The sequence below is a fragment of the Bradyrhizobium sp. CSA207 genome (genome assembly GCF_029051685.1).
GTDB lineage: Bacteria > Pseudomonadota > Alphaproteobacteria > Rhizobiales > Xanthobacteraceae > Bradyrhizobium.
Window position 1 is genome coordinate 55540 of sequence record NZ_JAACFT010000027.1, and the last position, 56648, is coordinate 112187.

51 protein-coding genes, 1 other RNA gene and 3 pseudogenes (1 of these 55 running past the window's edge) are annotated in these 56648 nt (G+C 64.5%); 13 read left to right on the forward strand and 42 right to left on the reverse strand.

Annotation, left to right across the window (positions count from 1 at the left end; translation table 11 throughout):
• The 12 genes from GWG65_RS27750 to GWG65_RS27805 all read right to left on the reverse strand — a co-directional run.
• Positions 1–602 carry the 5' portion of an NAD-dependent malic enzyme gene (locus GWG65_RS27750; protein WP_275198743.1) on the reverse strand. The gene continues 1051 nt to the left of window position 1, outside the view, so only the first 602 of its 1653 coding nucleotides appear in the window; the start codon lies at positions 600–602; its stop codon lies off the left edge, out of view.
• Positions 603–874: 272 nt separating this feature from the next.
• Positions 875–3208, reverse strand: a complete 2334-nt coding sequence (locus GWG65_RS27755) for a mechanosensitive ion channel domain-containing protein (protein WP_275198744.1) — start codon at positions 3206–3208, stop codon at positions 875–877.
• 562 nt (positions 3209–3770) lie between these two features.
• Positions 3771–4694, reverse strand: a complete 924-nt coding sequence (locus GWG65_RS27760) for a polyphosphate kinase 2 family protein (protein WP_275198745.1) — start codon at positions 4692–4694, stop codon at positions 3771–3773.
• Complete coding sequence (locus tag GWG65_RS27765) at positions 4654–5673, reverse strand: branched-chain amino acid ABC transporter permease (protein WP_275198746.1); 1020 nt, start codon at positions 5671–5673, stop codon at positions 4654–4656. The genes GWG65_RS27760 and GWG65_RS27765 overlap by 41 nt, the downstream gene beginning before the upstream one ends.
• Complete coding sequence (locus tag GWG65_RS27770; protein ID WP_148740643.1) at positions 5670–6551, reverse strand: branched-chain amino acid ABC transporter permease; 882 nt, start codon at positions 6549–6551, stop codon at positions 5670–5672. The genes GWG65_RS27765 and GWG65_RS27770 overlap by 4 nt, the downstream gene beginning before the upstream one ends.
• A 5-nt stretch (positions 6552–6556) precedes the next feature.
• Positions 6557–7261: an ABC transporter ATP-binding protein gene (locus tag GWG65_RS27775; protein WP_275198747.1), complete on the reverse strand. Its 705-nt coding sequence runs from the start codon at positions 7259–7261 to the stop codon at positions 6557–6559.
• A gap of 2 nt (positions 7262–7263) precedes the next feature.
• Positions 7264–8031, reverse strand: coding sequence for an ABC transporter ATP-binding protein (locus GWG65_RS27780; RefSeq protein WP_247385198.1), 768 nt, complete (start codon positions 8029–8031; stop codon positions 7264–7266).
• 15 nt (positions 8032–8046) lie between these two features.
• Entirely contained in the window at positions 8047–9357 is a 1311-nt protein-coding gene (locus GWG65_RS27785) for an ABC transporter substrate-binding protein (protein WP_275198748.1), read from the reverse strand.
• A gap of 94 nt (positions 9358–9451) precedes the next feature.
• The gene (locus GWG65_RS27790) at positions 9452–10156 is read right to left on the reverse strand and encodes an NUDIX hydrolase (protein WP_275198749.1); all 705 of its coding nucleotides are present in this window, start codon (positions 10154–10156) and stop codon (positions 9452–9454) included.
• A gap of 30 nt (positions 10157–10186) precedes the next feature.
• Complete coding sequence (locus tag GWG65_RS27795) at positions 10187–11212, reverse strand: ABC transporter substrate-binding protein (protein WP_275198750.1); 1026 nt, start codon at positions 11210–11212, stop codon at positions 10187–10189.
• Between the two features lie 71 nt (positions 11213–11283).
• On the reverse strand, positions 11284–12072 hold the full coding sequence (locus GWG65_RS27800) for an ABC transporter permease (RefSeq protein WP_275198751.1): 789 nt from the start codon (positions 12070–12072) through the stop codon (positions 11284–11286).
• The gene (locus GWG65_RS27805; protein ID WP_275198752.1) at positions 12072–12890 is read right to left on the reverse strand and encodes an ABC transporter ATP-binding protein; all 819 of its coding nucleotides are present in this window, start codon (positions 12888–12890) and stop codon (positions 12072–12074) included. The genes GWG65_RS27800 and GWG65_RS27805 overlap by 1 nt, the downstream gene beginning before the upstream one ends.
• 143 nt (positions 12891–13033) lie before the next feature.
• Here GWG65_RS27805 and GWG65_RS27810 point away from each other — a divergent pair, with 143 nt between their 5' ends.
• Together GWG65_RS27810 and GWG65_RS27815 are read left to right on the forward strand one after the other, a co-directional pair.
• A complete protein-coding gene (locus GWG65_RS27810; RefSeq protein WP_275198753.1) occupies positions 13034–13816 on the forward strand; it encodes an ABC transporter ATP-binding protein in 783 nt (260 codons plus the stop codon).
• Positions 13813–15372 (forward strand): ABC transporter permease/substrate-binding protein, encoded by a 1560-nt coding sequence (locus GWG65_RS27815; RefSeq protein WP_275198754.1) that lies wholly within the window; start codon positions 13813–13815, stop codon positions 15370–15372. Before GWG65_RS27810 ends, GWG65_RS27815 begins: the two co-directional genes overlap by 4 nt.
• Before the next feature lie 45 nt (positions 15373–15417).
• Here GWG65_RS27815 and GWG65_RS27820 read toward each other — a convergent pair whose 3' ends face one another.
• A complete protein-coding gene (locus tag GWG65_RS27820; RefSeq protein ID WP_275198755.1) occupies positions 15418–17130 on the reverse strand; it encodes a sulfatase-like hydrolase/transferase in 1713 nt (570 codons plus the stop codon).
• A 192-nt stretch (positions 17131–17322) separates the two neighbouring features.
• Positions 17323–17976 carry a TetR/AcrR family transcriptional regulator gene (locus tag GWG65_RS27825; RefSeq protein WP_275198756.1) on the reverse strand — a complete coding sequence of 218 codons (654 nt, stop codon included), beginning with the start codon at positions 17974–17976 and terminating at the stop codon, positions 17323–17325.
• A gap of 82 nt (positions 17977–18058) precedes the next feature.
• Here GWG65_RS27825 and GWG65_RS27830 point away from each other — a divergent pair, with 82 nt between their 5' ends.
• Complete coding sequence (locus GWG65_RS27830; RefSeq protein ID WP_275198757.1) at positions 18059–18679, forward strand: hypothetical protein; 621 nt, start codon at positions 18059–18061, stop codon at positions 18677–18679.
• A 9-nt stretch (positions 18680–18688) separates the two neighbouring features.
• Here the strand turns inward: GWG65_RS27830 and GWG65_RS27835 are convergent, their stop codons facing one another.
• From GWG65_RS27835 to miaA, 9 genes are all read right to left on the reverse strand, one after another.
• Entirely contained in the window at positions 18689–19543 is an 855-nt protein-coding gene (locus tag GWG65_RS27835; RefSeq protein ID WP_275198758.1) for an SDR family oxidoreductase, read from the reverse strand.
• A gap of 536 nt (positions 19544–20079) precedes the next feature.
• On the reverse strand, positions 20080–21099 hold the full coding sequence (ilvC, locus tag GWG65_RS27840; RefSeq protein ID WP_148740630.1) for a ketol-acid reductoisomerase: 1020 nt from the start codon (positions 21097–21099) through the stop codon (positions 20080–20082).
• A gap of 133 nt (positions 21100–21232) precedes the next feature.
• Positions 21233–21835: a LysE family translocator gene (locus GWG65_RS27845; RefSeq protein WP_275198759.1), complete on the reverse strand. Its 603-nt coding sequence runs from the start codon at positions 21833–21835 to the stop codon at positions 21233–21235.
• Between the two features lie 7 nt (positions 21836–21842).
• Entirely contained in the window at positions 21843–22718 is an 876-nt protein-coding gene (locus GWG65_RS27850) for an EamA family transporter (protein ID WP_275198760.1), read from the reverse strand.
• Positions 22719–22767: 49 nt separating this feature from the next.
• Positions 22768–23463: a class I SAM-dependent methyltransferase gene (locus GWG65_RS27855; RefSeq protein WP_275198761.1), complete on the reverse strand. Its 696-nt coding sequence runs from the start codon at positions 23461–23463 to the stop codon at positions 22768–22770.
• A 3-nt stretch (positions 23464–23466) separates the two neighbouring features.
• Positions 23467–24009 carry an acetolactate synthase small subunit gene (ilvN, locus tag GWG65_RS27860; RefSeq protein WP_028156452.1) on the reverse strand — a complete coding sequence of 181 codons (543 nt, stop codon included), beginning with the start codon at positions 24007–24009 and terminating at the stop codon, positions 23467–23469.
• Between the two features lie 151 nt (positions 24010–24160).
• Positions 24161–25141 (reverse strand): threonine dehydratase, encoded by a 981-nt coding sequence (locus tag GWG65_RS27865; RefSeq protein ID WP_275198762.1) that lies wholly within the window; start codon positions 25139–25141, stop codon positions 24161–24163.
• Between the two features lie 154 nt (positions 25142–25295).
• Positions 25296–27071: an acetolactate synthase 3 large subunit gene (locus GWG65_RS27870; protein WP_275198763.1), complete on the reverse strand. Its 1776-nt coding sequence runs from the start codon at positions 27069–27071 to the stop codon at positions 25296–25298.
• A 329-nt stretch (positions 27072–27400) separates the two neighbouring features.
• A complete protein-coding gene (gene miaA, locus GWG65_RS27875) occupies positions 27401–28357 on the reverse strand; it encodes a tRNA (adenosine(37)-N6)-dimethylallyltransferase MiaA (protein WP_275198764.1) in 957 nt (318 codons plus the stop codon).
• Positions 28358–28368: 11 nt separating this feature from the next.
• On the opposite strand from miaA, the gene serB reads away from it, so the two are divergent.
• Complete coding sequence (gene serB, locus GWG65_RS27880) at positions 28369–29274, forward strand: phosphoserine phosphatase SerB (protein ID WP_275198765.1); 906 nt, start codon at positions 28369–28371, stop codon at positions 29272–29274.
• Between the two features lie 117 nt (positions 29275–29391).
• Here serB and GWG65_RS27885 read toward each other — a convergent pair whose 3' ends face one another.
• From GWG65_RS27885 to GWG65_RS27935, 11 genes and pseudogenes are all read right to left on the reverse strand, one after another.
• Positions 29392–30912 (reverse strand): Do family serine endopeptidase, encoded by a 1521-nt coding sequence (locus tag GWG65_RS27885; protein WP_275198766.1) that lies wholly within the window; start codon positions 30910–30912, stop codon positions 29392–29394.
• A 146-nt stretch (positions 30913–31058) separates the two neighbouring features.
• Complete coding sequence (locus GWG65_RS27890; protein ID WP_275198767.1) at positions 31059–31265, reverse strand: DUF2065 domain-containing protein; 207 nt, start codon at positions 31263–31265, stop codon at positions 31059–31061.
• Between the two features lie 71 nt (positions 31266–31336).
• Positions 31337–32233 (reverse strand): protease modulator HflC, encoded by an 897-nt coding sequence (gene hflC, locus GWG65_RS27895; protein WP_275198768.1) that lies wholly within the window; start codon positions 32231–32233, stop codon positions 31337–31339.
• Positions 32230–33366: an FtsH protease activity modulator HflK gene (gene hflK, locus GWG65_RS27900; protein ID WP_275198769.1), complete on the reverse strand. Its 1137-nt coding sequence runs from the start codon at positions 33364–33366 to the stop codon at positions 32230–32232. The genes hflC and hflK overlap by 4 nt, the downstream gene beginning before the upstream one ends.
• Before the next feature lie 159 nt (positions 33367–33525).
• The gene (locus tag GWG65_RS27905; protein WP_275198788.1) at positions 33526–34035 is read right to left on the reverse strand and encodes a dihydrofolate reductase; all 510 of its coding nucleotides are present in this window, start codon (positions 34033–34035) and stop codon (positions 33526–33528) included.
• The gene (locus GWG65_RS27910) at positions 34035–34520 is read right to left on the reverse strand and encodes a GNAT family N-acetyltransferase (protein ID WP_275198770.1); all 486 of its coding nucleotides are present in this window, start codon (positions 34518–34520) and stop codon (positions 34035–34037) included. Before GWG65_RS27910 ends, GWG65_RS27905 begins: the two co-directional genes overlap by 1 nt.
• Before the next feature lie 5 nt (positions 34521–34525).
• Positions 34526–35320: a thymidylate synthase gene (locus GWG65_RS27915; RefSeq protein WP_275198771.1), complete on the reverse strand. Its 795-nt coding sequence runs from the start codon at positions 35318–35320 to the stop codon at positions 34526–34528.
• A 347-nt stretch (positions 35321–35667) separates the two neighbouring features.
• Positions 35668–37182 carry a tripartite tricarboxylate transporter permease gene (locus GWG65_RS27920; RefSeq protein ID WP_275198772.1) on the reverse strand — a complete coding sequence of 505 codons (1515 nt, stop codon included), beginning with the start codon at positions 37180–37182 and terminating at the stop codon, positions 35668–35670.
• A 7-nt stretch (positions 37183–37189) separates the two neighbouring features.
• Positions 37190–37951 carry a tripartite tricarboxylate transporter TctB family protein gene (locus tag GWG65_RS27925; RefSeq protein WP_275198773.1) on the reverse strand — a complete coding sequence of 254 codons (762 nt, stop codon included), beginning with the start codon at positions 37949–37951 and terminating at the stop codon, positions 37190–37192.
• 95 nt (positions 37952–38046) lie between these two features.
• Positions 38047–38238, reverse strand: a pseudogene (locus tag GWG65_RS27930) (chromate transporter); the annotation flags it as partial.
• Positions 38234–38501: pseudogene (locus tag GWG65_RS27935) on the reverse strand (chromate transporter); the annotation flags it as partial. The pseudogenes GWG65_RS27935 and GWG65_RS27930, both read right to left, overlap by 5 nt.
• A gap of 83 nt (positions 38502–38584) precedes the next feature.
• Here GWG65_RS27935 and ssrA point away from each other — a divergent pair.
• The 8 genes from ssrA (at position 38585) to GWG65_RS27975 (ending at position 44894) form a co-directional block, all read left to right on the forward strand.
• Positions 38585–38961, forward strand: a transfer-messenger RNA (tmRNA) gene (ssrA, locus tag GWG65_RS27940).
• A 115-nt stretch (positions 38962–39076) separates the two neighbouring features.
• Positions 39077–39595 carry a ClpXP protease specificity-enhancing factor SspB gene (locus tag GWG65_RS27945; protein ID WP_275198774.1) on the forward strand — a complete coding sequence of 173 codons (519 nt, stop codon included), beginning with the start codon at positions 39077–39079 and terminating at the stop codon, positions 39593–39595.
• A gap of 90 nt (positions 39596–39685) precedes the next feature.
• Positions 39686–41128: a class II fumarate hydratase gene (fumC, locus tag GWG65_RS27950; protein WP_275198775.1), complete on the forward strand. Its 1443-nt coding sequence runs from the start codon at positions 39686–39688 to the stop codon at positions 41126–41128.
• Positions 41129–41404: 276 nt separating this feature from the next.
• Positions 41405–41593, forward strand: coding sequence for a DUF4169 family protein (locus tag GWG65_RS27955; RefSeq protein WP_275198776.1), 189 nt, complete (start codon positions 41405–41407; stop codon positions 41591–41593).
• Positions 41590–41841: a ribbon-helix-helix domain-containing protein gene (locus tag GWG65_RS27960; protein WP_148740610.1), complete on the forward strand. Its 252-nt coding sequence runs from the start codon at positions 41590–41592 to the stop codon at positions 41839–41841. The genes GWG65_RS27955 and GWG65_RS27960 overlap by 4 nt, the downstream gene beginning before the upstream one ends.
• Before the next feature lie 115 nt (positions 41842–41956).
• Complete coding sequence (locus tag GWG65_RS27965; protein WP_275198777.1) at positions 41957–42232, forward strand: FeoA family protein; 276 nt, start codon at positions 41957–41959, stop codon at positions 42230–42232.
• A gap of 23 nt (positions 42233–42255) precedes the next feature.
• Positions 42256–44127 (forward strand): ferrous iron transporter B, encoded by a 1872-nt coding sequence (locus GWG65_RS27970; RefSeq protein ID WP_275198778.1) that lies wholly within the window; start codon positions 42256–42258, stop codon positions 44125–44127.
• Positions 44128–44396: 269 nt separating this feature from the next.
• Entirely contained in the window at positions 44397–44894 is a 498-nt protein-coding gene (locus GWG65_RS27975) for a GNAT family N-acetyltransferase (RefSeq protein ID WP_275198779.1), read from the forward strand.
• Between the two features lie 140 nt (positions 44895–45034).
• On the opposite strand, the gene GWG65_RS27980 is transcribed toward GWG65_RS27975, so the two are convergent.
• The 4 genes and pseudogenes from GWG65_RS27980 to GWG65_RS27995 all read right to left on the reverse strand — a co-directional run bounded on the left by GWG65_RS27980 (position 45035) and on the right by GWG65_RS27995 (position 47384).
• The gene (locus tag GWG65_RS27980; RefSeq protein WP_275198780.1) at positions 45035–45355 is read right to left on the reverse strand and encodes a hypothetical protein; all 321 of its coding nucleotides are present in this window, start codon (positions 45353–45355) and stop codon (positions 45035–45037) included.
• A gap of 25 nt (positions 45356–45380) precedes the next feature.
• A complete protein-coding gene (locus GWG65_RS27985; RefSeq protein ID WP_275198781.1) occupies positions 45381–46460 on the reverse strand; it encodes a DUF1236 domain-containing protein in 1080 nt (359 codons plus the stop codon).
• 318 nt (positions 46461–46778) lie between these two features.
• A pseudogene (locus tag GWG65_RS27990) lies at positions 46779–47009 on the reverse strand (glycosyltransferase); the annotation flags it as partial.
• A gap of 165 nt (positions 47010–47174) precedes the next feature.
• Complete coding sequence (locus tag GWG65_RS27995) at positions 47175–47384, reverse strand: hypothetical protein (RefSeq protein WP_275198782.1); 210 nt, start codon at positions 47382–47384, stop codon at positions 47175–47177.
• A 260-nt stretch (positions 47385–47644) separates the two neighbouring features.
• On the opposite strand from GWG65_RS27995, the gene GWG65_RS28000 reads away from it, so the two are divergent.
• Positions 47645–48376 carry a DUF3750 domain-containing protein gene (locus tag GWG65_RS28000; RefSeq protein ID WP_275198789.1) on the forward strand — a complete coding sequence of 244 codons (732 nt, stop codon included), beginning with the start codon at positions 47645–47647 and terminating at the stop codon, positions 48374–48376.
• A gap of 33 nt (positions 48377–48409) precedes the next feature.
• Here GWG65_RS28000 and GWG65_RS28005 read toward each other — a convergent pair whose 3' ends face one another.
• From GWG65_RS28005 to GWG65_RS28020, 4 genes are all read right to left on the reverse strand, one after another.
• On the reverse strand, positions 48410–48673 hold the full coding sequence (locus GWG65_RS28005) for a hypothetical protein (protein WP_275198783.1): 264 nt from the start codon (positions 48671–48673) through the stop codon (positions 48410–48412).
• Positions 48674–48759: 86 nt separating this feature from the next.
• Entirely contained in the window at positions 48760–49884 is a 1125-nt protein-coding gene (locus tag GWG65_RS28010; protein ID WP_275198784.1) for a DUF2336 domain-containing protein, read from the reverse strand.
• Between the two features lie 357 nt (positions 49885–50241).
• Entirely contained in the window at positions 50242–53880 is a 3639-nt protein-coding gene (locus GWG65_RS28015; protein WP_275198785.1) for an AsmA-like C-terminal region-containing protein, read from the reverse strand.
• Positions 53881–54134: 254 nt separating this feature from the next.
• A complete protein-coding gene (locus GWG65_RS28020; RefSeq protein WP_275198786.1) occupies positions 54135–56636 on the reverse strand; it encodes an EAL domain-containing protein in 2502 nt (833 codons plus the stop codon).
• Positions 56637–56648: the final 12 nt, after the last annotated feature.

Sequence of the window (56648 nt, forward strand, 5' to 3'; positions counted from 1 at the left end):
TTGGTGCCGACATCGAGCACGATCGGCAGGCACAGCTCGGGATGCACGCCGGCACAGGCCGAATAGAGCGAGAGCTTTCCGACCGGAATGCCCATGCCGTTGGCGCCGAGATCGCCGAGGCCAAGGATGCGCTCCCCGTCGGTCACGACGATGAGCTTTGCAGGATAAGGCCAGTTCTTCAAAATCTCCGCGATCTGGCCGCGATCGCGCGAGGAGATGAACATGCCCCGCGGCCGCTGGAAGATCAGCCCGTATTTCTGGCAGGCGAGTCCGACAGTCGGCGTGTAGATGATCGGCTGGATCTCGTCGATATTGTCGACAACGACGCGAAAGAACAGCGCCTCGTTGCGATCATGCAGCGCATTCAGCGCGACATATTTTTCGAGGTCCGTCGGCAGCATCCGCAGATTGGTGAGCACGCGCTCGACCTGCGTCTCCATCGTGAGCAGGCAAGGCGGCAACAGGCCGCGCAAGCCGAGCGTGTCACGCTCCGCTTCCGTGAAGGCAGTACCCTTGTTGAGCAAGGGATCGCGCAGCAGCGTCATGCCGTGAGCGGGATTGGACGATGTCGGCTGAGCGACGACCCGGGCAGGTCTATTCACGAATTCCCCCAAGGAGTTTCTTATTGAACGGCGGCCATTGTCGGCCGGCGCTCCCCTGAGATCAAGGACGTTGGGACTCATGCGTCGATTGTGATCTCGCACCGCAGCGAGATTTTCCCGACATCGGCAGTTGCGCGAGAAAGGTTAACGCTGCAAGGCTTACTCGGGCTTGATGTCGGCAGCCTTCACGATCGGCCACCATTTCTCGGTCTCGGCCTTCTGGAACGTCGCGAACGCTGCCGGATGGGCGGAGGCCGGAAGTATGCGAGCGGCTATCCGGCCACCCGCCGTGGCGCCGGATTGGCGGCGCCATCAGCCGGCGGCGCGATCTGCATCAAGATGGTCTGAACGGGAGAGGCGACCTCGATCCCGCTCTGCTGGAAGCGCAGCTTCATGCGCCGGTTGAATTCGCGCTGCACCGGCCAGCGACCTGCCTCGGTACAGCGGATCTGGCCGACAATCGACACCATGGCGCCGTCGACCTTGTCGATACCCCAGAGATCGAGGTCGCCCCGGATCACGCCACGGAATTCGGGCTCGCGGCGCATCTCCTCGACGATGTCCTTGAGGATCTGACCGGCGCGGTCGGTATCTTCCTTGTAGGCGACGTTGACGCTGACGGAGGCGTTGCCGGCGCCGCGGCTGGCATTGGTGATGGTCGTCACCGCGCTGAACGGCACGATGTGCACCGCGCCGTCGCCGGCGCGCAGGCGGATGGTGCGGATCGAGACATTCTCCACGACCCCGGACAGTCCCGAGACGCTGACGTTGTCGCCGACCTGTACCGTGTTCTCCAAAAGCAGAAACAGGCCGGTGATGAGATCCTGCACCAGCTTCTGCGAGCCGAAGCCGATGGCGATGCCGACGATGCCTGCGCCCGCCAGCAGCGGCGCGACATTGACGCCGATCTCGCTCAGCGCCGTGAGGCCGACGATGGTGGCGATCAGGCACAGCAGCGCTGTCCGCAGCATCGGCTGGAAGGTGCGCAGCCGCGCGGCACGAGCATAGTGTCCGTCCCGCGACAGTGTATTGATCTGGCGATCCAGCAGCGCGTTGCTGGCTTCCCAGATCGCGGCCGCGATGCCTGCGGCGAGCGCGATCGTCACCACGGCCGAAAGCAGGCGGCTGCCGATCTGGCCGCCATAGAACCAGACGATGGCATCGACACCCCAGACTTCGAGCACGGCCACGAAGCCGACAAAGGCAATGACGCCCGAGACGATTTTGCGCAGCAGCGGCAGATAGCGGTTGGCGCGGATTTCCAGGCCCGGAAAACGCTGCAGGATCTCCGGCTTGATCCGGAAGCCGCGGTCGATCAGGCTCAGCGTCACCATGATGGCGACGCGCGTAATCAGCACCACCACGATGGTGCCGACGAAATATTGCAGCAGCAGCGAATAGCCGTTGCGGATGTTCAGCGCCCAGACCGCCCACAGCGCGACGACGAGGGCGATTGCAAGATAGTGCCAGCCGCCCGCGATGCGGTTGCGCAGGCGCGCCGCAATCCCCTGCTGGCCAGCGGACGCGCGAATGGCCTCGGCGACCTGGCGGCGGCATTGCAGGATGATGACCGCGATGAAGAGGTGCACCACCAACATTACCATGCGCAGCAGCGCCGCATACCCGGCGCGATGCAGGCCGAGCAGCAGCGCCACATTGGCGAAGGCGATGCCTGTTACGCCGACGCCGACGATGCGGCGCGCCCAGATCTCGATATAGGCCGCTGTCTCGGCGCGTACCGGAATCAGGCCGAACGGCCCCGCCAGCGCGCGGACGACGCAGATCAGCCCGCGCGAGAACACATAGGCGTTGACGACGGCGAGGATCACGAGGCGGACGGTGGCGGGATCGCCGATCTCCGTCCCAAGCAGCGCCGTCGCCGCGCCGACGAAGGCGAACACGGGCAAGAGTTCCAGCACGAGACGACCGAGCACGAAGGGCAGCCGCAGCAACACCTGCCAAGCCCGCGCCAGGCTCTTGCGCCGTTTGTGCAATTCCGGCTCGGGGGTGACATCGGCCACGGATGACGGCGGATCGGCAACGGGGAGCGCCTGTGCCGGCAGGCCCGCAGTCTGCGGCACGCGCGCTTCAAGGAACACGACCGGACGCCGGATCAGCCGGAAGATCACCCACTCCGCGGCGAGAGCGCAGCCGAACACCAGCGCCAGCTTCCAGGCAATCTCGATCAGGAGATTGTAGGCCGCGGGATCATTGGCGGTCCGCACGAACCAGTAATAGAAGGCCGGAAAGTGCGTGAGCGTCCGCGCCATGCCCGCGATCTCGCGCGAGATCTCGCCGATCTCCTCGGACACGGTAAGCAGGAGCTGCGCACCAAGCCCGTCGGCGGAGAGCGGGATCGGCGATTTCTGCTCTGGCGGCGGCGCAGGCTGCTGACCAGACGCATTTGCGATCGCGCGCAAGGTGTCGATCATCTGCGCGCGCTTCTGATCGTCCTGGAGGGTTTCGAGCGCGCGCCTTGCCTCGTCCGGGGACAGCGCGGCAGCATGATTGGTGGCCGGCGCAGGCGGCTCGGCACGGGCGCCGGAGAGAGATGAGATTGCGAGGAAGATGGCAGCGAGAAGCGCCGGGGCAAGCTTATGCGACACGAGGATTCCTTGAAAACAATAGATGCGCCCCGGCGGAGTCGGAATCGTCACCGCCGAAACGCATGCGTCATGTCGATGGTGCTATTCGCGCCGACCCTGTGTCGGAAGTTTGCCGACGAGACGTCTATCTCTTGGCATTTATCGCTATGCTGGATCGGGAACCGCGCTCTCGCGAACACGAGTGCCTGCTGGAATACGGTGCGCGCAATCGCCTTCATCCGGGATCCAGCCCGGGTGGCCTCTTCTGGGTCCAGCACGATTGGTATGCTACAAAACGCACAGCGCCGGGCAGGTAGGGGCTTTGCCTAACTGATGCAGCCCTCTAAACCTTGGCCCGGCGTGCCGTTCGCGGTTTTTGCCGCTATGCGATAGTCCGAACGAGCTCCATCGCACTTAACGCGGCTGGATTTGCGGAGGTGGCGTCATAGACCTCCCCTTGCTCATGAAGTGGACGTTGCTTGTCGCATATTTGCGACCCCCTGGATGGTCCTCCCGTGACACAAAACTGTCAAGCGGGATCAATGGCGTTGAAATCACATTTGAACGTTCCGATCCCGCCGCGTCACCGCTTGCCGCTCGCCTTCCCTTCCTGCTCCAGCGCCTTGCGCACTTCCTTGAATTCCCCCAGCGAGGCCTTATCAGCACGAGGGAAGCGCAGATCGAGCCGCTCGAGCGCCGCGACGATCACCGAGCCGATCACCACGCGCGCGAACCATTTGTGATCGGCGGGCACGACGTACCATGGTGCATGGGGCGTGGCTGTGTGGCGCACGATGTCCTGGTACACCGCCTGATAGCGCGGCCACAGCGCACGCTCCTTGATGTCGTCCAGGGAAAACTTCCACTGCTTGGACGGATCTTCCAGCCGGCCGAGAAAACGGGCGCGCTGCTCCTCTTTGGAGAGGTTGAGGAAGAACTTCAGCACCACGGTGCCGTTGCGCGCGAGGTAGCGCTCGAAGGCGGAGATATCCTCGAACCGCTCTTTCCAGATGTTCTTTGTCACGAGCTTTTCCGGCAGCTTCTCCTTGGAGAGGATCTCCGGGTGCACGCGCGTCACCAGGCATTCCTCGTAATGGGAGCGGTTGAAGATGCCGATATGGCCGCGCTCGGGCAGTGCGAGCACATGGCGCCAGAGGAAATCGTGATCGAGCTCCTTGCTGCTCGGCTGCTTGAATGCGTGGACCTCGCATCCCTGCGGGTTGATGCCCTCGAAGATCGCCTTGATCGCGGAGTCCTTGCCGCCCGCATCCATGCCCTGGAGCACGATCAGCAGCGACCAGCGATCCTGGGCGTACAGCTTCTCCTGAAACTCCGCGAGGCGCTTCTTGTTGGCCTCGAGAATCTCCTCCGCCTCTTCCTTGTCGAGATCGCCCTTCGCGTCGGTCTTGTGCGCCTTGAGATGAAACTTGCCGGATCCATCGTAGCGGAATGGCGTGATGTAACGGTCAAGCTCCTGGGCGAGCGATTTGGACGGCTTCTTGCTCATGAGCGCGGGGCACCTTGCGTTGCGGCTTCAATCGGTCGAGCACGCTACCAAGGATACCCTTGGGAAGGAATATGATGAAAAGGACGAGCAACACGCCATAGACGAGGTTGTCCCAGCCGACCGCCCTGGTGCCGAAGCCGATCCGCAAGGTCTCAGCCAGCAAAATGGTGATGACCGCCCCAACAGTCGGCCCCAGCGAAACGAACAGGCCGCCGACAATGGCGGCGAACACCATCTGGAGCGACACGGCGATGCCGCTGACGGTGTCCGGCGTGATGAACATCTGGTACTGGCAGTAGATCGCGCCCGCCAGCGCCGTCATCAGCGCGCTGATCAGCGTGATCTTCAGCTTCTCCGCGGTGACGTTGACGCCGGCGGCCGCCGCAGCGTCCTCATCCTCCGAGATCGCTTCCAGCGCGTAACGGCTCATGCTGCGGTCGATCAAGTGCCAGACAATGATGCCCACGAGCCATACACCAAGCGCGATCAGGTACCAGGTCGTCTTGTCGTCGAATTGCAGCGCCAGCAGCTTGTTGCCCGACGTTCGGCTTGGCGTGTAGCCGAGCGAGCCACCGGTATAGTCGCGCGTCGCCGTGATAACCTGGAGCACGATGCCTGAGAGCGCCAGCGTCACCAGCACGAAATAATGCCCGGTGATGCGGAAGCGGAAACAGGGATAGCCAACGATCAGCGCCAGCACGCCGGCGGCAACCATGCTGATCGGGATGCCGATCCAGGGCGACAAGCCCATGTGGTTCCACAGCAGCGCGGTGACATAGGCACCGATCCCCATGAAGCCGCCATGGCCGAGCGAGACAAGGCCGAACCGTCCCATCATCGACCACGATGTATAGGCGAACGACCAGATCAGGATCAGCACCAGGATGTGCAGGTGATAGGGATCGCGATAAACGAAAGGCAGCGCGACGAGCGCCGCCAATCCCACCGTCCACGCCACAAGCCGGCCCTGCACCATCATCGGCGCCTCGCAAACAGGCCCGCGGGCCGGATGAACATCATGACGATGAAGAAGGCGAAGGCGAGCACGTAGCCCCATTCGAGGTCGGAGAACAGGCCGCCGAGGGAGATGATCTCGGCAAAGACGAACGCGGCGATGAAGCCGCCGATGAAATTGCCGAGTCCGCCGAGCACGCAGATCAGGAAGGTGATCGGGCCGAATGAGAGACCGACGAAGGGATGCACGTCATATTGCAGCACCAGCAGACAGGCCGCGAGCCCCGCCAGCGCGCCGCCCAGCGCGGACGTGACGAGATAGATGCGCCTGGTGTCGACGCCCATCAGCGCCATGATCTGCCGGTCCTGAGAAATGGCGCGGATCGCGGTGCCGGTGAAGGTGCGGGTCATGAACAGATAGACCGCGATCATGCCGACCAGCGCGGCGAGAAAGGACAGCAGCCGCGCGTAGCTGAAATTCATCTCGCCGAAGGCCAGCACCGGCAAGCGGATGCCGAGATTGCGGAAGTCGATGCCGAAGGCAACGGTGGCAAAGCTCTGCAGCACGAACAGCACCCCACCCGTCGCGAGCAGCTGATTGATCGGGGGCGCGGTCAGCAATGGTGCGATCACGAGGTAGTGCAGCGCGGCGCCGAGGATCGCGACGAGCATGATGGTGAACGGCGCGGCAATGAAATAGCTGAGGCCGTAGTACTGCACCATGAAATACATGGCGTACATGCCGATCATGACGAGCTCGGCATAGCAGATCCAGGTCACGTCGATGACGCCGAAGATCAGATTGAGCCCGAGCGCGAGCAGCGCCAGCACGCCGCCGAGCAGGATGCCGTTGATCACGGCCTCCAGCAGGTAGACGTCGAAAATGTCCAGGAATGCCTGCATGGCCCTCACACCCCGAGATAAGCTTCCTTGACCGTGTCGCTCGCCAGCATCTCGGCCGAGGTGCCGGACGCCCTGATCGTGCCGGCCTCGATCAGATAGGCGCGATCGACGACGCGCAGCACCTGCTGCACGTTCTGCTCGACGATCAGCACCGTCAGCCCGCGCGCGCGGATCCGCTTGACGAGTTCGAACACCTGCTGCACCACGACCGGAGCCAGCCCTGCGGATGGCTCGTCGAGCAGCAAGAGCTTTGGATTCGACATCAGGGCACGGCCGATCGCGCACATCTGCTGCTCGCCCCCGGACATGGTGCCGGCCATCTGCTGGCGGCGTTCCTTCAGGCGCGGGAACAGGTCGAACACGACCTCCAGCCGCTCGGCGTAGTGGTCGCGCGCCTCCTTCATGAAGGCGCCCATCTTCAGATTGTCGTCGACGGAGAGCTGCGGAAACAACCGGCGGTTCTCCGGCACATGCGCGATGCCGAGGCTGACGATCTTGTGCGGCGGTGTTGCGACGACGTCGGCGCCTTCCATGGTGATCGACCCGCGCGAAGGGCGTATCAGGCCGGAAATGACGCGCATCAGGGTTGTCTTGCCGGCGCCGTTCGGACCGATGACGCCAACGGCCTCGCCGGCCTTCACGTCGAGATCGACGTTGAACAGCGCCTGGAATGTTCCGTAACCGGCGTTGATGGACCGAAGCTCCAGCATCGCTAGCCTCCGGCGCGGCGGCGCGCTTCGGCGGCCGCGGCTTGCGTCGTCTCGGCATCGGTGCCGAGATAGACCTCGATGACGCGCGGATCACCGGCGACCGCGCTCGGCAGCCCCTCGGAGATCTTCTCGCCGTGATCGAGCACCATGACGCGATCGACAACGCGCATCAGGACGCCCATGATGTGCTCGACCCAGATGATGGTGATGCCGAGCTCGTCGCGGATGTTGCGCAGCATGTCGGCCGCCTGGTCCATCTCGGCGTCGTCGAGTCCGCCGAGGCTCTCGTCGGCGAGCAATAGTTTCGGCGCGGTCGCAAGCGCTTTTGCCAGTTCGAGCTTCTTCAGGCCGGCCGCGCCCAGGCCATCGACGCTGGCATGGCGATCCGCCGGCAAGCCCACCATCGCCAGCGACCGCTCGGCGGCCTCCTCGGCTTTGGCGCGGCTGTGGCGCCCCTGACCGTAGAAGCCGGCGAGCGCGACGTTCTCGAAGATGGTCAGGCGGCGGAACGGCCGCGGAATCTGGAAGGTGCGGCCGATGCCGCGGTTGATGATCCGGTGCGGCGCGAGACCCGCGATCTCGTGGCCGGCGAACAGGATCGATCCGGAAGTCGGCGCCAGCGTGCCGGAAAGCATGTTGAAGATCGTGCTCTTGCCCGAGCCATTCGGGCCGATCAGGCCGAGGATCTCGCCCTGATCGACCCTGAACGACACATTGTTGACGGCGGTGAAGCCGCCGAACCGCTTCACCAACCCGCTGACCTCCAACACCAAAGCTCTCCGCCGCTACTGGTTGCTGTAGGTGGTGCCCTTCGGTAGCGGCAGCACGGCCTCGCGCTGCGCCTGGCTCTTGGGCCACACCACATGGGACTTGTCATCGAGATACTGGATCACCACCGGGAACGAGCGCTCGTTCTGGCCCGCCATCGGCGTGCCCTCGCCGTAGAACTTGACGCCGAAGCCGAGCATGGTGCCGCCCTCGGGAATGTCGGTATCGAGCGCGGCCTTGCGCAGCGCGTCGGGATCGACCCCGCCATATTTCTTGATCGCGCGCGGCAGCACATCGGCCATGAAGACGTAGGTGTTGGACGCGCCGATGCCGACATGGGCCGAGCGGATGGCGACACCCGGCCTGATCTTGTCGAACTCCTCGCCAACCATCTTGATCACGGCCGGGAGCTTCGGATCCATGGTCTTCTGGTTGGCGAGCCAGATCGAGATCGGGTCGGCGTTAAAGATGTAGGTAGCGTCCGCGCCCATGCCCTCCTTCAGCTTCTCGTAGACACCGTAACCCGCGCCATGCCCCATCAGTGCGCCGAACTTCAGTCCCTGCTCGCGGGCCTGGCGCAACAATAGCGTGATGTCGGGATTGTAACCGGTGTGGAAGATCACGTCGGGCTTGGCGCGCTTCAGCTTGGTGACCAGCGCCGATAGATCCGGCGCGGTGGCCGAATAGCCTTCCTTCATCACCACGCTGAAGCCCGCCTTCCTGGCACCGGCCTCATTGCCCTTGGAGACGTCGACACCATAGGCGCCGTCCTCGTGGATGATGGCGACGCGCAGGTCCTTGGGCTCCTTGTCGAACTTCGCCTTGGCGTTCTGCGCGATGAAATCCATCGTCATCATGCCGAACTGGTCGCCGCTCGCCTGCGGGCGAAACACGTATTTGTAGCCCTTCTCGTTGAACACGGCCGACGAGATGCAGGTCGTCATCCACATGAACTTCTCGAGCTGCTCGACGCGGGCCGCGACCGGCACGCATTGCGCCGAGGAGAAGAAGCCGAGCACCATGTCGACCTTCTCCTGTTCGAGCAGGCGGACGGATTCGTTGATGGCGATGTCGGGCTTGCTCTGCGCATCGGCGTAGACCGCCTCGATCTTGTAGCCCTCGACGCCGGTCTTGGCGAAATGGTCGAGGATGATCTTTGCACCGACATAGTTGAGCTCGGACCCGCCGCCTGCGAGCGGTCCGGTCAGGTCGAACACCACGCCAATCTTGATCTTCTTCTCCTGAGCCTGTGCCGAAGCCATCAAGCCCATCGCGGCGGTCGCGATCAACAGCCCACGTACCGAGCGGGCAGCCATGCGCAGGCGCATCAAAACCTCCCTGGACGATTGTGCATTGCGTCCGTCTTGCTGTTGGTTTTTGCCCATCACATTGGCTGAGCGAAGCGATGTCAAGCCTCGCGCGTCAGCGCGAGGCGAACTGCTGCACGACGAAGGCCGTGACAAATCGCGGCATGGACGGCGTCAGATCACTCGTCTCGCGCACGAGATGAATGGCCGACAGTTCCGGCTCGGCCTCGCGCGCGAGACTGGCTTCGATCCGGGCCCGAGCGGCCTCGCCCGGCACATCCAGGTTGAGAACCTGGATCATTGCAATCGTGGGGCCGGTAACCACGCAGTGCCAGTCCGGCTGAGCCCGGTAGTCGCCGGCGGTCAGGCCGGTCTCCTCCGCGATCTCGCGGACGACGCTGCCGGGAATGTCGAGCGCGTCGTCCTTGACGTCATCGAGATCCGGCGTGCCAGAGGGGAAATAGATCCGGCCCGCATTGGCGGTGTGCTGCCCCATCTCGCCCATCACGAAGGCGCCATCCGAGGTGCGCAACGCGCCCATGCCGAAGCCGTTGAACACGGTGGGATCGGGGAAGCCCCAGTCGCGCCAGGCGAGGAAGCTGGCAAAATCCGTCTCGAAATAGGTCGCAGCGAAATGACCGTCGGCGAATACGGGATCGCGTCCCAACAGGACGCGGCCGTTCCAGAGTTTCGGCCGCTCGCGCTGCTTCTCGGCAAAGTGCGCCGCGATCTCGGCGCGCCGTTCCTCGGCGAACGGCCAGATGATCGGCCGTACGGCGAGGCCAAGTGTCGTGACGCGATGAATGACCGGGGATGTCATGACGGGTCGGTTACCACGCCTTCGCGTCAGTTATTTGGCGCTCCCCGTGGTCTTCTTGGCCTGCTCGACGTACTTGTTGGTAAAAGTTTTGCTGACGTCAATCTTGGCGTTGGCCACGTCAGGCGAGCCGACGCTGAATACCGCGAGCACGGCGTCCGCACCCTTTGGGTCCATCTTACCGGTCTCAGAGAACATCGGGATCGTGTTCTTCAGCGCGGCAAGATAGAGATCCTTGTTCTTGCCGACCGTCTCCTCCGGCATCTTCGCCATGATCTCCTCGGGCGAGTGCGAGTGGATCCAGGCGAGCGTGCCCAGGATCGCATTGGTGAGCGCCTGCACCTCCTTCTCGTGACCGTTGACCCAGGCCGCGGTCGAGTACAGGGCACCGCCCGGATATTCGCCGCCGAACGTCTCGAGCGTGTCCTTCTGCGTGCGGGTGTCGCTGAGGATGCGCAGGTCCTTGTGGCTGCCCTGGAGCACGGTGACGGAGGGATCAAGCATCACCGCTGCGTCGATCTGCCCCTGCTCCATCGCGGCGACCGCGGTGGCGCCGAGGCCGACGCCGATCACCGCAGTGCCTGCGGGATCAAGGCCGTTCTTCTTGAGCATGTATTTGAGGAAGAAGTCGGTGGAGGAGCCGGGCGCGCTGACACCGACCTTCTTGCCGGCAAGGTCCTTGACCGACTTGATTTCGTTGGTGTGCGCGGGCGAGACCACCAACACGAGGCCGGGATAGCGGTCATAGACCACGAAGGCCTGGAGCTCCTGCTTCTTGGCGGCCAGATTGACGCAATGATCGAAATAGCCGGAGACGACGTCGGCACTGCCGCCGAGCACGGCCTTCAGCGCATCCGAGCCGCCCTTGAGGTCGATCAATTCGACACTGAGACCGGCCTTGTCGTACTCGCCGAGCTGCTTGGCCAGCACCGTCGGCAGATAGCACAGGCAGGAGCCGCCGCCGACTGCGATAGTGACTTTGCTTTGCGCCGCGGCAAGGCCGGCGGTGAGCGTCAGCGCGAGCAGCGCACCGGCGAGCCTGGCAATCGTGTTCTTCATTGGTTTCCTCCGTTCGGCTGGCGGCACCATAGAGCAGCGGATCGAGGTTGAGAAGCCGACTTACGCGTACGCTAGCCCCGTCCATCCGACGCGGTCGGCCGCCACACCAGCAAACGCCGCTCCACCAGCGTCACCCCGAAATCGATCAGGATGACGAAGGCCGACAGCACGAACATGCCGGCGAACACGCCGGCGACGTCGAACACGCCTTCGGCCTGCTGGATCAGGTAGCCGAGACCTGCGGCCGATCCCAGATATTCGCCGACGACCGCGCCGACCACGGCAAACCCAACTGAAGTGTGCAGCGAGGAGAACATCCACGACAGTGCCGAGGGCCAATAGACGTGCTGCATCAGCTGCCGCTCGCTCATGCCGAGCATGCGGCCATTATCCAGGATGGTGCGGCTGACCTCCTTCACACCCTGGTAGACGTTGAAGAACACGATGAAGAAGACCAGCGTCACGCCGAGCGCGACCTTGGACCAGATGCCGAGGCCCAGCCACAGCGCGAAGATCGGCGCCAGCACGACCCGCGGCAGCGCGTTGACCATTTTTACGTAGGGATCGAACACCGCAGCAACCAGCGGCTGGCGTGCGAACCAGAAGCCGATCAGCACGCCACCGAGCGATCCGATCACGAAGGCCAGGATGGATTCCACCAAGGTGATCCAAAGGTGCTTCCAGATCACGCCGGAAGAAAACCATTTGACGATCTGGCTGAATACGTCGACCGGGTTGGAGAAGAAGAAGGGCGGTAGCAAGACCTTGCCGAATACGGGAACAGTCGACAGCAATTGCCACAGCACGAGACAGACGACCGCGACCAGAGCCTGCAGCGAGAGCAGCGTCACGCGCGTCATCAGACCGCCTCCGCCGCGTGCGTGGATTGCGCGTAGCCCTTCATCACTTCATCCTTGAGCACGCTCCAGATCTCGCGATGGAGCGCATGGAATTCCTTGTCGAGCCGCACCTCGAAGATGTCGCGCGGGCGCGGCAGCGTCACGGACCAGTCGCCGATGATGCGCGAGGAGGGTCCCGCCGACATGATCACGACGCGGTCGGCGAGCGCGATTGCCTCTTCCAGATCATGGGTCACGAACAGCACGGCCTTGCGGTCGGCGTTCCAGAGGTCGAGCAGCAGATTGCCCATCACCTGCCGCGTCTGCGCATCAAGCGGCCCGAACGGCTCGTCCATCAAGAGGATCTTTGGATCGCGGATCAGCACCTGCGCCAGTGCCACGCGCTTGCGCTGGCCGCCCGAGAGCATGTGCGGATAGCGACTGGCAAACGCCCCTAGACCCACCGAAGTCAGCCATTTCTGCGCGCGCGGAAGCGCCTCGGCGCGCGGGGTGCCCCTGACTTCCAGCCCGATCGCGACGTTGTCGAGCGCAGTTTTCCAGGGGAACAGCGCATCCGCCTGGAATAGATAGCCGGCATCGCGGTTCAGCTCCGCGAGCGGCCGATCGAACACCTTGACGCTGCCGGCGGCTGGCCTCAAGAGGCCCGCCGCAACGTTGAGCAGCGTCGATTTTCCGCAGCCGGTCGGCCCGACGATGGCGACGAACTCGCCCTGCGCCACCGTGAGATGGGCCTTCTCCACCGCGGTGTAGACCCGCCCGTCCCCCAGCCGGAACGCGACTTTGGCATCCTCAAGGGCCACTGCCGTGGGCATTGTCATGTGTTTCCTCCGAACCCGGACGATGCCTTAGCCTCTGGCGCGGGCAAGTTCAATCAACCGGCCAACCGTGCTATGCATGGGGTCTTGCCGTGCTCTTACCCTCCCCTGGAGGGGGAGGGTAAGAGGAGAGTGAGCCCCGCCCGATGCATTCCAGGCCGATGATTGCCTATGCGCGTGTCAGCAAGAGCTTCGGCCCCACCAAGGCTGTGGACGACGTGTCGCTGGACATCGCCGAGGGCGAGTTTGTGGCCGTCGTCGGCAGCTCGGGCTCGGGCAAGACGACGCTGCTGCGGCTCGCCAATCGGCTGATCGAGGTCGATGGGGGCACGATCACGGTCGAGGGCGAGGACGTGCACAACATCGATCCCGTCGCGCTGCGGCGGCGGATCGGTTACGTCTTCCAGAGCGGCGGACTATTCCCGCATCTGAGCGTCGCCGACAATATCGGGATCACGCCAAAGCTGCTCGGCGCGCCCCTGGCCGACATCGCCGCGCGCGTCGACGAGTTGCTCGAGCTCGTGCAGCTCGACCGGGCTGCGCATCGCGACCGTCTGCCCGAGACGCTCTCCGGCGGCCAGCGCCAGCGCGTCGGCGTGGCGCGGGCGCTTGCGGCACGCCCCCGCATCGTGCTGATGGACGAGCCATTCGGCGCGCTGGATCCCCTCACCCGCGACGCGCTTGGCGAAGATTTTCGCGAACTGCATCGCAAGCTCGGTCTGACCACCGTGATGATCACCCATGACATGACGGAAGCCATTTTGCTTGCCGACCGAATCGCCGTGATGCGCAGCGGGATACTGCTTGCGCAGGGCACGCCGGCGGCACTCTCGGAGAGCGGGGACGATTATGTGCTGGAGCTGTTACGGACGCCGCGGCGCCAGGTCGAGCGATTGAATGCGCTGTTGCCACGGAGCGGTGCGGCATGAGCTTCATCGACGATCCGCGTTGGGGCGAGGCGCTGTCGCATCTGCCCGACTATCTCGGTAACCACGTGCGCGTGAGTCTCGCCGCGCTCGCGCTCGGCCTGATCGTCAGCCTGCCGCTGGCAATCCTGACGCGCAACCGCCCCGCGCCGCGCGGCATCCTGCTCGCACTCGCCAGCATCGTGCAGACCGTGCCGGGACTGGCGCTGCTCGCGCTGTTCTACCCGCTGCTGCTGGCGACGGCGTCCCTGACGCTCGCCTTGTTCGGCGCCTCCTTCTCGGCGTTCGGCTTCCTGCCCGCGATGCTGGCGCTCGCGCTCTATTCGATGCTGCCGGTGCTGCGCAACGGCATCACCGGCTTGAACGGCATCGACCTCGCGCTGATCGAAGCCGCCAAAGGCGTCGGCATGACCGCACGGCAATCTCTGGTCATGGTCGAGCTGCCGCTGGCGCTGCCGGTGATGATGGCCGGCATCCGCACCGCCGCGGTCTGGGTGATCGGCACCGCGACACTGTCGACACCGATCGGGCAGACCAGCCTCGGCAACTACATCTTCGCCGGGCTCCAGACCCAGAACTGGGTGTTCGTGCTGTTCGGCTGCTTCGCCTCGGCGCTGCTGGCGCTCGCCGTCGATCAACTGCTTGGCCTGATCGAGAATGGACTGCGCCTGCGCAGCCGCCTGCGCTCCGGGCTCGGTGCCGCGGGCATCCTGGCGCTGGTAGCGGCAACGCTGGTACCGTGGATCGCGCGTTCATCGCCGGGGTACGTGGTCGGCGCCAAGACCTTTGCCGAACAACATGTGCTCTCGGCCCTGCTTAGGGAGCGCCTGCAGGCGTCCAGTCTCCCCGCCACTGCGCGCTCCGGCCTCGGTTCGAGCGTCATCTTCCAGGCGCTGAAGGCCGGCGACATCGATCTTTACGTCGATTATTCCGGCACGCTCTGGGCCAACCAGCTGCACCGCACGGATATCAAGCCACGCGCGGAGCTGCTCGCGGAGCTGAAGGCCTCACTCGCCAAGGAAAACGTCACCTTGCTCGGTGAGCTGGGCTTCGAGAATGCCTATTCGCTGGTGATGCCGAAGCAGCGCGCCGAGGCACTCGGCATCCATAGCATTGCCGATCTCGTCGGGCATGCATCGACGATGTCGATCGCCGGCGATTACGAGTTCTTCTCACGACCGGAATGGGCGGCGCTGCAGAAGGCTTATGGCCTTCAGTTCCGCACCCAGCGCCAGATGCAGCCGGACTTCATGTATGCGGCGGTCGCCAGCGGCGAGGTCGACGTGATCGCCGGCTACACCAGCGACGGGCTGATTGCGAAATACGATCTCGTGGTGCTCGACGATCCCAGGCACGCCATTCCGCCTTATGACGCAATCCTGCTGCTCGCGCCGAAACGCATCGGGGACGAGCAATTGCAAGCGGCGCTCAAGCCCCTGCTCGGCAAGATCGACATCGCCACGATGCGCGAGGCGAATCTGCGCGCCGCCGGCAATGACGCGACTTCATCGCCGGATGTGGTGGCGAAGTGGCTGTGGGAGAAAATCGGCAAGCGGTAGGACGTGCCGTCATTCAGTGTTGTCTTGGCGAAGCGCGTCAGAGCGCTAAAGCCCCCTGATCATCCCCGCATTGATCAGCAGCCGGTTGAGCCGCTTCGCCTCGGCGCCGTCCTTGCAGCCGTAGAAAATGCCCTTACAGCGAAGCATGATCTCCTTCTGCTCGGCGAAGGACGGGTCGAGCGGGATGCCGGCGGCTTCCTGGATCACCAGCGGCAGATAGGGACCGTCGACCGTGTCCATCACCGCATCGCTCTTCACCGGATCGAAATTGACGGCATCGATCGCGTAATAAGTCCCATAGAGACGCGGATCGTAACCATCGAGCTTCTTACCGAGGCCGCCTTCGTCGAGCCCGGGCTCGAGGATCTGCGGCGCGAACTCCGGCTGATGGTCGCCGTAGCGCACGATCAGGAAGGGCTCCCCTGGAAAGGTCTTTTTCAGGCCGGCGATGAAGCTCCTGTACTGCTCCGCGCTGATGGCTTGCCGGCGTAGATATTCGTCGATGGAGGGCGTATTGCCCGGCGCGCGCCAGTTCGGCATCAGATCGGGGCGGAAGCGCGTTTCCCAGGGGAAATGATTAGCGCCGAGATAGACGAAGGTGAACAGTGGCTTGTTCGGCGACCGCGTTCCCATCAACTGCAGCGCCTTGTCGTAGAAGAAGCCGTCCGGCTCGACATCCTTTGCGCCGAGATCCTTCGCGTCATAGAAGCGCTCGATGCCGGTGGTGAGCTGAAAGCTGCGTGCGCTCATGAAGGCGCCATAGGCGGGATAGAGCGACATGGTGTCGTAGCCGCAGCGGCGCAGCGCCAGCGGCAGGCCACGCTCGACGCGACCTGTCGCGATGCGCGTCACGAAATAGGCGAAGCGGCCGAACGAGCGCGACGAGAGGCCGGCGAGCACGTTGTACTCGGTGAACCAGCTCGGCCCGCCATTGCTCTCGGCCAGAAACGTGCGCTGCTTGCCGTCATAGGATTTGAAATGGCTGCCGTAGTCCGGCGCCACCTTGATGCCTTGAGCAGCGCGGATGTCGAAACTCGACTCATCATGGATCATGATGATGTTCGGCCGGCGGCCCGCGGGATGGCAGGCATCGACCAGCGGCATGTTGAGCCGCTCGTTGGTCGACGCCGCCGACTCCATGAAGCCGTATTGCGCGAAGTCGGAGACCGCGCTGACACCGGAGCGGAAGAACTTCGAGAGATAGCCGTCGTCGTAATAGCCGCGCCAGGCCTCGTCCGGATGGTAGAGCGAATAGCCAACCAGTGCAGCGACGCAGGCGAGCATGGAGGCGAGCGCCGGCAGACGGCGGATACGGAAAGGATCGAGCCACCACAACGCATACATCAGCGGCAGCGTGACGAGGCCGGTCAGGATCACCGACCAGCGCAGGTTCGGGAAAATCGTGAACAGGAACGCGACGGTGTCGCGGTCGATCATCATCAGGTCGATGAAGTTCACCGTCATCTGCACGACGTCGTGTTTGAGCCGTGACAAGAGCACGAGCACGACGACCATGGTCAGCGACAGCGCGCCCGATAGTGCGGGCCGGCGTAGCAGCGTGATCCAGAAGAAGTTGAGGATGCCCCAGGCCAGTACGAAAGACAGCCGCGCGCCGAAATCGGTCTCGGTCTCGTACATCAGGGCCAGGGCTGCGAGATGCGGCGCGGCAACCGCAAGCAGGCGCCAGATGCCGAGCGCGGCAACGCTCGCCAGCACGGCGGTGGCGGCAGAGGGACCTGGATTGGGCGCGGACGCCATCGACGACACGCAACAGCTGGTCCGGCGCGGTAATGCCGAGCCTGTCGGACCGGCCTTCGGCGTTCGGCGCAGCCGGAAGCCTGCACCGTGTCATAAAACTGTAATTGAACGGTCACGGACTAGCAACGCGTGTCACGGTCCGACCTTCGCTTAATGTTAGTGACGAGCGAATGGGCCGCACAGGCCAGGGCTCTAGCGCCTGATGATCCCCGCAATGAACAGGTCGATCACCCCTTCGGCCATCCGCTCGATCTCGCCCTCCTCCACGCCCCAGCGCTGAAAGTGGCCATCGAGCTTCATCCTGGCGAAACCGTACACCAGGGCACGGCCGGCAATTTGGATGCGCTTGAGGTCGTCCGACCGCAGCAGGCCCTGCTCCGCCGCATCGGCCAGCATTCGCTCCGTCAGCGCGATCAGTTCGGAATTGTCGCGCGTCAGCTCGGCTGAACTGCCATGAGCGAAGTAGCTCCCCGTCGAGATGATCTCAAAATGTGCGGGATTACGCATCGCCCAGCGCAGGTAAGCGAGGCCGAAGGCGCGGAAGCGAGCCAGCGGGTCTGCCGGAGACGCCTGGCCCAGCGTCGCCTCAATCTCGATGCGGAAGCGCCGCTGCGCTTCCTCGGCTGCCGCCGCCATCAGCGCATCGCGGTTGGGGAAGTGCCGGAACGGCGCCCCAGGCGACACCGCAGCGCGGCGTGCCGCCTCGCGGACCGAGATCTTGGCGCCCTCGGCCGCAAGTTGCAGCGCAGCGTCGATCAGGACGCGGCGGAGGTCTCCGTGGTGGTAGGGCCGGGCCTCGGCCGCGCTGCGGCCGCGGCGAAGCTTGGGTGTGGGGCCGGTGGGCATGAAGCTTTCTAGCATCACCCGAACGTGAATGTAATCAGCGATTACACCATTGACCACCACGCGACCCCGGGGAGACATCACCATGCCGCAACGTCAAAGCTGGTTCGAGGGCTGGCGGCTGCTTGCCGCCCTCGCCTTGAGCCTCATCGCCTTGAGCCTGTGGATTGCATCGATGCGGCAGTTCGAGATCGACGGCGTGCGCATGGTGATCCGGTTTACGGCACGAAGCTCGCTCATTCTGTTCTGCCTCGCCTTCGGCGCCGCTTCGCTGGCGCGGCTTTGGCCCAATGGCTGGACACGCTGGCAGTGCCGCAACCGCCGCTATCTGGGCCTGAGCTTCGCGGCCTCCCACGCCATCCACGCGGTTGCGATCGTCGCATTCGCCAAAATGGATCCTGCCGGCTTCGCGGAGGCCACCTCGGCCGCTTCCTACATCTTCGGCGGCATCGGCTATGCCTTCATCATCGCCATGAGCACGACCTCATTCGACCGCACGGCCGCACTGATCGGGCCACGCGCCTGGCGCGCGCTGCATCTCGCAGGCGGCTACTATCTCTGGTTCCAGTTCATGGTGTCGTTCGGCAAGCGCGTCCCGGCGATGCCGCTCTATGCCGCGTTCCTCATTCCGCTGCTCGCAGTGATGGCCCTGCGGATGATCGCGATGGCCGCCCATCCGCGCGGACGGACGGCCGAGGCAAGCTGAGCGGCAGGCTCAGCCCTGCGGCGGCAGCAGCCCGAGCCGTTTGGCGATGATGCGGTCCAGCGTCCGTTTCGGCAACACGGCCCCGATCAGATAGCGCAGCCGGTCCGGCGTGATCTGGTAGCGCACCTTGGGATTTGAGGCCGTCAACGCATCGAACACGATTTCGGCGATCCGCTCGGCGGGCAAGCCCTTTGCACCGAGCTCCATCATGAAGGCCATGACCTTGTTGAGGGCGGGCAGATAGGGCGAGTTCTGGTAAACGGAGAGATCGATCTGCTCGGCCTTGCTCCAGATCGGCGTCTTCACCGCGCCGGGGGCGACGATAATGACGTCGATGCCGAACAGCATCAGCTCGCGCCGCAGGCTCTCCGACAATCCCTCGATGGCGTGCTTGGAGGTACAGTAAGGCGCCGACAGCGGGTTGCCGTTCTTGCCCGCGACCGAGCTGATCATCACGATCCGCCCCTTCGGCCCCCTCAGCGACGGGTCGGCGCCGAGCAGCGGCCCGAACGCCTGCGTGGCGATGACCGGGCCGATGACGTTGATGTCCATCTGGCGGCGGAAATCATCGGCCGACAATTCGAGGACCGGACCGGCGACCGCGATGCCGGCATTGTTGACGAGGCCGGCCAGTGTCTCGCCGCCCAGGGCCTCACGCACTTGGCGCGCAGCCGCCAGCACGGCGGCCTCGTCTGTAACGTCGAACAGCAGCGGCGTGAAATTGGCGCCGAACTCCCCCTTGAGCCGGTCGGCATCGGCCTGCTTGCGGACGCTGCCGAAGACGCGATAGCCGCGCCCAATCAGGAATTTTGCAGTGGCCCAGCCAATGCCAGTGGACGCGCCGGTGATGACGACAGATCGCATGTTTGTTCCCCCCAAAGTTCCCGCAATCATGTAGGAGGGAGGTGCCGGTACGCAATGCCGCCCAGCTCTCAGGCCGACGCAGCAGATCTTGGTTCTTAAGATGAAGCGGCGCGCGAACGTCGCAAATGAGATTGATTGTATCCTGAAAACGCGGATGAAGAGCCGAATCGTTGCCTCTGAAGAGACTGCGCTTTTAGCGATCGCAACTTTCTGAAAAAATTCTGAAAACGACGCGGGACCAAGAATGTGGTTTAAGCGTCAGTTCTTTGCGCTCCGACGACGCTTCAACACGCGAAGAATTTGAATGAAGCAGCAATGCTTGGCGCGAGCTGATAAAGGGTGAGACCGCTGGCTTGCGATATCGTTCAGATGTAGTCGCGAAGATTTAAGATTTGGTTTGACGAGCGAAGCTTATGTTTTTGGCTCGTGTCCCGGAGAAGGCGCGACGCGCCGCAGAGCCGGGACCCGGGGGCCGCATGGACCCCGGATCAGCAGCGCATCGCTCACACGCTGCGCTGCGTCCGGGGCACGACGACTTAGTTCTTGCTCTTGTCGACCAGTGCACCCTTCTTGATCCAGGGCATCATGTCGCGCAGCTTGGCGCCGACTTCCTCGATCGGGTGCTCGGCGAGCTTGGCGCGAGTCGCCTTGAACGAGGTCTGGTTGACCTTGTTCTCGAGCATCCAGTCACGGGCGAACTTGCCGGACTGAATGTCGTTCAGAACCCGCTTCATCTCCTTCTTGGTCTCGTCGGTGACGATGCGCGGACCCGTGACGTACTCGCCGTACTCCGCGGTGTTGGAGATCGAGTAGTTCATGTTGGCGATGCCGCCTTCATAGATCAGGTCGACGATCAGCTTCACCTCGTGCAGGCACTCGAAATAGGCCATCTCCGGCGCATAGCCGGCTTCAACCAGCGTCTCGTAGCCGCCCTTGATCAGCTCGACCAAGCCGCCGCAGAGCACGACCTGCTCGCCGAACAAATCGGTCTCGCACTCTTCCTTGAAGGTGGTCTCGATGATGCCGGCTCGGCCGCCGCCGACGGCGGAGGCGTAGGACAGACCGAGGTCATGGGCGTTGCCAGAGACGTCCTTGGCGATCGCGATCAGGCAGGGCACGCCGCCGCCGCGCTGATACTCCGAGCGCACGGTGTGGCCGGGGCCCTTCGGCGCGATCATCAGCACGTCGAGGTCGGCGCGCGGGTCGAGCAGGTTGAAGTGGACGTTGAGGCCGTGCGCGAAGACGAGGGCTGCGCCCTTCTTCATGTTGTCGTGCAGGTGCTCGCGGTAGATGTCGCCCTGGAGCTCGTCGGGGGTCAGCATCATGACGAGATCGGCCCATTTGGCGGCCTCGGCGACTTCCATCACTTTGAAGCCGGCGGCTTCCGCCTTCTTGGCCGAGGCCGAACCCTTGCGGAGCGCGATCGCGACTTCCTTGACGCCGGAATCCTTCAGGTTCAGCGCGTGGGCGTGGCCCTGGCTGCCATAGCCGACGATGACAACCTTCTTGCCCTTGATCAGGTTCAGGTCGGCGTCGCGATCGTAATAAACACGCATGGTCATTTCCTCATTCAGGGGCCGGAATCGGCCGTTGGTCAGGTCTCGGAGAGTGAAATTTGCGGATTTCGGGGGCTGTCTAGAGCATTTTCGGCCCCCTGTGAAACCCGTTTCTGCATGAAAAACTGCGGCATCATGCATCCATGAAAACAGGGTAGAGCGATGCCAACAGCAGGATCGCCATCAGGATGTTGAAGATGCGCACCAGCCGCTCGGAGGTCAGGACCGGCCGCAGTGCGGTGCCGAAGAGGGCCCAGACCACGGTCGAGACTGTGCCCACGAGCAGGCTGATCAGGGTCTGTATCGCAATGTTGAGCGGGAATTGGGCGACGGCCGCATAGGCCGTGATGGTCCCGATCACGATCACCCACCCCTTGGCGTTGATCCACTGGAACATGGCCGCGCCCCAGAAGGTCATCGGCCCGCGGCCGCTCGCCTCGCCCGGCTTGGCCGGACCCGAGAAGGCGATCACGGCGGCGAGGTAAACCAGGTAGGCGGCGCCGGCATATTTCAAGACGGCCTGGAGGATCGGATAGGCCAGAAACACGGTGCCGAGCCCAAGGCCGACCGCGGCAATCATGAACGCGAAGCCGATGACGATGCCGACGATGTGGGGGACTGTGCGCCGGAAGCCATAAGTCAGCCCCGAAGACAGCAGCATGATGTTGTTCGGCCCGGGAGTGAAGTACATCACCGCCATGAAGGCGAGGAAGGCATAGAGTAGCGAGCGGGACATATTCACCTCACACAGCTTTCGGCAGCGCCTGAGGACGCCCCGCCAAGACCATCACCGCGATGCCGCCGATCACGGTGAGCATGCCGGCAAGTCGCAGCGGCCCGAACCTCTCGCCGAACACGATGCTGGAGGCGGCCGAGCCGACGAACGGCACCAGCAATGCGAACGGTACCACCTGCGCAGCGGGATAGTCGCGCAGAAGCCGACCCCACAGCCAATAGGCGATGCTGGTCGAGATGCCGCCAAGCGCCAGCATGCAGAGACCGGTGGTCAGCGACATATGAGTCAGCGATGTCCAGGTCGGCGCCGGGCCATTGGCGATCAGCGCCAGCGCGAACAGCGGCACGGCTGATGCAAGGCACAGCCAGGCGAACAGATCGAACATCGGCACGCCGCGCGCGCCGCGGAGCAGCAGATTGCCGACGGCGAAGCTGACCGGCGCGATCATCAGAACCGCGAAGGCGCCGACGCTGAAGTCATAACCGACGGTCCCGCAGATCATCAGAAGGCCGATTGCTGCGATGACGATGCCGAGCGTCTGCGCCGGTGTCGCACGTTCGCCGAATGCGACAGCGGCAAAGCCGATGGTGAACAGCGCCTGGCTCTGCACGACCACGCTGGTGAGCCCCACCGGTACGCCACGGGCGATGCCATAGGCCTGGCTCAGGAACTGGCCGAGGAACAGCGTGAAGCTGATCGCGATCAGCAGCGGCCAGGCGATCTTCGGCTTGCGGATGAACAGGCAAGGCACCGCCGCGATCGTAAAGCGCAACGCGGTCATCAGCTCCGGTGAAAGCTCGTCGAGCGCGATCCGGCTCGCCACGAAGGCAAGGCCCCAGGTGATCGCCACCATGAGGGCGATGAAAATGTCGGCCGGCTTCATTGTTGTTCTCGGTTCTGCTTTGTCGTGCAGCCCTGTTTGTTGTTCTAGTCTAGCCTTGCTCGCCGGCTTTCGGTTTTCGCAGCAGATACGTGCCGTGCATGGGCGCGTGGTAGTCGGCCGAGATCAGCGTGAAACCGACGTCGGTCAGCAGCCGCTCCATCACCCAGCCGAAGGTGGAATATTCATCGCGCATATGTGTGACAACGCTCTCGCGCGAGAAATCGTGGTTCTTGATCTGGTAGTCGGCCCATTGCTCGACGTCCCGCTCGGACGGGTCCGGCATCGAGACGTAGACGATGTCGCGCAGGTAGAAGCTCGCACCCGGCTTCAGCGCGCGATAGATCCGCGACATCGCCACCGCCTTCCAGAAATCCGGCAGATGATGCAGCGTGAACTCGCTGACGATCAGATCGTAGGATTCCGGCTGGTAGGCAAAGCTGAGCAGGCCGGCCGACTGCGTTGCGACCTTTGCCTTGCGGTCTCGCGCGTAGATTTCGGCGAGCGCCAGCATCGCGGGCGAGATATCGATGGCGTCGACCTGCGCACCCATCAGCGCCGCTTCCGTCGCCAGCACGCCATGACCGCAGCCGATGTCGGCTATCCGCCAGCCGCGCTGCACCCCGAGCATCTTCAGCGCGGCGCGCGCGCGCAGATCGGCGTCATCGTGACTGTCGTAAATCGAGGCGACCGCGGGCCCGATGCCCATGCGGTTCCGCTCGTTGTAGTACCAGTCGCGCGCCAGCATGATTCACATCCCTTCGGGCCCGCGGCCGATCGCGGCAACGCCGGTGCGCGACACCTCGACGAGTCCGATCGGGCGCATCAGGTCGATAAACTGGTTGATCTTGTCCGTATTGCCTGTGATCTCGAACACAAAGCTCTCCGTGGTGGCGTCGATCACGCGGGCGCGGAACGCGTCCGCCAGACGCAGCGCCTCGACGCGATGCTCGCCCTGCCCGCGCACTTTCACCATGGCAAGTTCGCGCTCGATCGAGCGCTTGGTCAGCGTCATGTCGACGACGCGGTAGACCGGGATCATGCGATCGAGCTGATGCTTGATCTGCTCGATGACCATCGGCGTTCCCGTGGTTACGATGGTGATGCGCGACAGATGCTTCTGGCTCTCGGTCTCGGAGACCGTGAGGCTCTCGATGTTGTAGCCGCGCCCGGAGAACAGGCCGATGACACGCGCGAGCACGCCGGGCTCGTTCTGCACGAGCACCGACAGCGTGTGCGTCTCGTTGGGATCGTGACGGTCCTCGATGAAATAGGCGGATGCGGGCTGGTTCATTGTCGTCCCCTCTATTCTTTCTTGTCATGCCCCGCGAAGGCGGGGCATCCAGTATTCACCGGCATCGAGATTCCCACGACGGCCGCGGAGTATTGGATCGTCCGATCAAGCCGGACGATGACAGCGGAATACTTGGCAAATGCACGCGTAATCATGCGAGCGCCCTCTGCCTTGGCGCATCCGTTCCGACCCACCGGCGGAACAGATCGAAATCGATGTTGCCGCCGGACAGCACGAGACCGACACGCTGGCCCGGCAGCTTGTTCTTTTCCTGTAGCGCCGCAGCAAGCGGAGCTGCGCCAGCGCCTTCGGCAAGATTATGCGTATCAGTCCAGTAAGCGCGGATGGCGGTCGCCACCTCGTCGTCACCGACCTGCACGATGCGCGAGGCACCCTTGCGGATGATGGCAAACGCTTCGGGATCGGGAATCCGCGTCGCCATGCCGTCGGCGAGCGTGTTGCTGGTCTCGGTCGTCACGATCTTGCCCGCCGCGAACGACAGCGCGTAGGACGGCGCCTCGGTCGACTGCACGCCGACGATCTCGGTCTTCAGGCCGAGGAGGTCGCGCGCCATGATGCAGCCGCAGATGCCGGAGCCCTGGCCGATCGGCACATAGAGGATGTCGAGATCTGGCGCGGCTCTGAACAGCTCGAGCGCGTAGGTCGCAACGCCCAACACCAGATCGGTGTGGAACGACGGCACCATGTGGAGCCCGGCGAACTGCGCGTGGCGTCCCGCCTCCTCGCTCGCCGCTTGAAAATCCTCGCCGTGCTCGACAAGCTCGGCACCAAAGGCCTTCATCGCGCGATTCTTCTCGACCGAGTTGCCCCGCGGCACGTAGATCACCGCGGGTACGCCCTGCCGGCTCGCCGCGAACGCGAGGCTCTGGCCGTGATTGCCGCGCGTCGCCGAAATGATACCCGGAACGTTCGGCCGCTCGCGCTTCAGCCGTTCGAGATAGACCAGACCGCCTCGCACCTTGAAGGCACCGATCGGCGTGTGGTTCTCGTGCTTGACCACGACCTCGGTGCCGAGGCGTTCAGCGAGCAGCGGCCAGCCGCGTGCCGGCGTTGCCGGCACCGCCTGCCCCACGATCGCATGTGCGCGCTCTAGTTCCGTCAGGTCGAACATATTGCTCTTTCCATCGACCATCTCTCACGGCTGTCATCCCCGCGAAGGCGGGGATCCAGTATTCCAGAGACCCCTGAGAGCAATGGAGGGGCCGCGGCGTACTGGATCGCCCGGTCGAGCCGGGCGATGACAGCGGAACGTTTGGCCATCGGCGTCAAACCAGGGCCTTGCCGCCGGCAAATGCCTTTGCCGTGGCCTCGTCGTTCGCCTGTTCCGGCAACAGCATCTCATTGTGCGCCTTGCCGGACGGGATCATCGGGAAGCAGTTTTCGAGTGCGGCGACGCGGCAGTCGAACAGCACCGGGCGCTTGACCGAGATCATCTCCTGGATGGCGCCGTCGAGATCGGCAGGCTTGTGCACCTGGATGCCGACGCCGCCATAGGCTTCCGCGAGCTTGACGAAATCCGGCAGCGCCTCGGAGTAGGAATGCGACAGCCGGTTGCCGTGGAGCAGCTGCTGCCACTGCCGCACCATGCCCATGTACTGGTTGTTGAGGATGAATATCTTGATCGGCAGCTCGTACTGCACCGCCGTCGACATCTCCTGCATCGTCATCTGCACCGAGGCGTCGCCCGCGATATCGATGACGAGGCTGTCGGGATGGGCGACCTGCACGCCGACCGCCGCCGGCAGGCCATAGCCCATGGTGCCGAGACCGCCCGACGTCATCCAGCGGTGCGGCTCCTCGAAGCCGAAGAACTGCGCGGCCCACATCTGGTGCTGGCCGACCTCGGTCGTGATGTAGGTGTCCTTGCCGCGCGTTGCCTCGAACAGGCTCTGGATCGCATGCTGCGGCAGGATGACGTCGTTGCTCTTCTTGTAATAGAGCGAGTTGCGGGCGCGCCACTGCGCGATCTGCTGCCACCACGCCTTGATGTCGGGCTTCTTCGCCTCCGCCTTGAACACCTGCAGGATGTCGCCGAGGATGTTGCCGCAGTCGCCGATGATCGGCACATCGACGTGGATGTTCTTGTTGATCGAGGACGGATCGATGTCGATGTGGATCTTCTTCGAGCCCGGCGAGAACGCGTCGACGCGGCCGGTGATACGGTCGTCGAAGCGCGCGCCGACGCACAGCATGACGTCGCAATCATGCATGGTCATGTTGGCTTCGTAGGTGCCGTGCATGCCGAGCATGCCGAGCCAGTTCTTGCCCGACGCCGGATAGGCGCCCAAGCCCATCAGCGTGGAGGTGATCGGAAAACCGGTGACCTCGACCAGTTCGCGCAGCAGCTTGGTCGCCTCGAGACCGGAATTGATGACGCCGCCGCCGCTGTAGATCACAGGGCGCTTGGCGCCTGCGAGCAGCGCCACCGCCTTGCGAATCTGCGTCGCGTCGCCTTTCACGCGCGGCGCATAGGACCGGTGCACATCGGACTTGCGCGGCGGATGATAGGTGCCGGTCGCAAACTGCACGTCCTTCGGCACATCGACGAGCACCGGGCCCGGACGGCCAGAGGTCGCGACGTAGAAGGCCTCGTGCAGCACTTTTGCGAGATCGTTGACGTCGCGCACCAGCCAGTTGTGCTTGGTGCAGGGGCGCGTGATGCCGACGGTGTCGCATTCCTGGAACGCATCGTTGCCGATCAGATGCGTCGGCACCTGGCCGGAGATGCAGACCAGGGGGATCGAGTCCATCAGCGCGTCGGTCAGCGGCGTCACCATGTTGGTGGCGCCGGGGCCGGAGGTCACCAGCGCAACGCCGGGCTTTCCGGTCGAGCGCGCATAGCCCTCGGCGGCATGGCCCGCGCCCTGTTCGTGGCGGACCAGGATGTGCTGGACCTCGCTCTGCTGGAAAATCTCGTCATAGATCGGAAGCACCGCGCCGCCGGGATAGCCGAAAATGTCGGTCACGCCATGATCGATGAGCGCGCGAACGATCATCGCGGCGCCGGTCATCTGGTTCGGATCGTGGCTCTTGTCGCTCATTGGCTTGCTCCGGATGCGCTGTTGTCAGCGGCTTCGTTCGTGTCTGGTTCGGCAAATAAAAAAGGCCCCGAAGAGGGCCCATGCACACCGCCTGTCGTGTGGATGGCAGCTAGCCACCCCCGGCGGTGTGCCTGGGTACGACGGCGATAAGGAGTTTGGTAATAATATTACGCATGGCTGGTGCCGGACTTCCCAAAGGTTGCGCGAAACATAGCGGTCAAAGCCCGGATGTCAAGGCAATGCGGCCGTTCCCGCGCGATTTCGGGAGTGTAGCGGGGTTCCTGCGGTTCGGCGAGAGGTAAATTCGGCGCCGCCGCCACAAAGGCACGTCAATCGGGGTCGCGCGCAGCGTTCACGATGGCTGCAAGCCACCCCCTCGCCTCCTCCGGCTTCACCCATTCGAACGCGGGCAGCTGGTGCCTGAACCAGGTGAACTGGCGCTTGGCGTAATGGCGGGTGTCGGCGCGGCCGATGCTGGCGGCCTCCTCCAGGCTGAACTCGCCGCGCAGATGCCGGATCAGCGCCGGCACGCCATGGGCCTTCATCGCCGGCAGCAGCGGATCGAGATTCCGAGCCGCCAACCGCTCGATTTCCTTCAGCGCGCCGGCGCCCAGCATGGCGTCGAAGCGGGCATCGATGCGGGCATAGAGTTCGTCGCGCTCGGGGCTCAGAAACACCCCGCGAAAACTGTCCTTGGGCAACAGCGGCGGCTGGCCCTCGCGGTGCCAGTCGAGCAGCGAGCGCCCGGTCGCCTCGATCACCTCGAGCGCGCGCGCGATGCGGGTGCGGTCGCGCAGGTTCAGTCGCTCGGCCGCACGCGGATCGGAGGCTGCGAGTTCCGCATGCAGCGCCTCGACGCCGTTCCGCTCCAGCCGCGCCCGAACGCCCTCGCGCACCTCGGCAGGAATCGGCGGCACCACGGAGAGACCTGCGGTCAGAGCCTTGAAATACAGCCCAGTGCCGCCGACGAAGATCGGCAGACGGCCTTCGGCTTTCGCCTCTTCGAGCGCCTGCGCGGCGTCGCTCACCCAGGCGCCGGTCGAAAAATTCACGGCGGCATCGACATGGCCGTAGAGGCGGTGCGGCACCCGTGCCTCATCGCCATGCGTGGGGCGCGCCGTGATGATACGCAGGTCACGGTAGACCTGCATGGAATCGGCATTGATGACGACGCCGCCCGTCGTCAGCGCAAGCTCGAGCGCCAGCGCCGACTTGCCGCTGGCGGTCGGGCCTGCGATAAGCACGGCCTTGCCAACATGCCTTCTGCTGACTTGCCCCTCGCTCACGAAAACCTCAAATGTCCCTCGTCGCCACGCTGATCTGCAATCCCGCCAATCCCGCGCTCGACAGCACCATCGTCGATGGCGCCCGCGCCGTGCTGCCCCAGGCGGCACCTGCGCATTGGCTGTTCGACGGGGTTGCCGTCGACATCCCCTTCGGCGCCGACAGTAACCTCGGAGGCGACCGTCACGCTATCGAACAGCGGTTGCGCGAGCTTCGCGGCGACCTGCCGATCGACATCGTGGTGCAGCCGTCCGGCTTCCGGCGCAAGAAGCTTTTTCTCGCCGACATGGATTCCACCATGATCGGCCAGGAATGCATCGATGAGCTTGCCGATTTTGTCGGGCGGAAGGCCCATGTGGCCGGGATCACCGAACGCGCCATGCGCGGCGAGATCGAGTTCGAGCCCGCCTTGCGCGAGCGCGTCGCGCTCCTGAAGGACCTGCCCGCCGCCGTGGTCGACGAAGTCCTTGCGAAACGCATCACGCCGACGCCGGGCGGCGGCACGCTGGTCGCGACCATGCGCGCGCACGGCGCCTATGCCTGCCTGGTCTCCGGCGGCTTCACGCTGTTCACGCGCGCGGTCGCCGCCAGGATCGGCTTCCAGGAAAACCGCGCCAACGAGCTCGTCGTGCGCGACGGCAAGTTCACCGGCGAGGTGAAGGAGCCGATTCTGGGCCGTGCGGCAAAGCTCGCGACGCTCGTCGACCTGATGGAGTCGCGCGATCTCGATGACATCGACTCGCTGGTGGTCGGCGACGGTGCCAATGACCTTGCAATGATCCAGGCCGCGGGGCTGGGGGTTGCGTATCACGCCAAGCCGGCGGTCGCGGCCGCCGCGGCGGCGCGGATCGATCATGGCGACCTCACCGCGCTGCTCTATGCGCAGGGGTATCGGCGCGAGGAGTTTGTGGAGGGCTAAATCCAGCTCTCCGTCGCCATGCCCGGGCTTGTCCCGGGCAGCCACGTCTCTCACCACGCGTGGTGCCACGTCATGGCCGGGCAAGCCCGGCCATGACGAAGGCTAGAACGTGCTCCTCTACTGCACGCTCAGGGCCACGAACCGCAACTCGCCGTCGCCGTTGGAGACCAGCAGCAGGACGGACTTCTTGCCGTCCTTCTTGAGCTGGTCGACGCGCTTCTGGATGTCGGCGCCGCTAGACACGGCTTCCTGCGCCACCTCGACGATGACGTCGCCGGCGGAAAGCCGCTTCTCCGCGGCGTCCGAATTCCCGTCGACATTGGTGACGACCACGCCCTTGACGCTGTCCTTGATCTTGTAGCGCGTGCGCAAATCCTTGCTCAGCGCCGCGAGATCGAGGCCAAGCGCCTTCTGCGTCACGGTCTTTTCGGGCGCGGGCTCCTCGGTCTTCACCGCGGCCTGCACCTTCTCGGGATCCTGCAAGCGGCCGAGCGTGACCTTCTTGGTCTCCTCCTGGCCCTTGCGGATGATGACGACGTCGACCTCCTTTCCGACCGCCGTGTCGGCGACGACGCGGGAAAGGTCCTTCGGATCCTTGACGTCCTTGCCGTCGAATTTGACGACGACGTCGCCGGGCTCGATGCCGGCGGGCTTGGCCGGGCCCTTGTCGTCGATGCCGGCAACCAGCGCGCCGCGCGGCGGCTTGATGTTGAGGCTCTCGGCGATCTCGTCGGTGACGCTCTGTATGCGTACGCCCAGCCAGCCGCGGCGGAGCTCGCCGAACTGGCGGAGCTGGTCGACGACACCCGCGACGGTCTTCGACGGCACGGCGAAGCCGATGCCGATCGAGCCGCCGGAGGGAGAGATGATCAGTGTGTTGACGCCGATCACGTCGCCATCGAGGTTGAACAGCGGACCGCCGGAATTGCCGCGGTTGATAGAGGCGTCGGTCTGGATATAGCTGTCATAGGGACCTGAGGAGATATCGCGGTTCTTGGCCGAGACGATGCCGGCCGTGACCGTGCCGCCGAGACTGAAGGGGTTGCCGATCGCGACCACCCAGTCGCCGAGGCGCAGCTTGTCGGAGTCGCCGAACTTCACCGACACCAGCGGCTTGGTCGGCTTGAATTTCAACACGGCCAGATCGGTCTTCTTGTCGACGCCGACCAACTCGGCCTTGATCTTGGTGCCGTCGTTGAGAATGACGTTGATCTCGTCGGCATCGGCGATGACGTGGTTGTTGGTGACGACAACGCCGGTGGTGTCGATGATGAAGCCGGAGCCGAGCGAATTGGTCTTGCGGGGCTGCGGGCCGCCATCTCCGCGCTCGCCGCCCTTGCCGCCGCCGCCGGGACCGCGGCGGTTCTTGAAGAAGTCATCGAAGAATTCCTCGAAGGGCGAGCCCGGCGGCAGCTGCGGCATGGCGTTGCTGCCGCCGCCGCCCTTGGCTTCGACGGTCTGCGAGGTCGAGATGTTGACGACCGCGTCGATCACCTTCTCGGCGACGTCGGCGATGCCATCGGGTCCACGCGCATGAGCGGGCGAGCCGAACGCGCTGACAGCGCCGACGGCGAGCGCAGCCAGCCCAAGGCGCACGCAATGGCGCAAGCGGGCCGGGGCAATGGTTGCAGCGTTCATTGTGGTCTCCAGAGAGAATAAGGGATTCGGCATCAGACTGCGCTCGAACGGGTCGAGGGCGCAAGCACGGAGGTTAACGGACCTCAAGACGCGGATAATACGGCGAAAAACTGCCCCTCGCCTTCACTTTGGCGTTGGCACCGCCGCTAAATGGGCCGCCGCATGACCCAGATCAGGATCAGGCCCGCGACGGCCGAAGCGATCCCCACCGCCCGCAGGATATGATCGGGCGTGGCAAGCGCGCTCTTCATCGCCCTGCGCATCCAGGCCGGACTTGCCGCAAACATCAAGCCTTCCAGCACGAACAGGATGCCCAAGCCGATGAGGAAGTCGGCGAACGCAATGGACCTCATCGGATTGGAACCTCCCGTTGTGTTGTTCTTATCTGGACCAAGGGCGGCAAAAGTTCCGCCCTTCGTCTCGCTTACGGCTTCGCCGGTGTCTGGGTCGCCGTTTTGCCGCTCGGGTTACTGAAATACCGGAAGAAATCCGAGTCGGGGCGGAGCAGGAAGCGGGTGTCATTCGAGCGCAGGCCGTTCTCATACGCCGTCATCGACCGGTAGAAGGAGAAGAAGTCTGCGTCCTTGCCGTAGGACTCCGCGAACAAGCGGTTGCGCTCGGCGTCACCGACGCCGCGCGTCTGCTCGGCGGTCGAGTTGGCTTCGGCGATGATCACCGTCGCCTCACGATCGGCCTTGGAGCGGATCTCCTGCGCCTTCTGACCGCCCTGCGCGCGGAACTCGGCCGCTTCACGCTGACGTTCGGTCTGCATGCGCTGGTAGACCGCCTGGCTGTTCTGCTCCGGCAGGTCCGCGCGGCGGATGCGAACGTCGACCACCTCGATGCCGTACCCGTCGGCCTCGTGGTCGAGCTGCTCGCGGATGCGCCCCATCAGCTTCTCGCGCTCGTCACGCACCACGGTGATGAAGTTGACCTCGCCGAGAACGCGGCGCAGCGCCGCATTCAGTAGCGACGTCAGCTGCAGGTTGGCGGCCTGGATCGAGCCGACGCTCTGATAGAAACGCAACGCGTCCTTGATGCGATAACGCGCGAAGGCGTCGACCACGAGGCGCTTCTGGTCGGAGGCGATGACCTCCTGCGAGGGATTCTCCAGGTCGAGGATCCGCTTATCGATGTTGATCACGGAGTTCCAGGGCGCCTTGAAGTGCAGCCCGGGGTCTGTGACGACGTCCACCGGCTTACCGAACTGCAGCACGATGGTCTGCTCGGTCTGTTGCACCGTGAACAGCGACATGTAGGCGACAATCAGGACCAGGAGAAGTCCGAGAAGTCCGACGATACCTGTAACGGGGGACCTCATCGGCTGCCTCCGCTCGACTGCTGGCCGGTCGGGGCGGGTCGCTTGGTCGTCAATTCGTTGAGCGGTAGATAGGGCACGACGCCCTGGCCCGAGGAGCCTCCATCATAGATCAGCTTTTCCGAGCCCCCGAGCACGCGCTCCATCGTCTCCAGATAAATTCGTTCACGCGTCACGTCGGGCGCCTTCTTGTATTCTTCGTACACCTTCAGGAAGCGCGAGCTTTGGCCCTTGGCTTCGGCAACCGCCTGCTCCTTGTAGCCTTCGGCCGCCTGCATGATCTGCGCCGCGCGGCCGCGCGCTTCAGGCACGACCTTGTTGGCGTAGGTCTGCGCCTCATTCTGCAATTGCTCGAGGTTGGCGCGCGCCGCCTGCACGTCGCGGAACGCGTCGATCACCTGTGCCGGCGGGTCGACCTTCTGCATCTGCACCTGGGCGATCTGGATGCCGGCGCCGTAATTGTCGAGCGTCCTTTGCATCAAGTCCTGCACGGTGGTTTCGGTCTGCGTCCGCGCCCCGGTCAGGATCGGCTGGATATTGGAGCGGCCGATCACCTCGCGCATCGCGCTCTCGGCGACCGCCTTCACGGTGCCCTCGGGGTTCTGGATGTTGAACAGGAAGTTGCCGACGCCGTTCGGCTTGATACGCCAGAGCACGGTGAAGTCGACGTCGACGATGTTCTCGTCGCCGGTCAGCATCAGGCTTTCTTCCGGCACGTCGCGGATGGAGCGGCCGCGCCGGGCCGGATCCTCGATCAACGTCATGCCGATGGAAATGGTGGAGACGCGCAACGCCTTTGGCAGCAGCACCGTTTCGATCGGATAGGGCAGGTGATAGTTCAGGCCCGGATCCACGGTCCGCACGTGCTTGCCGAAGCGCAGAACGACGCCTTGTTCTTCGGACTGCACGCGGAAGAAGCCCGACAACAGCCAGAGCGCGACGATGATGAGCAGGATCAGCGTGATGCCGACGCCGGAGAAATAGCCACCCGGCATGATCTGCTGGAGGCGGTCCTGACCGCGCCGCAGAAGGTCTTCCAGATCCGGCGGCCTCGGTCCGACCGGTTGCGGGCCTGAGCCCCATGGTCCTTTCGGACCCGAGCCCCACGGGCCACCGCCCTGATTCTTCCACGGCATTCGACAGTCTCCTCGGCAGACCAGGACTAGAACTCGCCCGGCCCGCATTGTCCGGTCCGGCTTTATAGGGGACCGGCAGGTCCCTTACAACGCGGCCTTGACCGTCTCTCGAGCTATGCTCGGGCAGGAAAAAGTCAATGTAAACATTGACGAATGCGGTTAATGGCGCGGCCGCCGACGATATGTCACATAGGAGAAGTCGGCGCTGTCGTCAGGACCGGCCGGATGACGGAGGCGGCTGGTTTCCTCCCACCGCGCCTTATCGATCTCGAAATGGGTGTCACCTTCGGGCTGCGCGTGCACTTCGGTGATTTCCAGGCGATCGGCGCGATCGATCCATTGCCGGTAGATCTCGGCGCCGCCGATCACCGCAATCTCGGCGGCCGAACGCCGCAGGGCGTCACCGCGCGCAACCGCGCCCGCATCCTCCGCCGAGGTCGTGACGACGACGCCGGCGGCGCGGTAGGCCGCATCGCGCGTGATGACGATGTTGGTACGGCCGGGCAGCGGCCGGCGCAGCGACTCGAAGGTCTTGCGACCCATGATCACGGGCTTGCCGACCGTGAGCGCCTTGAAGCGCTGCATGTCGGCTTTCAATCGCCACGGAATCGCACCAGCGGCGCCGATGACGCCGTTCTCCGCGATCGCGACGACGAAGACGATCTCCATCACGTCCCCCTCCCGGCAAGGCGTGTCAACGCAGGTCCGGTGACGCGGCACAGCGTCCAGTCGTCCATCATCACGGCGCCGAGCGACTTGTAGAACGCGATCGACGGCGCGTTCCAGTCGAGCACCGCCCATTGCAGGCGCGACCAGCCGTTCTCGACGCATTCGTTGGCCAGATAAACCAGCAGAGCCTTGCCGAGGCCCCGGCCCCGGTGCGACGGCCGCACATAGAGGTCCTCAAGATAGATGCCGTGGCGGCCGCTGAAGGTGGAGAAATTGACGAACCACACCGCGAAACCGACCGGCTCGCCGTTCCACTCGGTGATCGCGCAATAAAGCCGCGGATCGCTGCCGAACAGCGCGTCAGCGATCATCGCCTCGGTCGCCTCAACCTCGTGCGAAAGCTTTTCGTACGCGGCGAGTTCGCGGATGAAGGAAAGAACGAGCCCGGCTTCGCCAGGACGCGCGCGGCGAATGTTGAGCGACATCTGCGTCAGACCGCGACTGCGGCCTTGATGTGCGGGTGCGGATCGTAGCCGACCAGCTCGAAATCCTCGTAGCGGAAGGAGAAGATGTCCTTCACGTCAGGGTTGATCCGCATCACCGGCAGTGCGCGCGGCGTGCGCGTGAGCTGGAGTCGCGCTTGTTCCAGGTGGTTGGAATAGAGATGGGTGTCGCCGAACGAATGCACGAAATCGCCCGGCTTCAGGCCGGTGACCTGCGCGACCATCATGGTGAGCAGTGCATAGGAGGCGATGTTGAAGGGCACGCCGAGGAACACGTCGGCCGAGCGCTGATAGAGCTGGCACGACAGCTTGCCGTTCGCGACGTAGAACTGGAACAGGCAATGGCACGGCGGCAGCGCCATCTTGTCGACCTCGGCCGGATTCCAGGCTGAAACGATCAGGCGGCGCGAGTCCGGGTTGCGCTTGATCATGTCGACGACATTCGCGATCTGGTCGATGCTGCGCCCGTCCGGCGCAGGCCAGGAACGCCATTGATGGCCGTAGACCGGGCCGAGATCGCCGTTGGCGTCCGCCCACTCGTCCCAGATGGTGACGCCGTGGTCGCGTAGATATTTGATGTTGGTGTCGCCCTTCAGGAACCACAGCAGCTCGTGCACGATCGCCTTCAGCGGCAGCCGCTTGGTGGTCAGCATCGGGAAGCCGGCGGACAGATTGAAGCGCATCTGATGGCCGAACACCGACAGCGTGCCGGTGCCGGTCCGATCGGTCTTCTCGGCGCCGTCCGAAAGAATCCGCTCGAGCAGGTCCTGATACTGGTGCATGTGCCAAAAACCTTTAGAAAGACGGCAGCCAGCCTTTGGGAGGATGGCGAACTTAACGGCCGGCCCCGCGCTGCGACAGCGGCGATTCGCCGGGGGCACGGATTATACCCGGAAAAGTGAGCGTTCCCGACCCCAATGGCAAGGGACGGAACCTGCATTCCGCCCTGCCTATCGACTTGATCCTGCAGGCTAACTTGCCGGCTTGAGCACCATAGTCGCCGGGGAGGTCGTCATTATCCCTCGGACAAGAAATGCCGGCCACACGGCCGGCATTTTCATTTCACGAAGCCGTCGGAGAAGTCGAGGCGACTTCCGAATGCGGCGCGCTGACGCAGGGCGGGTCGCGATCAGTTCTCCGATTCGGTGAACACCTCGTCACGCTTGGCGCGCAACGCGGGCAGCACGGTGAGTACCAGCAGGAACGCCGCGATCGCCAGCAGCACGGCGGACAGCGGGCGCGTCAGGAACACGCTCCAGTCGCCGCGCGAAATCAGAAGCGCACGGCGCAGGTTCTCTTCCATCAGCGGTCCCAGCACCATGCCGAGCAGCAGCGGTGCCGGCTCGAAGTCGTGCTTGATCAGCCAGTAGCCGACCAAACCGAACACGCCGGCGAGGATGACGTCGACCGGTGCGTTGTTCACCGAGTAGATGCCGATTGCACAGAAGATCACGATCGAGGGGAACATCAGCCGGTACGGTACACGCAGCAGCCGCACCCAGATTCCGACCAGCGGCAGGTTGATGATGATCAGCATCAGATTGCCGATCCACATCGAGGCGATCATGCCCCAGACGAGATCCGGCTGCTTCTGCATCACCTGCGGACCCGGCACGATGCCGTGAATGGTCATCGCGCCCACCATCAGCGCCATCACCGCATTCGGCGGGATGCCGAGGGTGAGCAGCGGGATGAAGGAGGTCTGCGCCGCGGCGTTGTTGGCGCTTTCCGGCGCCGCCACGCCCTCGATCGCACCGCGGCCGAACCGCGACGGGTTCTTGGCGATCTTCTTCTCGAGCGTGTAGGCCGCGAACGACGCGATCACCGCGCCGCCGCCCGGCAGGATGCCGAGAATCGAACCCAGCACGGTGCCGCGCAGGATCGCCGGCGTCGAGTCGGCCAGGTCCTTCCTGGTCGGCATCAGGCCGGTGATCTTCTGCTGCACGAGATCGCGGTTCATCTCGGCGCCGGCGTCGAGGTTGCGGATGATCTCGGCAAAGCCGAACACGCCCATCGCCACCGTCGCAAAGCCGAGGCCGTCGGCCAGTTCGGGAATGTTGAAGGCCATGCGCGAGGCGCCGGTCTCGATGTCCGAGCCGACCATCGACAGCAGCAGGCCGAACACGATCATCGCGATCGCCTTCAGCACGGAGCCCTTGGCCAGCACCACCGCAAAGATCAGGCCGAGCACCATCAGCGAGAAATATTCGGCCGGGCCGAAGGCCAGCGCGAGCTTGGTCAGTGGCGCGCCGAGAACGGCGATCAGGATGGTCGCAACGCAGCCGGCGAAAAACGAGCCGATCGCCGCGATGGCCAGCGCCGGGCCGGCGCGCCCTTGCTTCGCCATCTGGTGGCCGTCGATGGCGGTGACCACCGAGGTCGCCTCGCCGGGTATGTTGACCAGGATCGATGTGGTCGAACCGCCATACTGGGCGCCGTAATAGATGCCGGCGAGCATGATCAACGCACCGACCGGCGGCAGGCCGAAGGTGATCGGCAGCAACATCGCGACCGTCGCGATGGTGCCGATGCCCGGGAGAACGCCGACCAGCGTGCCGACGAGGGCACCGATCAGGCACATCAGCAGGTTGATCGGAGTGAGTGCGACGGCAAAACCGTGAGCGAGGTTGGCAAAGAGCTCCATTACAGCCTCACTGAACCAGGAAACGCGGGAACATTGGCATCGGCAGCCCGAGCACGTAGGGGAACAGAACCGCGCAGCCGAGCGTCAGGCAGGCGCCGACGATGGTCGTTTCGATCCAGCGCGTCTCATGCGTGCCCATCGCCGCGATCAGGAAGCTCGCGAACGCCGAAACCACGACTCCGAGCGGACGGATCGCCAAGGCGAAGAACACGATCGACGCCATCACGAAGAGCGGCCCGCGCCAGGAATAGTGTGAAAGTGCCGGCCCCTCAGCCAGCAGCCCCGTCAATGCGATGCCGGCGCCAAGCGCCACGAGGAGCCCGCCAAACATGCGTGGGGCCGTTCCGGCACCGAAGGAGAAGCCTCGCATCCCCTGCAGATCGCTCGATGCCCACAGCGCGAACAAAGCAAGCGCCATCAGCATGGTGCCGCCGATATAGTCCTGCCCCGACCTGATGGTCATGAAGAACGTGAGGATCGCTACCACAAACAGCGGATAGGAATAGATCAGCGCCAGCAGCACATCGGATGACGCCTTCTTGGCGTCACCGCCGACCGATCCGAAGATGGCAGCCGGAGCGCCGGCGAGCAGCGCCGTGGCATGGCTGATCAGAACGGTGGCGGGGCCGCGTCCGGCGCCCCAGCCAAAAATCGTCCCGATCGACCAGATGAATTCGAAAATCTGCGGCGCAACGGCCAGCAGACAAAAGCCGATTGCCACCGATGTGTTTCGGGTGGCTGTCGCTGAGTGGCCCATCGTATCGGCCATGCATGTCTCCTCCGCGACCCGTAAGTCACGAGCACTGTTGTTGTAATCGGCTGGAAAATGGATCCCCCGCCCGGATCACTGCCTAGCGATTTTCATCACACAATGCCAGCAAAACCCAACAGGCCCCCGGCGAGCAGCAGCCACAGCGGATCGACGCGCGATAGCGTCGCGACGATCGCAACCGCCGCGGCTATTAGCAAAGCAGTAACGGTACGATCGGTCGACTGCGCAAGGATCAGGGCGCTCGCTGCCATCAATCCGATCGAGAGCGGAACCAATGCAGCCTGCGATCCCGCGCCGCCGCGGCCCGAACACCATCGACAAATTGACGATGTTGGGTCCGGGCAGAAAATTGGCAGAGCGCAAACGTCTCGTTGAGCTTGTCCGCCCTCACCCAGCGATGCTGATCGACCATGGCCCGCCGGGCAAACACCAGGACCCCGCCGAAACCGGCCAGCGACATCCGGGCAAAGGCCAGGAACAGCGCAGGCAAGCTGGGCGCGGCTGGATGGTCTGGCTCTTGGGCGGCCGGTGATGAATCCGAGGACATGTCAGGAGCTTAGAACGCAGTCGATGGCGCGGCCAAGGTCATCCGGAACCTATCCAAAGGAACCACGCGATGGCGCCGCCAAACCCCTGTCATTTGAAAGCTTTGCCCCCTATATTGGGGGTGCCGGTTCGCCGGCTATGGAAATAAACGGTCGTCGTAATAAACCATTCGGACCCGGGGGCGGTACCCGGCGCCTCCACCAAAGCCCACCGATTAACGGGCTTCAGCCCGCCGAAATGCGGGCTTTGGCGGGGGCGAAATAGGATCGACGAGGGCGTAAAGGGCGTGCTTTTTCCCGGTATTGTTCCGCCGTTATCGGGCTACTGCAATAGTTGCCAACGACAACTTTGCTCCGGTTGCTCAGGCTGCGTAACGCAGTTTGAAAGACCATTCTGAAGTCCTAACGGGTTAAGCTCCGTTAGGCGGGGTTCGGAGGCACCTGGCAACAGAAGCCTCCACTTACCTTTTAATTTCCTTCCCGGCGGGGACTCCTGCTGACCCATCAGGCGCGGTACTATTGCGGCTTGGCGAGTCGGGCCCGCGGGGCCCGCCTTCCGGAATGCAACAGGACCACCATGGCGACCGATCATATCCGATACGATGTGCTGGCCCGCGACGCGTTGCGCGGCGTGCTCCGCAAGGTGCTGACCGATGCCGCGTCCCATGGACTGCCCGGCGAGCATCATTTCTTCATCACCTTCGTATCGAAGGCCGAGGGCGTGAAGATCTCACCGCGACTGCTCGCGCAATATCCGGAAGAGATGACGATCATCCTCCAGCACCAGTTCTGGGACCTGACCGTGCTCGAGGACCGCTTCGAGGTCGGGCTGTCCTTCGGCGGCATTCCGGAGCGGCTGGTGGTGCCGTTCGCCGCCATCAAGAGCTTCCTCGATCCATCCGTGAAATTTGGACTCCAGTTCGACACCTCCGACGTCGCCGAGATCGCGCCCGAGACCCTGCCGGCGGCGCCTGCCCCGTCAGCCGTGGCGGTGCCTGCACCCGCCGCCGAGACAGCCGAAAGCGCCGAGGAGCCGACACCCCCGAACCAGGGCGGCGCAGAAGTCGTGCGGCTCGACCGTTTCCGCAAGAAATGATCCAGCCAAGCGCGCGCGGCCGTCGCGCGGCGCCGAACTCCCTATATACGTGAGCATATCAAGAGGCCGCGCGACATTCCGTGCGGCAGAATGGATGTGCTCATGGCCAAGACCGCCGGATCAAAGACTGCCCGCTCCTCACGCTCCACGACGCGCGTCGAGACCGACAGTTTCGGTCCCATCGAGGTCCCCTCCGATCGCTATTGGGGCGCGCAGACCGAGCGCTCGCGCCAGAATTTTCGCATCGGCATCGACCGCATGCCGATCGCGCTCGTGCATGCGCTGGGCATCGTCAAGCTTGCGGCCGCACAGTCCAACCGCGAACTCGGGCTGCTCGACCAGCGCCGCGCCAATGCGATCATCCGCGCCGCGCGCGAGGTGATCGACGGCGGCCTCGACGACCAATTTCCGTTGGTGGTGTGGCAGACCGGCTCGGGCACGCAGACCAACATGAACCTCAACGAGGTGATCGCCAATCGCGCCAATGAGCTCCTGGGCGGCGAGCTCGGCGCCAAGAAGCCGGTCCATCCCAACGATCACGTCAACATGAGCCAGTCGTCGAACGACTCGTTCCCGACCGCGATGCATATCGCAGCCGCAAGCCGCATCGCCGCCGATCTCGTTCCCGCGCTCGGCGAATTGCTGCGCGCGCTACGCGAGAAGGAGAAAGAGTTCGCCAGGATCGTCAAGATCGGCCGCACCCACACCCAGGATGCGACGCCGCTGACGCTCGGCCAGGAATTTTCCGGCTATGCCGCCCAGGTCGAAAGCGGGATTGCCCGGCTGAAGGTCGCGGTGAAGGATCTCTATCCGCTGGCGCAGGGCGGCACCGCCGTCGGCACCGGCCTCAATTCCAGCCCTCGCTTCGCAAGACTGTTCGCCAGGCACGTGGTCGGGATCACAAAACTGCCCTTCACCAGCGCCGCCAACAAATTCGAGGCACTGGCCTCCAACGACGCCTATGTGCTGGCGCACGGCGCCATCAATTCGGTGGCGACGGGGCTGTTCAAGATCGCCAACGACATCCGCCTGCTCGGTTCAGGCCCGCGCTCGGGCCTCGGCGAGCTGATCCTGCCGGAGAACGAGCCGGGCTCATCGATCATGCCGGGCAAGGTCAACCCCACGCAGTGCGAAGCGATGACCATGGTGTGCTGCCAGGTGTTCGGCAATCACACCGCAATCACGGTGGCCGGCAGCCAGGGGCATTTCGAGCTCAACGTCTACAAGCCCGTGCTGGCCTACAACATGCTGCATTCGATCCGCCTGCTGGCGGACGCCGCGCGCTCCTTCACCGAACATTGCGTCAACGGCATTCGCGCCGATGAAAAGCGCATCAAGGAGCTGATGCAGCGCTCGCTGATGCTGGTGACGGCGCTCGCGCCCAGGATCGGCTACGACAACGCGGCCAAGGTGGCGAAGACGGCGCATGCCAACGGCACCACGCTGAAGGAAGAGGCGCTTCGCCTGGGCTTCGTCTCGGCGGACGAGTTCGACCGTTTGGTGCAACCGGAGAAGATGACAAGGCCAGGATGATTTCCGAATTCCGATAGTCATCCGTAATGATACGGAGCCAAAACGGCATATTTATAGAGGCTTAAAGGACAGGATTTGATTACCGTCAATGTCTCGGGGAGGATGCGTGCTACGCCGCTCTCTCCCCTTCCCGGGGCCAAATTCATCGTTTGATGGCCAGTAGGGCCGATTGACGAGGACGAGCGAATGGCGATCAAATCTTGTGGGGCGCAGCGCTGCACCCTGTTTCTGAATGTTTCATCCTGCCTGCGGAGGATCGGATGATGGAGACGCGGCATGGGGAACGTCATCAACCTGAATCGTTTCAGGAAGCGCGCCGAGCGGGAAGTCTCGGCGAAGCAGGCGGACGTCAACCGAGCGAAGTTCGGCCGCACGAAGGCAGAGCGGTCGGCGGAGAAGACGCGCGCGGACCAGGCGAAGGAGCATCTGGACCAACACCGGATCGATCGCGAGGAGCAGCCATGAAGTCGCCCGTCGTGAAGCGATCGATCGTGGTCGCCGGCCACAAGACCAGCGTCAGCCTGGAAGAGGCATTCTGGAACGGCATGAAGGAGATCTCGGGGCTGCGCAACATGACGCTGTCCGAGCTCGTCGGCGAGATCGACAGCAGCCGCCAGCAGGGCAATCTGTCGTCCGCAATCCGCCTGTTCGTCCTGGACTACTTCAAGAGCCGCGCCATGGCCGTCCAGCCGGAAAAGGTCCCGGCCCAGTAGCCGCCGAGGCACTTTCCCGGGCTCGGCAGCCGCCCGCACTTTAAAATCACTCTAAGGTGCAGCTTCGGCGAGCGAGCGCGCTTGACCTCAATGCCCTGCGTTGAAAATACAGGGCATGACCGATACCAATGAGACGCGCCCGCAGATGCCGCTGGGTCTGGCCCAGCGCGGCTATAGCGGCGTCATTCAACACCTGTCCGCCAAGGACGCCGGCTCGGCGCTCTCGGACATCGAGCTCGAAAGCCGCCTGATCGAGCTCGGCTTCGTCGAGGGTGCCCGGGTCGAGGTCCTGCACGAGGGGCTGGTGGGGCGCGACCCTATCGCCGTGCGGGTCGACAACATCACCATCGCGGTGCGCCGTCGCGAAGCCATGGCCATCATCGTCGCGTAGACAGCGACCGGATATTTGATCCCATGGAAACACCCCTGCTGCATCTCGCCCTGGTGGGCACGCCGAACAGCGGCAAGACCTCGCTGTTCAATGCGCTGACCGGCAGTCGGCAGAAGGTCGCGAACTATCCGGGCGTCACCGTCGAGCGCAAGGAGGGCTTCTTCGTCACGCCCCTGGGTCGCCAGGTCTCGGTGGTCGACCTGCCCGGCACCTATTCGCTGCGCGGCCGCAGCCCGGACGAGGAGATCACCCGCGACTTCGTGCTCGGCAAGGCGTCCGGCGAGACCGTGCCCGATCTCGTGCTGTGCGTGGCCGATTCGACCAATCTGCGGCTGACCATCCGCCTCCTGCTCGAGCTCAAGCGCACCGGCCGGCCGATGGTGCTGGTGCTCAACATGTTCGACATCGCGAGCCGCCGCGGCATCAACGTCGACGCGGAGCGGCTCGCCAAGGAGCTCGGCGTGCCCGTGGTCACCTCGATCGCGGTGCGCAAGGGCGGCACCGCCGACCTCCTGACGCTGACCGACGAGATCTCGGCCAGGCTCGCGGCCGAGCCGCAGGAGAACAGCTGGCGCGCGCTCAGCGTCGCCGAGCTGCGCGCCACCCAGCGCGAGGCCGACCGCATCATCGCCGATTGCGTCAGCCTGCCGAGCCGGCCCGACACCTGGACCGCGCGGATTGACGCCGTGGTGCTGCACCCCGTCGCCGGGCTCTTGGTGCTCGCGCTGATCCTGTTCGTGATGTTCCAGGCAGTGTTCGCCTGGGCCCAGCCGCTGATGCAGCTGCTCAACTCCGGCTTCGATGCACTGGGCGAGTTCGTGCACGCCAGCCTGCCCGCCGGCCTGTTGCAGAGCTTCCTCCAGAACGGCGTGATATCAGGCGTCGGCAGCGTCATCGTGTTCCTGCCCCAGATCATCATCATATTCCTGTTCATCCTGCTCCTGGAAGATTTCGGCTACATGGCGCGGGCCGCGTTCCTGATGGACCGCATCATGGGCGGCGCCGGGCTGCACGGCCGCGCCTTCATCCCGCTGCTGTCGAGCTTTGCCTGCGCCATTCCCGGCATCATGGCGACGCGCGTGATCGACAACAAGCGCGACCGGCTGACCACGATCCTGATCGCACCGCTGATGACCTGCTCGGCGCGCATCCCCGTCTACACGCTGATCATCTCCGCCTTCATCCCGGCCAGGGACGTCTGGGGCTTCATCAACCTGCAGGGCCTGGTGATGTTCGGCCTCTACGCCGCCGGCATCATCAGTGCGCTGCTGGTCTCGTTCCTGATCAAGTTCTTCATGCTGCGCGACTACGCGCCGGCGCCGTTCATGCTGGAGCTGCCCGACTACAAGATGCCGCGGCCGAAATCGATTGCGATCGGCGTCTACACGCGGGCGAAGATGTTCTTGCACCGCGCCGGCACCACGATCTTCTCGATGATGGTGCTGATCTGGTTCCTGGCCTCGTTCCCGCAGCCGCCGCTAGGCGCCACCGAGCCCGCGATCGACTTCAGCCTCGCCGCGATCATCGGCAAGGCGCTCGCTCCGCTGCTTAGCCCCGTCGGCTTCAACTGGCAGATTGCGGTGGCCCTGATCCCGGGCATGGCGGCGCGCGAGGTCGCGGTCGCAGCGCTCGGCACCGTCTATGCAATCGAAGGCGGCAAGGAAGCCGCCGAGCAGATCGGACAGGTGCTGGCGACGAAATGGTCGCTTGCCACCGCCCTGTCGATGCTGGCCTGGTACATCTTCGCCCCGCAATGCGCCTCCACGCTGGCCGTGATCCGGCGCGAAACCGGAAGCTGGACCTGGATGGCGGTGACGTTCAGCTACATGCTGGTGCTGGCCTATGCGGCCAGCCTGGTGACGTACAATGTCGCTGTCGCGCTCGGCGCAGGATAACGCCCTCTCGAAACTAAAAGCGCGAAAACAACCCTATGCACAGTAGACGGGGGTAGCGGAATCAATGGCTTACACGTGTGCGCAGCAGGTAGCCGGATGGAGCGAAGCGAAATCCGGAATTCTTGCACGACGCATCGCCGGCCCCGGATTGCGCTACGCTCCATTCGGGCTACGGACAACGAACGGCGCGCCCGTTGACCCGTCGGGCAAAACAGGAGCACGATGGTATCATCGGCCCTCGCCGGCATAGTGACCGGCCATCCGTCTCCATGGATCACTTCACCACCCCCAGCCTCACTGCCGAGAGACTGCGCGAGGATCACCTCGCGGACCTCGTCGCGCTTCACCTCGATCCCGAGGTGTCCCATTATATCGGCGGCGTGCGCTCGGCTGAGACGACGAAGGCCTATCTCGCCGTCAACATGGCCCATTGGGACCAGCACGGCTTCGGGCTCTGGGCACTGCGAACGAACGACGGCGCGTTCGCCGGGCGGGCGGGCATCCGGCACATCCTCGTGGATGACGTGGACGAGATCGAGATTGCCTACGCGTTCAAACGCAGTCTCTGGGGCCAGGGACTTGCGAGCGAAATCGCGACCGCGCTGACGCAGGTCGGATTGTCACAACTCGAGCTGCCGTCGCTGATCGGCCTGGTCTTTGTCGGGAACGCCGCATCCCGCCGTGTGCTGGAGAAATCGAATTATGTCCTCGAGCGCAGCACGCACCATCACGGCGAAGACGTCGTGATTTACCGCGCCCGACGGTGAGAGATCGGAAGGCTATCGTGCCGATCGGAGTGGGCATGTGCTCATAAGTCCGGCGCCTTCCGTTGTCCGAGCATATCGCATGTGAGAACGACCGCCCAGGCGGAAAGGCCGCCCCGGAGGGCGGCCTTGGATGATCCAGTTTACCAGCGGCCGGTGCCGAAGCTGAAGCCGATGCTGGGCCCGCCGCCATAGTATCCGTATCCGCGATCATAGTAGCCGGGACCGCCATAATATCCGTAGCTCCGGCGCACCACGTAGCCGTCATCGCCGCCGTAATAGCGTTGTACATAGCGCGGCCCGCGGGTCCGGAAGCAGCGGCCGTACTCGTTGCATACCAGGCGAACCTGATCGACGTTGGCAATCTCTGCCGATCCGACTGCGGTGGGATTGAGCGGAGCCGCCGAAGCGGCCGAGGCCAGCACAGCCGCGGCCGTAAAAGTACCGAAAGCGATCATCCTCATGTTCGTTCTCCTTGCTGCGACCAGATCAGTCGATCTCTTCAATGATGCGCCGCTCCTGCGGCTCCACTATGTAGGTCCGGCTGTCGCGATGGATGTAACGGTACTCCCGCAGGCTAGGGGACTCGCGATAGACCTCCTCGGGGAACGCTTCGAACTCGACGCCCTCCGGCACGCGCTCGCCGGTGCGGATCTCGGTTCTTACCGTGCTGCCCGTGGTGCGCCGTTCGACAGGGCGCGCTTTGACGTGCTTGCGGATCACTTCACGATCGCGATCGCTGAACGTGGCCTTGCGCTGTTCCGTGCGGGCCGGAGCGGCCGCCGTGGACCGGCCGGAGTACGGCAGAACCGCGACGATCTTGTAGCTCGAAGGCTCAACGATCACGATCTCGTCCTTCACCAGGACGAAGTTATAGCCGCGATATTGCGGCACCACCTCGACGACCTCGCTGGGCAACGGCTGCAGGCGAACGTCTCGCGGCACGACCGTGCCAAACGACAGCGAAAAGTTCACGCGGTTGAGCGGCTGGACGTTGAGGCGCGACACCGACTGGCTGATGCGGGTGCGTTGCTGGTCGTTGATATTGACGGATGCGTTCACGTCGGTGCTGGAGGAGCGGTCGACCGTGTTCTGCTGCGTGTTCGGTTGCTGAGCCGTGTTCTGCTGCGTGTTTGGCTGCTGGGCCGTGTTCGTCGCGCCGCTCCCGGTCTGAGACTGCTGCGCCTGGTTGTTGGCGGCGGGCGGCGGATTTGCGGACTGTGTCTGAGTGTTCGCCGGAGAATTGGTTTGGGCCTGGCTCGGCGAATTGCCGGAGGCCGGTGCCTGCGAGGTGCTCGTTCCGGGGTTCGGCGACTGCCGGGCCGCGTCCTGATTGTTCGAGGCCGGTGCCTGGGTCTGAGCCGAATTGTTCGACGAGGAAGACGAAGGTGTGGTCTGCGCCGGATTGGTGGTCTGCGCCGGATTGGTGGGCGTAGCCGTGGAGGTGGAATCTTGCTGACGCTGCGAGGCCGAAGGATTCTGGCCCGAAGTGCTCGGATTGGATTGCGCGAATGCGGAACTGGCTATCGCCAGGGCTGCGCTAGTGGCCAAAAGTAAACGCTTGTTCATATAAAGCTCCTTGAACGCTGTGTCGCGACAACATTCGGAGTGAGGCCGTGGTTCCAGATTCGGGAAATAGTGGCAATTGGCCGTCGCCGGGGGATCGTCTCTTTCGGGCTTACGAAGCAGGAATTTCGCAACCTGCCATGCCGTGAACGTCTTACGGCGGGAACAGGCGGAACCTTTCGAAAGATAACCCGTCAGCGGCGAGAGTCCGCGGCCCTTCCAAACCGAGAGCGATGAAATCTCTGCCAGCAGTCTTGCGTTAGGCCGACTTTCGTCGATTCCTTTTGCGTTACAGTTGCAGGCGCACTCTCGTCCGCGGCCCTACACGAGCGATAACCTCCGGTATTGGCTTTCGTACTCTTTTGCCAACCGCTTTGCCGAAAAACGCTGTTCGAACCGGGCGCGCACTTTTCGTCTATCCAGACCCCCCAGTTCGTTCACCGCCTTGATGGCCTGCGCCTCGTCCTCGACGATGAAGCCCGTGACGCCGTGCTCGACGATCTCCGGCACGGAGCCCGAGCGATAGGCGATCACCGGCGTCCGGCACGCCATCGGCCAAGAGGGCGAGTTGGGCGATGCGCATCGGTCCCTAGGCCCCCAACGCGCATCGCAAGGCCAGTACGACGGTCGCCGAGATGAGGAACGAGATCGCCAGCAGGGTCCAACCCGGTCTCGTGCTTTCGCGAGCCACCCGCGCGACGAGCATCTTCATGTAGGTCAACATTCGTCCGCGGGAAGCCGGTGCAGGTAGGCGAGTCCCAAGCTTGCGAGTTCTTCGGAATCGCTTTCTCGCTCTTCCACTCTCCTTTGCAGGTGACGTTCGAGCAGGCAGCGACGGTTGTCGGACGCATCAACATCCGGATGCATCGCCCGGAAGACCGACCACGCCGTGTCTGCGGCCCTTCTCACGGTAACCTCGTCCACCATTCTCCCGCTCCAGCGTCTCGAAGCTCATCGCTTGCAACTCAACATGCCCGGGAAGGTTTCCAAGTTTTCCCGGAAGTGCAGATCTACTTCGCCCGTGGCACAGCATCCAACTGACGGTCGCACCGATGGTCGTGCGCCGCCACTCGCCGCGACGGCGGAGCGCATTGCGCTCGTCCCAAAGCCGACCGCTGGCAACGGCCCGTGGGCTGACTATATCTCCCGTCTCCACCCCTGCTGTCCGGCCCTCCTTGAAAAGATCCGTGGTCATTTTTCTGCTGCTGGTATTCGTGCCGATCGCCGTGTCGGCCGCGCGATATTTTTTGTTCGGAGACGGCCGCGGCGATTGGCGGACGGCGGATCGATCGAGCACGGGGCTTCTGCGTCCCGCCGCGTCCAATCCGGACGCACTGATCCGAGTTTTCGCCGCGCGCACCGTGCGCTGGCGCAGCATATTCGCGGTTCACACCTGGATCGTGGTCAAGGAGAAGGATGCCGCCGACTACAGCCGATACGATTACACGGCGTGGGGCGAGCCGATCCGGGACAACGGATTTGCGCCGGACAGTCGATGGTTCGGGGCAACGCCGGAAGTCGTCGCCGCCGTGGACGGCGCGCGAGCGGAGGCGCTGATCCTGAAAATTCGCCACGTCATCGAGAACTACCGGTTCAAGGCCTACGGCGACTACAGCGCGTGGCCAGGACCGAATTCCAATACCTTCGTGCAGGCCGCCCTGGACGCGGTTCCGGAATTGCAGGCCGTGCTTCCGCCGACCGCGATCGGCAAAGACTTCCCCTACACCGGCAGGCTGGTGGGGCTGACTGCCTCAGGCAGCGGCGTCTACGCCTCGCTCGCGGGCTACGTCGGAATCTCGATAGGCTGGGTCGAAGGGTTCGAAATCAACTTCTTCGGTGCGGTGCTCGGATTCGACATCCGGCGGCCGGCCCTTAAGCTGCCGGGCATCGGGCGCCTGGGTGTGCCGGCGGCGCTGTAACTTACCGACGATCTTGCAAGGCGTTGCTGTACCTTACCGGAAATACCCCAGCACCAGATCGATATCCGAGCTGCCCGCCACCGTGCCGTTCAGCTCGGCGTCGATGACGCGGCGGCAGGCTTCGATCGCGGCGTGATCGCCGAGATCGTTGGCGGCTTCCAGCACCAGCCATGCGGCGTCGACCGAGGCCTTGTCCGGAGCCGATCCGCCAGCATCGGCGTCGAAGCCGTTGTTGAGGTTCTTGTTCGGATTCTTGTTCGGATTCTTGCGAACTGCGGTGCCGAATTGAGGCAACATTGCAAATACTCCCCTGCCAATTCCCGGATGATGCTCAGTGCACCTGTTCAGTGTACTCGTTCAGTGTACTCGTTCAGTGTACTCGTTCAGTGTACCTGGAGCTCGGGCTGACGACCCTGGGCGGAGTCGGTGCCGGCGCTGTTCTTGCGCGACTGATAGAACTTCAGAATGCTGCGCGAAGTCTCGATCTTGAGCCGGCCGAAATCGCGCTCATTGTCGTGGAGCTCACGCGCCGTGATCAGATGATCCTTGGCACCGAGGAACAGCAGCGACATCGTGGTGTCCCAGGAGAAGTCGAGCGCCTTGCACAGCACCAGGATCATCTCGCGGTTGCGGTCCATCAGCGCGCGCTCGATCACGTCGACCGGCAGCGCCGAGAGCAGCGACAGGCCGATCTGCACCTCGTCGAAACGGTGCTGCCGCGCATAGTTCGAGATCGAATCCTGGTTGAGATTGCCGAGCCTGTGCTGCGTCGTCACCGTGCGCTTGGCGACGAAATAGCTGCGCGACGAGGGACCGAACTTGGATTGCAGATCGCCGGTGACCTCGGTCACCGAGCTCTGGATCTGGGCCATCATCTCGGGGCGTTCGGTCTCAAGCCGGCGGCGGACGTCCTCGGACGCTTTCGAGATCAGCTGCTGGAAGATGTGGCGCGGCACGTCCTTGCGCAGGCCGAGCTGCTCGGCGAGGATCGAGTCGCCCTCGGCGCGCCTGACCATGTGCAGCAGGCCGGAGCCGGAGAAGCGCGCGCCCTCGTTCCTGGCGACGGACGTCACGACCTCCTGGTTGCCGCGCTTGACCAGCACGTCGGTCACGGCCTCGCCGATCGACTTGCGCTGGGCGATCGCGAGCAAATGCGACTGGCTCTTGGTCAACGCGCTCTCGACCAGCATCTTCTCGTCGATACGGTCGGAGTCGCGCAGCACGGGACCGGCGACCTCGATCGCGTCGTCGAAGGCGAGTTTTTCGATGACGTTGAGCGGGGCGTGATCGCAGGCCGACATCAATTCGGAAAGCTGCGCGCGCGCGACGACCTCGATCTCGTCGGCCAGCCGCCCGATCACCTCGCCGAACATGCTGATCTCGTCGTCGCTGTAGCGGCCGGTGATCAGAATGTCGGTTGCGTGCCACAATGCCTTCGCCCGGCTCTCGTCGGTGCCGCGCGCGATCGCGTCGTCCAGATCCTGTAGCAGCGGTTTTGCCCCGTTCATCTCGATCACCCCAGTTCTTGGCGAGCCGTCCTGCCGCAAGTGGCAGGACGCCGGATTCCTCAGGAATCGACCCTAGGGAACAAACGCGAGAATCCGGTAAAACCGACAGATCAGTTTTGCCGGGGAAAATTCGTTAAAATGCGGGGGAATGGGTTTACCGGTGGGCAACGGCTCGCGCGGCGAAAGGAGGTGCGCTCCCTCTCCCGCTTGCGGGAGAGGGCTGGGGTGAGGGTGTTTCCACAGAGGGATTCCCCCAGTGGATAGAGCCCTCACCCGCGCCTTCGGCGCGACCTCTCCCGCAGGCGGGAGAGGTTAAGCGAGCCCGCGGCCCAAATTGATGCAAACCAAAATCCGCCCTTACGGATTCGACGGCGTCAGCACCAGCGGCGGCTTCGGCTTTGGCCTTGGCGGCGGCGGGCCCGGCGCCGGCCTCACCTCGATCGGCGGCGGCAGCGGCGCCAATTGCTGCTGGCTTGCGAGCGGCGGGCTCGGCGCGGCGGGGGCTGCCTGCGGCGCCTTCGGCGTCGGTGCGGCCTTGGGCTCCACCCTGGGCTTCGGCAGCGGCGCGCGGCGCGGATCGCGGCCGGGCATCGGCACATCGGTCAGCGACGGCTCCGGTGCGAGATCTGGCGAGACCAGCGTCGGCAGCGCCGCGGTGGCCGGCGGCGGCTCGCCGCGCTCGATGGCGTCCAGCCGCCGCGTCTCGCGATCGATCGTGCGCACCGCAAGCCACGACGACAACGGCGCGAGATCGACGGTGCGATTGAGCCTGTCGGGGGGACCGGCCGCAAACAACTGGATTTCCGGCGGAGCACCGGACAGCCCGGTCATGATCGGCGTCAGGCTGGCGCGGATGTCGGCCTGGTCGGCGGGAATGTCGTAGCCACCGGAGACGATGGCGCGAGCGTTCTTCGCCTCCAGCGGCGTCGCGCCGACGCGCAGGCGGCCGTCGCGGATCGTGAACGGAATCTGCGCCGAGGCGACCGCGATTGGACCTGCCGACAGCGCGGGCTCGACCAGCTGCCGCAGCCGGTTGTCGTCGCTGACCTGGCCGCCGTCGCTGGCGCGGATGGCGATCTCGAAGGCGCGCGGATTGAGACCGCTGATCTCGGCGGCGTCGAGCGTCACCGTGCCGTTGCCGGCGAGCGCACCGATCAGTGCCGCAACGCTGCGGCCCTGGCTTGTCAGCGCCATCTGCAGCGAGGCCCGTCCCTTCGGCAGCGCGAGATCGCGGTAGCGCAGGGCCGCCGCATCGACATTGGTCAGTTCGAGGCGCGCGTTCAGCGCGAGGCCGTTGGCGCCGGTTCTCGCATCGAGGCTTGCTGACATCTCGCCGCCACCGACGCCGCCCTTGAGCCCATCGAGCGCGAGCGACTGGCCGTCGCTCCTGATCGTGCCGCCGACGGGGCGCAGCTCGATGCCATCAGGCAGGCTCCCGCGCAACGCCTGGAACGCGATCCGGCCGCGCCAGCCGCCAAGCAGGCCCGCACTCAGCGGCTCGCCGGAATTGTGCCCGGCCGCACCGATCGCCATCGCGAGCGCCGGCGCAAGATCGAGCGAGTCCAGGCCGACTTCGCCATCGACGGTCTTGTCCTGATCGAGCGTCATTGCGAGATGGCCACGCAAATGTGAGCCGGAAGCGGTGCCGTCGAGATCGTCGAAGGTCAGACGGTTGCCGGACAGGCCGACGCGCGAGGACAGGGTGACGGCCTGCATCGACTTGTCGGCCGCGCTGGTGCCGAACAGCGGCGCCAGGTTGGCGTTGCGCACCCGCAAATTCACGCTGGCCTTTGGCTCCGGCGCAGACAATTCGATGCTGCCCAGCGCATCCGCGTCCAGCCCGCCGCCGCTGAGCCTTGCGTTCAATTGCAGCGGCCGGCGCCACGCGCCGCTCAGCTTGCCTTCGAACTGCGAGGCGCCCTCGCCCGCCGTCACCACGCGATCGAGGCCAAGCAGCGCCAGCAGCGCGCCCGCCTGCGGTGTCGACAGTTTCGAGTCCAGCGTGAAGTCGCTGTTGCGCAAGCGGTCAAGATCGATGCCGTTGACCGCCGCGGCCGAAGTCTGCGCCGCCAGCGTCGCACTGGCCTTGAGCTGCGGCGCATCGAGCTCGAGCACCGCGCGCGCGTCGCTGCGATCGGCGTGTTCGGCGTTCTTGTCGAGACTGAGGTCGAGCTTCAAGCGCGTCGCACCGGGCAACGACGGCAGCGCATCGAAGCGGGCGCGGGCCGCAGGCGCAAACGGCTCGATCAACGCGGTGAGCTGGCGCAGCGAACTGGCAGACGATGTCAGCGCAAGCTTGCCGGTCGACCTAGTGCGGTCGAAGCTGCCGCTCGCCTCCGTGGTCACGCCGCTGGCCTGGCCGAACCGCAACTGCTCCAGCGCCAGCGTCGCCGGGCCATAGCCGAGCTTGGCCGCGAACGGCCGCAGCTCCTGGCCGGCAGAGATCGCGCGGCCGACGTCGAGCGAGAGTTTTGCTTCCTCGGGCCATTCGCCCTGCGGTCCCGCAAGCGCGCGCACGAAACTCGCAGCGGCATCGAGATCGAGACGGTCAGCCTTGATATCGGCATCGATCCGCGAGCCCTTGCTCGCACCGTTCTGGGCAAAATCGATCCGCCCCTCGACGGCACCACCCTCGATGTCGGCCTTCAGCTTGTCGATGGCGAGATGGTTGGCGGCGATCGTCACGTCGCCGGCAAGGCGCAGCGGCCGCGTACTGCGGCGGTTGACCTCGCTGCGGCCTAGGAGCCAGGCCACCAGCGTATCGGGATCGGACGATTCGACGGTGAGACGGCCGCTGAAGCTGTCGGCGCCGGGCGTCGCGCCGTTGAGCGAGAGCTGCGTCATGCCGGGCGCGCGCAGGTCGAGCCGCTGGAAAGTCCAGGATTTGCCGTCGCTCTTGAGCTCCGCGGCGATGTTCTGGAGCGGACGTCCGCCGAGCATGATCTGGTCGGAGTTGAACTCGATCTGCGCCGGGATGGGCGCCTGCGGGAACGCCGCGAGGCCTGCGCGCAGCGCCGGCAGGATGCGCAGCGGCTCAGTGTCATTCTTTCCGGCCAGCTTGTCGGCATCAACCTGGCGCGCCGACAGCACCGCGCGGAGCAGCGGCGCAGCGCCGAACCTGATATCGCCGACGCCGCCGAGCTTCAGCGCGGCATCTTCGCTGCCGAAGCTTGCATCGATCTGGTCGAATTTTGCTCCGGCCGGATCGGCCTTGAGCTTGGCCGTGAGCTTCCACGGCGTCGGCCCCGCCTCGCCCGGCTTTTTAGGCTGGGGCACGGCGAGCGTCAGCGCGCCGTCGAATTTCGGCAGGCGGTTGTCGAAGGCGAGCACGCCTTCGAGATCGGCCTGAATGGCGCGGTCACCGGGATCGATGTTGAGATGCAGACGGGTCGCGCTGCCGTCGGCGCTCGGGCCGGAGGAGATGCGGAACGGATAGCGGGTGCCGGCCGCGGTGAAATTGCCGTCGCCCCGCACCGCGCCCGCGAGCGAACGCACATCGCCGGAGAAGGCGATGTCGCTCAGCTCCAGCGTCGAGCGGCTGGCGGCGTCATGCAGGGCGATGCGGCCGGTGAGGTTCAATCGCTCGATGGCAAGCGAGGCCAGGTTGAAAGTGCCGCTCGCGGTGGACGGCAGGTCGACCCGGCCCCTGGCGTCGAGGCCGAGATCGACCGCCATGCCGTTGACCGTGAGCTCGGTGGCGCGCCATTCGCCGCGCATCAGGGAGCTCAGGCTGAACTCGACGTCGAGCTTGTCGGCACGCAGGCGGCCGAGATCGTTGTTGCCGCCGAAGGTGAGCGAGCGCAGCCGCAGCGTCGGCGCCGGCAACAGCCGCGCGTCGAGCTCGCCCGCCACCCGCACCGGCACGCCGATAATCCGGGTCGCCTCCGCCTCGAACTGGGGCCTGAACTGGTTCCAGTCGATGAAGTAAGGCCCGATCAGCGCGGCGAGCAGCGCTAAGATGAAGGCAATCGCCAATCCGAGCAGCGTCGTCTGCACGGGTCTCCCCTCGGCCAAGCCGGCACCGGGCCAAATCTTGACCCCCAAACCCTGGCCGCAGAGGCTTCAGGCGCGCCGGAACTGCCCCTTATATAGGGGGAAGTGTGGCGAAGTCACAGCGACTGTTGCGCGCGGAGGTTAACGCTACTGCGCGACCCTCATGGTGAGGAGGCGCGCAAAGCGCCGTCTCGAACCATAGAGGCCCCGCTCCCGGCCGCGGCCATCCTTCGAGACGCCCGCCTTGGGCGGGCGCCTCAGGATGAGGACGGAGCGCGCGGCGGCAGTTTCAACGGGCACCGATGCCGCTTAGCCTCATCCTGTGAGGAGACCGCAAAGCGGTCGTCTCGAAGGAAGAGGCGCGCGCTCAGGCGGCGTCGAGCTGCGACGGCTGGAGGGCGCGCGTCGAACAGCATCCGGTCGATCGGCTGCGGGCGGCCGAACAGATAGCCCTGCGCGAAGTTGACCCCAAGCGCCTTCAACCGCTCGAACTCCTCGCGGGTCTCGACGCCCTCGGCGGTGACCGACATGTCGAGGCCGCGCGCCAGCGTCACGATCGAGGAGATGATCGCGGAACTGCGCGGCTGATGGGTGAGGTTGCGGATGAACGACTTGTCGATCTTGATCTTGTCGAACGGGAACGCGGTGAGATAGCTCAGCGAGGAATAGCCCGTACCGAAATCGTCCAGTGCAAGCTCGATACCGGCGCTCTTGAGCCGTTCCATGAAGGCATGATTCTCGGCGCCGCGCTCGAGTAGGACCGACTCGGTGATCTCGATCTCGAGCCGTTGCGGCGGCAGCCCGGAATCCCTCAGCGCAGCCGAGATCATGTCGAACAGATCCGCTTCCTTGAACTGGATCGGCGACAGGTTCACGGCAACCGTCAAATCGGAGGGCCAGCCGGCCGCATCCGCACAGGCGCGCCGCAACACGAATTCGCCGAGCGGCACGATCAGCCCGGTCTCCTCCGCGAGCGCGATGAACTGGTCCGGCGGAATCAAGCCGCGCGCCGGATGCCGCCAGCGCACCAGCGCCTCGAAGCCGCGCCGCGCACCGCAGAGAGCATCGACGAACGGCTGGTAATGCACTTCGAGCTGGCAAAGCGCGATGGCATCGCGCAGATCGCCTTCCAGCGTGTTGCGCGCTTCCAGTTCCGCCGACATCGCCTCGTCATAGATGGTGAAGCAGTTGCGGCCGGCCGATTTCGAGCGGTAGAGCGCGAGGTCCGCTTTCTTCAAGAGCTGTTCCTGATCGCTGCCGTGATCCGGCGCGATCGCAATGCCGATGCTGGTGCCGATCTCCACGCGGTGTCCGGGCAGGAGGAACGGCTCGGCCACCAGCTTGGCGATCCGTCCCGCCAGCTCGGTCGAGCCGGCGCGCTGATCCTCACAGCCTTGCTGGAGGATGGCGAATTCGTCGCCGCCAAGTCGCGCCAGCACGTCGCTCGCCCGCAACGCCGATTTCAACCGCTGCGCCACCTGGCGCAGCAGCGCATCGCCGGCGCCATGACCAAGAGAGTCGTTGACGTTCTTGAAGCGGTCGAGATCGAGCATCAGGATCGAAAATGTGAGGCCGCCGTCCTTCAACTGGCCATTGATCTCGTCGAGCCGGGTGAGGAAGAAGGCGCGGTTCGGCAGTCCGGTCAGGATATCGGTCTGGGCGAGCTCGAGCACGCGCCTGTTCGCCAGCGACAGCCGCCGCGAATTGCGGCTTGCCAGCATCAGATAGGTCGCAAGCGACAGCGTCAGCAGCATGCCGACGATGAGCACCGCGACCGCGCGGTCGTAAGCCATCTCCAGCGGACCGCCGGGGGTCGGCATCGCGCGGACCTGCCAGTCGGTATCGCCGATCTTGAGCTGACCCGACCAGTGCAGGCCTTGCGCGACGTCGCGCATCGACTGTGGGGCGGTGGCTGCCGAGGAATAATCCGGCAACGCATGCGCCAGGCTGACGATTTGCCCGGTGAAGGGCGGATAGACGTTCACGCTGACCGCCGAGCTGGCTCCGGTCGTTACGCGAATGGATTGCATCAGCAGCGGCAGATCGAAAATGCCGACGACGAAGCCCGCCAGATTGCGGCGCCGGTCCGCGACCGTGTCGCGCGATGTGCCCTTGGCGTAGACCGGCACCACCACGAGGGCGTTCGGCAACTGCCCGTTCTCGCGAGGACCATAGAGCTCGGTCCGCAGCGATGCGATCTGGTCATTGTCGCGTGCTCGCTCCAGCACAACACGGCGGTCGGGAACGGTTGCGTAGTCCATGCCGTAGACGAGCGAGGTCTTCGGCTGCGTCGAATAGAAGACCGGAAAATATTCGTCGCTCTGCGGCGCGGTTGCAAAGCCTTCACCCTGGAGCGACTTGATGCGATAGCCGGAGACGCCGTCCGCAATGGCGGCTGCCTCGTATTCGGCGCGCTCCCTGCGGTTGACCCGCGGCACCCAGGCAACGCGCAGCATGCCCGGATGGCGCTCGAACAGGCGGGCGCTGAAGGTCTCGAATTCGCTGCGGGTGATTTCCTCGTTGGCGGATTCGAACAGGGTCCGCAGCGCGACAAGCCGGCTGATATACTCGTTCATGCCGTTCTGCATGATGAGGGATTGGGTTTCGGCCGCGTTCTCGAACTCGATCCTGTTGACGCGGTCCTCCCATCGCGCCACCGCGGCGGCGCCGACCAGCGAGAACAGCAGACCGACGCTAGCCGCGACCAGCGCAGGACGATACAACCCGAGCAACGGCGCAAGCCGCCATCGACCGGTCATACGTCGCCGATC

Coding starts and splice junctions, on each gene's coding strand:
- ilvN (WP_028156452.1), bottom strand. CDS start 24,009: ATGAACCAGCCCGCATCCGCCTATTTCATCGAGGACCGTCACGATCCC.
- GWG65_RS27825 (WP_275198756.1), bottom strand. CDS start 17,976: ATGCCCACCGGCCCCACACCCAAGCTTCGCCGCGGCCGCAGCGCGGCC.
- serB (WP_275198765.1), top strand. CDS start 28,369: ATGTCCCTCGTCGCCACGCTGATCTGCAATCCCGCCAATCCCGCGCTC.
- GWG65_RS27790 (WP_275198749.1), bottom strand. CDS start 10,156: ATGACATCCCCGGTCATTCATCGCGTCACGACACTTGGCCTCGCCGTA.
- hflC (WP_275198768.1), bottom strand. CDS start 32,233: ATGAGGTCCCCCGTTACAGGTATCGTCGGACTTCTCGGACTTCTCCTG.
- GWG65_RS27830 (WP_275198757.1), top strand. CDS start 18,059: ATGCCGCAACGTCAAAGCTGGTTCGAGGGCTGGCGGCTGCTTGCCGCC.
- GWG65_RS27910 (WP_275198770.1), bottom strand. CDS start 34,520: ATGTCGCTCAACATTCGCCGCGCGCGTCCTGGCGAAGCCGGGCTCGTT.
- GWG65_RS27805 (WP_275198752.1), bottom strand. CDS start 12,890: ATGACAATGCCCACGGCAGTGGCCCTTGAGGATGCCAAAGTCGCGTTC.
- GWG65_RS27885 (WP_275198766.1), bottom strand. CDS start 30,912: ATGAACGCTGCAACCATTGCCCCGGCCCGCTTGCGCCATTGCGTGCGC.
- GWG65_RS27945 (WP_275198774.1), top strand. CDS start 39,077: ATGGCGACCGATCATATCCGATACGATGTGCTGGCCCGCGACGCGTTG.
- GWG65_RS27955 (WP_275198776.1), top strand. CDS start 41,405: ATGGGGAACGTCATCAACCTGAATCGTTTCAGGAAGCGCGCCGAGCGG.
- GWG65_RS28020 (WP_275198786.1), bottom strand. CDS start 56,636: ATGACCGGTCGATGGCGGCTTGCGCCGTTGCTCGGGTTGTATCGTCCT.
- GWG65_RS27855 (WP_275198761.1), bottom strand. CDS start 23,463: ATGCTGGCGCGCGACTGGTACTACAACGAGCGGAACCGCATGGGCATC.
- fumC (WP_275198775.1), top strand. CDS start 39,686: ATGGATGTGCTCATGGCCAAGACCGCCGGATCAAAGACTGCCCGCTCC.
- ilvC (WP_148740630.1), bottom strand. CDS start 21,099: ATGCGTGTTTATTACGATCGCGACGCCGACCTGAACCTGATCAAGGGC.
- GWG65_RS27770 (WP_148740643.1), bottom strand. CDS start 6,551: ATGCAGGCATTCCTGGACATTTTCGACGTCTACCTGCTGGAGGCCGTG.
- GWG65_RS27915 (WP_275198771.1), bottom strand. CDS start 35,320: ATGCACCAGTATCAGGACCTGCTCGAGCGGATTCTTTCGGACGGCGCC.
- GWG65_RS27835 (WP_275198758.1), bottom strand. CDS start 19,543: ATGCGATCTGTCGTCATCACCGGCGCGTCCACTGGCATTGGCTGGGCC.
- GWG65_RS27820 (WP_275198755.1), bottom strand. CDS start 17,130: ATGGCGTCCGCGCCCAATCCAGGTCCCTCTGCCGCCACCGCCGTGCTG.
- GWG65_RS28010 (WP_275198784.1), bottom strand. CDS start 49,884: ATGAACGGGGCAAAACCGCTGCTACAGGATCTGGACGACGCGATCGCG.
- GWG65_RS27795 (WP_275198750.1), bottom strand. CDS start 11,212: ATGAAGAACACGATTGCCAGGCTCGCCGGTGCGCTGCTCGCGCTGACG.
- GWG65_RS27865 (WP_275198762.1), bottom strand. CDS start 25,141: ATGTTCGACCTGACGGAACTAGAGCGCGCACATGCGATCGTGGGGCAG.
- GWG65_RS27975 (WP_275198779.1), top strand. CDS start 44,397: ATGGATCACTTCACCACCCCCAGCCTCACTGCCGAGAGACTGCGCGAG.
- GWG65_RS27925 (WP_275198773.1), bottom strand. CDS start 37,951: ATGGCCGATACGATGGGCCACTCAGCGACAGCCACCCGAAACACATCG.
- GWG65_RS27970 (WP_275198778.1), top strand. CDS start 42,256: ATGGAAACACCCCTGCTGCATCTCGCCCTGGTGGGCACGCCGAACAGC.
- GWG65_RS27995 (WP_275198782.1), bottom strand. CDS start 47,384: ATGGTGGACGAGGTTACCGTGAGAAGGGCCGCAGACACGGCGTGGTCG.
- GWG65_RS27850 (WP_275198760.1), bottom strand. CDS start 22,718: ATGAAGCCGGCCGACATTTTCATCGCCCTCATGGTGGCGATCACCTGG.
- GWG65_RS27810 (WP_275198753.1), top strand. CDS start 13,034: ATGCATTCCAGGCCGATGATTGCCTATGCGCGTGTCAGCAAGAGCTTC.
- GWG65_RS27965 (WP_275198777.1), top strand. CDS start 41,957: ATGACCGATACCAATGAGACGCGCCCGCAGATGCCGCTGGGTCTGGCC.
- GWG65_RS27800 (WP_275198751.1), bottom strand. CDS start 12,072: ATGACGCGCGTGACGCTGCTCTCGCTGCAGGCTCTGGTCGCGGTCGTC.
- GWG65_RS27905 (WP_275198788.1), bottom strand. CDS start 34,035: ATGGAGATCGTCTTCGTCGTCGCGATCGCGGAGAACGGCGTCATCGGC.
- GWG65_RS28005 (WP_275198783.1), bottom strand. CDS start 48,673: ATGTTGCCTCAATTCGGCACCGCAGTTCGCAAGAATCCGAACAAGAAT.
- GWG65_RS27775 (WP_275198747.1), bottom strand. CDS start 7,261: ATGCTGGAGCTTCGGTCCATCAACGCCGGTTACGGAACATTCCAGGCG.
- GWG65_RS27765 (WP_275198746.1), bottom strand. CDS start 5,673: ATGATGGTGCAGGGCCGGCTTGTGGCGTGGACGGTGGGATTGGCGGCG.
- GWG65_RS27815 (WP_275198754.1), top strand. CDS start 13,813: ATGAGCTTCATCGACGATCCGCGTTGGGGCGAGGCGCTGTCGCATCTG.
- hflK (WP_275198769.1), bottom strand. CDS start 33,366: ATGCCGTGGAAGAATCAGGGCGGTGGCCCGTGGGGCTCGGGTCCGAAA.
- GWG65_RS27985 (WP_275198781.1), bottom strand. CDS start 46,460: ATGAACAAGCGTTTACTTTTGGCCACTAGCGCAGCCCTGGCGATAGCC.
- GWG65_RS27890 (WP_275198767.1), bottom strand. CDS start 31,265: ATGAGGTCCATTGCGTTCGCCGACTTCCTCATCGGCTTGGGCATCCTG.
- GWG65_RS27870 (WP_275198763.1), bottom strand. CDS start 27,071: ATGAGCGACAAGAGCCACGATCCGAACCAGATGACCGGCGCCGCGATG.
- GWG65_RS27760 (WP_275198745.1), bottom strand. CDS start 4,694: ATGAGCAAGAAGCCGTCCAAATCGCTCGCCCAGGAGCTTGACCGTTAC.
- GWG65_RS27845 (WP_275198759.1), bottom strand. CDS start 21,835: ATGTCCCGCTCGCTACTCTATGCCTTCCTCGCCTTCATGGCGGTGATG.
- GWG65_RS27785 (WP_275198748.1), bottom strand. CDS start 9,357: ATGCGCCTGCGCATGGCTGCCCGCTCGGTACGTGGGCTGTTGATCGCG.
- GWG65_RS27920 (WP_275198772.1), bottom strand. CDS start 37,182: ATGGAGCTCTTTGCCAACCTCGCTCACGGTTTTGCCGTCGCACTCACT.
- GWG65_RS27960 (WP_148740610.1), top strand. CDS start 41,590: ATGAAGTCGCCCGTCGTGAAGCGATCGATCGTGGTCGCCGGCCACAAG.
- GWG65_RS27980 (WP_275198780.1), bottom strand. CDS start 45,355: ATGAGGATGATCGCTTTCGGTACTTTTACGGCCGCGGCTGTGCTGGCC.